The organism is Cellulosilyticum sp. WCF-2, assembly GCF_003990395.1.
In the GTDB taxonomy this organism is placed as follows: domain Bacteria; phylum Bacillota; class Clostridia; order Lachnospirales; family Cellulosilyticaceae; genus Cellulosilyticum; species Cellulosilyticum lentocellum.
In genome coordinates this window covers 2116612-2174282 of record NZ_CP034675.1, presented here as the reverse complement: position 1 = coordinate 2174282, position 57671 = coordinate 2116612, and the positions used below count along the sequence as shown (strand labels likewise).

Annotated in this window: 63 protein-coding genes, 1 tRNA gene and 1 other RNA gene (2 of these 65 only partly in view); 11 read left to right on the top strand and 54 right to left on the bottom strand. The window is 33.0% G+C overall.

Going from position 1 to position 57671, the window contains the following annotated elements:
- The 13 genes from EKH84_RS09660 to EKH84_RS09610 all read right to left on the bottom strand — a co-directional run.
- Nucleotides 1-196: the start of a phage tail tape measure protein gene (locus EKH84_RS09660; RefSeq protein WP_127066113.1), read on the bottom strand. It extends 2123 nt beyond the left edge of the window; the window shows 196 of its 2319 coding nt (coding positions 1-196); it begins with the start codon at nt 194-196; the stop codon falls past the left edge of the window.
- Nucleotides 197-559: a hypothetical protein gene (locus EKH84_RS09655; RefSeq protein ID WP_127066112.1), complete on the bottom strand. Its 363-nt coding sequence runs from the start codon at nt 557-559 to the stop codon at nt 197-199.
- Nucleotides 560-776: 217 nt separating this feature from the next.
- On the bottom strand, nt 777-1250 hold the full coding sequence (locus EKH84_RS09650; protein ID WP_127066111.1) for an HK97 family phage prohead protease: 474 nt from the start codon (nt 1248-1250) through the stop codon (nt 777-779).
- The gene (locus tag EKH84_RS09645; RefSeq protein WP_127066110.1) at nt 1243-1944 is read right to left on the bottom strand and encodes a hypothetical protein; all 702 of its coding nucleotides are present in this window, start codon (nt 1942-1944) and stop codon (nt 1243-1245) included. Before EKH84_RS09645 ends, EKH84_RS09650 begins: the two co-directional genes overlap by 8 nt.
- Nucleotides 1945-2315: 371 nt before the next feature.
- Nucleotides 2316-2630 (bottom strand): hypothetical protein, encoded by a 315-nt coding sequence (locus EKH84_RS09640; RefSeq protein WP_127066109.1) that lies wholly within the window; start codon nt 2628-2630, stop codon nt 2316-2318.
- 16 nt (nt 2631-2646) lie between these two features.
- Nucleotides 2647-3306: a sigma-70 family RNA polymerase sigma factor gene (locus EKH84_RS09635; RefSeq protein ID WP_190283557.1), complete on the bottom strand. Its 660-nt coding sequence runs from the start codon at nt 3304-3306 to the stop codon at nt 2647-2649.
- A 343-nt stretch (nt 3307-3649) separates the two neighbouring features.
- On the bottom strand, nt 3650-4444 hold the full coding sequence (locus tag EKH84_RS09630) for an ATP-binding protein (RefSeq protein WP_190283556.1): 795 nt from the start codon (nt 4442-4444) through the stop codon (nt 3650-3652).
- 13 nt (nt 4445-4457) lie between these two features.
- Nucleotides 4458-5135 (bottom strand): helix-turn-helix domain-containing protein, encoded by a 678-nt coding sequence (locus EKH84_RS09625; RefSeq protein WP_127066106.1) that lies wholly within the window; start codon nt 5133-5135, stop codon nt 4458-4460.
- A gap of 1 nt (nt 5136) precedes the next feature.
- The gene (locus EKH84_RS09620; protein WP_127066105.1) at nt 5137-5325 is read right to left on the bottom strand and encodes a helix-turn-helix domain-containing protein; all 189 of its coding nucleotides are present in this window, start codon (nt 5323-5325) and stop codon (nt 5137-5139) included.
- Between the two features lie 98 nt (nt 5326-5423).
- A complete protein-coding gene (locus EKH84_RS09615) occupies nt 5424-5633 on the bottom strand; it encodes a hypothetical protein (protein WP_127066104.1) in 210 nt (69 codons plus the stop codon).
- Nucleotides 5634-5705: 72 nt separating this feature from the next.
- Complete coding sequence (locus EKH84_RS21985; protein ID WP_190283555.1) at nt 5706-5873, bottom strand: hypothetical protein; 168 nt, start codon at nt 5871-5873, stop codon at nt 5706-5708.
- Nucleotides 5873-5998, bottom strand: a complete 126-nt coding sequence (locus EKH84_RS22635) for a hypothetical protein (RefSeq protein ID WP_256372391.1) — start codon at nt 5996-5998, stop codon at nt 5873-5875. Before EKH84_RS22635 ends, EKH84_RS21985 begins: the two co-directional genes overlap by 1 nt.
- A gap of 99 nt (nt 5999-6097) precedes the next feature.
- Complete coding sequence (locus EKH84_RS09610) at nt 6098-6289, bottom strand: helix-turn-helix transcriptional regulator (RefSeq protein WP_127066103.1); 192 nt, start codon at nt 6287-6289, stop codon at nt 6098-6100.
- 172 nt (nt 6290-6461) lie between these two features.
- On the opposite strand from EKH84_RS09610, the gene EKH84_RS09605 reads away from it, so the two are divergent.
- Nucleotides 6462-7076 (top strand): helix-turn-helix domain-containing protein, encoded by a 615-nt coding sequence (locus EKH84_RS09605; RefSeq protein WP_127066102.1) that lies wholly within the window; start codon nt 6462-6464, stop codon nt 7074-7076.
- A gap of 41 nt (nt 7077-7117) precedes the next feature.
- The gene (locus EKH84_RS09600; protein WP_127066101.1) at nt 7118-8260 is read left to right on the top strand and encodes a tyrosine-type recombinase/integrase; all 1143 of its coding nucleotides are present in this window, start codon (nt 7118-7120) and stop codon (nt 8258-8260) included.
- 164 nt (nt 8261-8424) lie between these two features.
- Here EKH84_RS09600 and EKH84_RS09595 read toward each other — a convergent pair.
- Nucleotides 8425-8497 (bottom strand) — tRNA-Thr (locus tag EKH84_RS09595).
- A 139-nt stretch (nt 8498-8636) separates the two neighbouring features.
- Here EKH84_RS09595 and EKH84_RS09590 point away from each other — a divergent pair.
- Complete coding sequence (locus EKH84_RS09590; protein WP_127066100.1) at nt 8637-9134, top strand: amidase domain-containing protein; 498 nt, start codon at nt 8637-8639, stop codon at nt 9132-9134.
- A 53-nt stretch (nt 9135-9187) separates the two neighbouring features.
- On the opposite strand, the gene gltX is transcribed toward EKH84_RS09590, so the two are convergent.
- From gltX to EKH84_RS09565, 5 genes are all read right to left on the bottom strand, one after another.
- Complete coding sequence (gene gltX / locus EKH84_RS09585) at nt 9188-10840, bottom strand: glutamate--tRNA ligase (RefSeq protein WP_127066099.1); 1653 nt, start codon at nt 10838-10840, stop codon at nt 9188-9190.
- 283 nt (nt 10841-11123) lie between these two features.
- Entirely contained in the window at nt 11124-12305 is a 1182-nt protein-coding gene (locus EKH84_RS09580) for a glycosyltransferase (protein ID WP_127066098.1), read from the bottom strand.
- 39 nt (nt 12306-12344) lie between these two features.
- A complete protein-coding gene (locus EKH84_RS09575; protein ID WP_127066097.1) occupies nt 12345-12977 on the bottom strand; it encodes an ABC transporter ATP-binding protein in 633 nt (210 codons plus the stop codon).
- Complete coding sequence (locus EKH84_RS09570) at nt 12974-13723, bottom strand: ABC transporter permease (RefSeq protein WP_127066096.1); 750 nt, start codon at nt 13721-13723, stop codon at nt 12974-12976. The genes EKH84_RS09575 and EKH84_RS09570 overlap by 4 nt, the downstream gene beginning before the upstream one ends.
- Nucleotides 13698-14651: an ABC transporter substrate-binding protein gene (locus tag EKH84_RS09565; RefSeq protein ID WP_041713522.1), complete on the bottom strand. Its 954-nt coding sequence runs from the start codon at nt 14649-14651 to the stop codon at nt 13698-13700. The genes EKH84_RS09570 and EKH84_RS09565 overlap by 26 nt, the downstream gene beginning before the upstream one ends.
- Before the next feature lie 123 nt (nt 14652-14774).
- Between EKH84_RS09565 and EKH84_RS09560 the strand changes: the two genes are divergently transcribed.
- Nucleotides 14775-15935: an amidase domain-containing protein gene (locus EKH84_RS09560; RefSeq protein ID WP_127066095.1), complete on the top strand. Its 1161-nt coding sequence runs from the start codon at nt 14775-14777 to the stop codon at nt 15933-15935.
- A 118-nt stretch (nt 15936-16053) separates the two neighbouring features.
- On the opposite strand, the gene EKH84_RS09555 is transcribed toward EKH84_RS09560, so the two are convergent.
- From EKH84_RS09555 to EKH84_RS09510, 10 genes are all read right to left on the bottom strand, one after another.
- Entirely contained in the window at nt 16054-16806 is a 753-nt protein-coding gene (locus EKH84_RS09555) for an N-acetylmuramoyl-L-alanine amidase (protein WP_127066094.1), read from the bottom strand.
- 132 nt (nt 16807-16938) lie between these two features.
- Nucleotides 16939-17628 carry a DUF554 domain-containing protein gene (locus EKH84_RS09550; RefSeq protein WP_127066093.1) on the bottom strand — a complete coding sequence of 230 codons (690 nt, stop codon included), beginning with the start codon at nt 17626-17628 and terminating at the stop codon, nt 16939-16941.
- A 74-nt stretch (nt 17629-17702) separates the two neighbouring features.
- Nucleotides 17703-18881: an acetylornithine transaminase gene (locus EKH84_RS09545; RefSeq protein WP_127066092.1), complete on the bottom strand. Its 1179-nt coding sequence runs from the start codon at nt 18879-18881 to the stop codon at nt 17703-17705.
- A gap of 2 nt (nt 18882-18883) precedes the next feature.
- On the bottom strand, nt 18884-19753 hold the full coding sequence (gene argB, locus EKH84_RS09540) for an acetylglutamate kinase (protein ID WP_013656417.1): 870 nt from the start codon (nt 19751-19753) through the stop codon (nt 18884-18886).
- Between the two features lie 39 nt (nt 19754-19792).
- Entirely contained in the window at nt 19793-21013 is a 1221-nt protein-coding gene (gene argJ / locus EKH84_RS09535; RefSeq protein ID WP_127066091.1) for a bifunctional ornithine acetyltransferase/N-acetylglutamate synthase, read from the bottom strand.
- Nucleotides 21014-21263: 250 nt separating this feature from the next.
- A complete protein-coding gene (locus EKH84_RS09530) occupies nt 21264-22103 on the bottom strand; it encodes a metallophosphoesterase (protein ID WP_013656415.1) in 840 nt (279 codons plus the stop codon).
- A 56-nt stretch (nt 22104-22159) separates the two neighbouring features.
- Nucleotides 22160-22654 (bottom strand): methylated-DNA--[protein]-cysteine S-methyltransferase, encoded by a 495-nt coding sequence (locus EKH84_RS09525; protein ID WP_243118656.1) that lies wholly within the window; start codon nt 22652-22654, stop codon nt 22160-22162.
- Between the two features lie 16 nt (nt 22655-22670).
- On the bottom strand, nt 22671-23306 hold the full coding sequence (locus EKH84_RS09520) for a regulatory protein RecX (RefSeq protein ID WP_127066088.1): 636 nt from the start codon (nt 23304-23306) through the stop codon (nt 22671-22673).
- A 110-nt stretch (nt 23307-23416) separates the two neighbouring features.
- Nucleotides 23417-25420, bottom strand: coding sequence for a YcdB/YcdC domain-containing protein (locus EKH84_RS09515; RefSeq protein WP_190283554.1), 2004 nt, complete (start codon nt 25418-25420; stop codon nt 23417-23419).
- Nucleotides 25421-25787: 367 nt separating this feature from the next.
- Entirely contained in the window at nt 25788-26741 is a 954-nt protein-coding gene (locus tag EKH84_RS09510; protein ID WP_330547599.1) for a carbohydrate kinase family protein, read from the bottom strand.
- 251 nt (nt 26742-26992) lie between these two features.
- Between EKH84_RS09510 and speD the strand changes: the two genes are divergently transcribed.
- From speD to speB, 3 genes are read left to right on the top strand one after another with little or no spacing between them, the layout of a single operon-like run.
- Entirely contained in the window at nt 26993-27826 is an 834-nt protein-coding gene (gene speD / locus EKH84_RS09505) for an adenosylmethionine decarboxylase (protein ID WP_013656410.1), read from the top strand.
- Between the two features lie 9 nt (nt 27827-27835).
- On the top strand, nt 27836-28693 hold the full coding sequence (speE, locus tag EKH84_RS09500) for a polyamine aminopropyltransferase (protein WP_127066085.1): 858 nt from the start codon (nt 27836-27838) through the stop codon (nt 28691-28693).
- Nucleotides 28686-29543: an agmatinase gene (gene speB / locus EKH84_RS09495; protein ID WP_127066084.1), complete on the top strand. Its 858-nt coding sequence runs from the start codon at nt 28686-28688 to the stop codon at nt 29541-29543. Before speE ends, speB begins: the two co-directional genes overlap by 8 nt.
- A 115-nt stretch (nt 29544-29658) precedes the next feature.
- On the opposite strand, the gene EKH84_RS09490 is transcribed toward speB, so the two are convergent.
- Together EKH84_RS09490 and EKH84_RS09485 are read right to left on the bottom strand one after the other, a co-directional pair.
- Nucleotides 29659-30549: an S-layer homology domain-containing protein gene (locus EKH84_RS09490; RefSeq protein ID WP_127066083.1), complete on the bottom strand. Its 891-nt coding sequence runs from the start codon at nt 30547-30549 to the stop codon at nt 29659-29661.
- An 87-nt stretch (nt 30550-30636) separates the two neighbouring features.
- Entirely contained in the window at nt 30637-31332 is a 696-nt protein-coding gene (locus EKH84_RS09485; protein WP_127066082.1) for an MgtC/SapB family protein, read from the bottom strand.
- 189 nt (nt 31333-31521) lie between these two features.
- Between EKH84_RS09485 and EKH84_RS09480 the strand changes: the two genes are divergently transcribed.
- The 3 genes from EKH84_RS09480 (at nt 31522) to EKH84_RS09470 (ending at nt 33626) form a co-directional block, all read left to right on the top strand.
- A complete protein-coding gene (locus EKH84_RS09480) occupies nt 31522-31860 on the top strand; it encodes a hypothetical protein (protein ID WP_013656405.1) in 339 nt (112 codons plus the stop codon).
- A gap of 63 nt (nt 31861-31923) precedes the next feature.
- Nucleotides 31924-33336 (top strand): DEAD/DEAH box helicase, encoded by a 1413-nt coding sequence (locus EKH84_RS09475; protein WP_127066081.1) that lies wholly within the window; start codon nt 31924-31926, stop codon nt 33334-33336.
- 26 nt (nt 33337-33362) lie between these two features.
- Nucleotides 33363-33626: a hypothetical protein gene (locus EKH84_RS09470; protein ID WP_127066080.1), complete on the top strand. Its 264-nt coding sequence runs from the start codon at nt 33363-33365 to the stop codon at nt 33624-33626.
- A 185-nt stretch (nt 33627-33811) separates the two neighbouring features.
- Here the strand turns inward: EKH84_RS09470 and EKH84_RS09465 are convergent, their stop codons facing one another.
- The 3 genes from EKH84_RS09465 to EKH84_RS09455 all read right to left on the bottom strand — a co-directional run bounded on the left by EKH84_RS09465 (nt 33812) and on the right by EKH84_RS09455 (nt 38162).
- Complete coding sequence (locus tag EKH84_RS09465; protein ID WP_190283553.1) at nt 33812-34234, bottom strand: DUF3783 domain-containing protein; 423 nt, start codon at nt 34232-34234, stop codon at nt 33812-33814.
- Between the two features lie 75 nt (nt 34235-34309).
- Nucleotides 34310-36412 carry a sensor domain-containing diguanylate cyclase gene (locus EKH84_RS09460; protein WP_190283552.1) on the bottom strand — a complete coding sequence of 701 codons (2103 nt, stop codon included), beginning with the start codon at nt 36410-36412 and terminating at the stop codon, nt 34310-34312.
- Between the two features lie 631 nt (nt 36413-37043).
- Nucleotides 37044-38162, bottom strand: coding sequence for a glycoside hydrolase family 88/105 protein (locus EKH84_RS09455; RefSeq protein WP_127066077.1), 1119 nt, complete (start codon nt 38160-38162; stop codon nt 37044-37046).
- 371 nt (nt 38163-38533) lie between these two features.
- On the opposite strand from EKH84_RS09455, the gene EKH84_RS09450 reads away from it, so the two are divergent.
- Nucleotides 38534-39691 carry an AI-2E family transporter gene (locus EKH84_RS09450; RefSeq protein ID WP_190283551.1) on the top strand — a complete coding sequence of 386 codons (1158 nt, stop codon included), beginning with the start codon at nt 38534-38536 and terminating at the stop codon, nt 39689-39691.
- An 87-nt stretch (nt 39692-39778) separates the two neighbouring features.
- Here EKH84_RS09450 and EKH84_RS21980 read toward each other — a convergent pair whose 3' ends face one another.
- The 20 genes from EKH84_RS21980 to thrC all read right to left on the bottom strand — a co-directional run.
- A complete protein-coding gene (locus EKH84_RS21980; RefSeq protein WP_190283550.1) occupies nt 39779-39949 on the bottom strand; it encodes a hypothetical protein in 171 nt (56 codons plus the stop codon).
- Between the two features lie 80 nt (nt 39950-40029).
- The gene (locus tag EKH84_RS09445; protein ID WP_127066075.1) at nt 40030-41361 is read right to left on the bottom strand and encodes a M48 family metallopeptidase; all 1332 of its coding nucleotides are present in this window, start codon (nt 41359-41361) and stop codon (nt 40030-40032) included.
- Nucleotides 41362-41374: 13 nt separating this feature from the next.
- Entirely contained in the window at nt 41375-41599 is a 225-nt protein-coding gene (locus EKH84_RS09440; protein WP_127066074.1) for a hypothetical protein, read from the bottom strand.
- Nucleotides 41600-41699: 100 nt separating this feature from the next.
- Nucleotides 41700-44120 (bottom strand): SpoIID/LytB domain-containing protein, encoded by a 2421-nt coding sequence (locus tag EKH84_RS09435; protein WP_127066073.1) that lies wholly within the window; start codon nt 44118-44120, stop codon nt 41700-41702.
- Nucleotides 44121-44212: 92 nt separating this feature from the next.
- A complete protein-coding gene (locus EKH84_RS09430) occupies nt 44213-44635 on the bottom strand; it encodes a Fur family transcriptional regulator (RefSeq protein ID WP_127066072.1) in 423 nt (140 codons plus the stop codon).
- A 25-nt stretch (nt 44636-44660) separates the two neighbouring features.
- Entirely contained in the window at nt 44661-45530 is an 870-nt protein-coding gene (locus tag EKH84_RS09425; protein ID WP_127066071.1) for a putative manganese transporter, read from the bottom strand.
- Between the two features lie 82 nt (nt 45531-45612).
- Nucleotides 45613-46101: an HD domain-containing protein gene (locus EKH84_RS09420; RefSeq protein WP_127066070.1), complete on the bottom strand. Its 489-nt coding sequence runs from the start codon at nt 46099-46101 to the stop codon at nt 45613-45615.
- 105 nt (nt 46102-46206) lie between these two features.
- Nucleotides 46207-46398: non-coding RNA, 6S RNA (gene ssrS / locus EKH84_RS09415), on the bottom strand.
- A 150-nt stretch (nt 46399-46548) separates the two neighbouring features.
- Nucleotides 46549-47166, bottom strand: coding sequence for a V-type ATP synthase subunit D (locus tag EKH84_RS09410; RefSeq protein WP_013656391.1), 618 nt, complete (start codon nt 47164-47166; stop codon nt 46549-46551).
- Nucleotides 47167-47169: 3 nt separating this feature from the next.
- Complete coding sequence (locus EKH84_RS09405) at nt 47170-48555, bottom strand: V-type ATP synthase subunit B (RefSeq protein WP_127066069.1); 1386 nt, start codon at nt 48553-48555, stop codon at nt 47170-47172.
- A 16-nt stretch (nt 48556-48571) separates the two neighbouring features.
- Entirely contained in the window at nt 48572-50341 is a 1770-nt protein-coding gene (locus EKH84_RS09400) for a V-type ATP synthase subunit A (RefSeq protein ID WP_013656389.1), read from the bottom strand.
- Complete coding sequence (locus tag EKH84_RS09395; protein WP_013656388.1) at nt 50334-50975, bottom strand: V-type ATP synthase subunit E; 642 nt, start codon at nt 50973-50975, stop codon at nt 50334-50336. Before EKH84_RS09395 ends, EKH84_RS09400 begins: the two co-directional genes overlap by 8 nt.
- 11 nt (nt 50976-50986) lie before the next feature.
- Complete coding sequence (locus EKH84_RS09390; protein ID WP_013656387.1) at nt 50987-51295, bottom strand: V-type ATP synthase subunit F; 309 nt, start codon at nt 51293-51295, stop codon at nt 50987-50989.
- Nucleotides 51296-51379: 84 nt separating this feature from the next.
- Complete coding sequence (locus EKH84_RS09385; protein WP_013656386.1) at nt 51380-51820, bottom strand: ATP synthase subunit C; 441 nt, start codon at nt 51818-51820, stop codon at nt 51380-51382.
- A 28-nt stretch (nt 51821-51848) separates the two neighbouring features.
- Nucleotides 51849-53822 (bottom strand): V-type ATP synthase subunit I, encoded by a 1974-nt coding sequence (locus EKH84_RS09380; protein WP_013656385.1) that lies wholly within the window; start codon nt 53820-53822, stop codon nt 51849-51851.
- Nucleotides 53823-53841: 19 nt separating this feature from the next.
- Entirely contained in the window at nt 53842-54879 is a 1038-nt protein-coding gene (locus EKH84_RS09375) for a V-type ATPase subunit (protein WP_127066068.1), read from the bottom strand.
- A gap of 2 nt (nt 54880-54881) precedes the next feature.
- Nucleotides 54882-55199, bottom strand: a complete 318-nt coding sequence (locus EKH84_RS09370; protein ID WP_013656383.1) for a hypothetical protein — start codon at nt 55197-55199, stop codon at nt 54882-54884.
- A gap of 423 nt (nt 55200-55622) precedes the next feature.
- Nucleotides 55623-56141 carry a hypothetical protein gene (locus EKH84_RS09365; RefSeq protein ID WP_013656382.1) on the bottom strand — a complete coding sequence of 173 codons (519 nt, stop codon included), beginning with the start codon at nt 56139-56141 and terminating at the stop codon, nt 55623-55625.
- A 71-nt stretch (nt 56142-56212) separates the two neighbouring features.
- Entirely contained in the window at nt 56213-56719 is a 507-nt protein-coding gene (locus tag EKH84_RS09360; RefSeq protein ID WP_013656381.1) for an SEC-C metal-binding domain-containing protein, read from the bottom strand.
- A gap of 286 nt (nt 56720-57005) precedes the next feature.
- A protein-coding gene (gene thrC / locus EKH84_RS09355; protein ID WP_127066067.1) for a threonine synthase crosses the window boundary here: on the bottom strand, nt 57006-57671 show its end. The gene runs 813 nt beyond the window's last position; only the last 666 of its 1479 coding nucleotides appear in the window; the start codon falls outside the window, past its right edge — the gene reads right to left on this strand; it ends in the stop codon at nt 57006-57008.

Sequence of the window (57671 nt, the reverse complement as noted above, 5' to 3'; positions counted from 1 at the left end):
GCACCTGATTAGCTAGTTTTTGATTATTAAGAGCTAATTTATCAAATGCACTTCCTGTTGCCTTTACACTGGCACTTGTCTTGTTAAATTCAGCATTAAGTAATGCAATTTGCTGATTAACCTTCGGAACACCTTGTTTTACTTTCTCATAATCAAAATCAATTTGTATCGTTCTTTTATATCCTACATATGCCATCTATTTCACCCCCTCTTTATTCTTTAAATACTTATATAAGAGATTTGTTTTTAAGCCACCTGTAGCTATTACTGCATTCTTAGTTGCTTCAAAGATACTATCAAGCAACTTTCCTTCGCTTAATACAATGATACTTCTTGATTCATCTAGTGTGATACTCTCATTGTTTACTTTAATTCCTGCATACAATAAAATTGCTGCTATTTCGAATATGTTAATTGGATTACTATACTTGTCCATAACTTTTTCAAGGCCTTTAAATTCACTATCTATAATATTTAGTGCCTTTTTGTTCATAGTGCAGTTTAAATTTCTATCTTCTAATTTAATCTTAAACGCCTTTAACTTTCTAATAATACTCACCTCCAATAGAAATATAAAATTTTTTAAATACCTATTTACAACCTTTAATATTAGTAGTATCGTGTAACCAACAATATAAAAGACAAATTCTAGAGGTGAAAAACAAATTCACCTCTATTTTTTTGCGTTTTGGGATGTTTTTACACAGATGATACGGCACTCGGTCTAGAGCAACAATATCTGTAGAGATTTTATCCCCCCCTCCCCCTACCTTATACTACTTTCTTATGTACACATCTGTATAACGATAGGCCGACTCATGTCCATATGTAAGAATAGATACTTCTTTCAACTTCAATTTATCTACTATGACAACATTATAGTTATCATGTGCCTTATATACTCTCTTAGATATATAATCAAATCCAAAGCTACATGAAACATAACCTTTCTGAATCATATATCTAAGTTCATTTATGTTGAATTCTTTATAATCATCATTTAATAGTATGGCTTCAAAATACAATCCGTCATATCTTTCTTCTAAGAATAACGTACCATCTTTTGTACTTGCTATTTCGTTATCTATGTTGTGATTGAGTATTAATGGAATATTATCAACTGAACTTATTGCTTCTCGAAATGCTCCATTCTTTATAACTTCTTTTATAATATTTCTATCACTATCTAATATAACTTTGGAAAATGAAAACTTATTTATATATCCTGCAATACTTAGTGAATTATACATTTTCAGGACTAATGTAACTCCTTATCACTGGCTCATTATGTTGAGATGCATAGATTAATTCATTTAATCCTATGCCACATAATTTCTCTTTTACTTTTTCAGTCACATTGTAATGAACCTCTGTAAAGTACTGCTCTCTTAAATCCATTAAGATATTAATTTGTGTCTTTAGTAAATCTATTTTATTATCAATCTCATATGCAACTTCTACCCTTTGATTTAATAGATCTGATATTGTCTTTACTGTGTCTTGATTAATAAAAACATTTTCCTCAGCTGCTGCATACGCTTTTAAAAGCTCACTATTTGCCATCAATAATTCATTCTCTGCTTCAATTATTTCCATCTTAAGTCTAGTTGTAGATATTTGCTTGTTTGCTTCTTTCTCTATTCCATTTGCAAGATTTTGTTTTAATTCAAATAACTTTGCTGCTACTGCATTCTTCTTTTCTACTTTTTCTTTTACTTCTTTGATTAGGTTTATATTTTCTATTCCTAATTCATTTTCTAGTATTTCTGATACTAGTCCTGCTGCATGAGTAGATACAGTTTTAACTTCTTCAATTACCTTTAATCTGGTATCTTTATCTATTTCTCCGAACTTAAGTTTATGTTTTACAACATCATCCTTTATATCTAATACCCCTTCAACACCTAATGCTTTTAATTTTAAAGTACTTTTACTATTTTTCATGTTATTTCTCTCCTTTGTTTAGTTTATTCTTTTCCCTGCTGCTCCACCTGTTCCCAATTTATACCCTCAAACCTATCACTCCTCTTCCTTCTTTTCGTCTATTAGAACACCCTTTTAGGCTATAATTTTAAACACCTTAAAACTTGTCATATCTTACAGAATGTAAAGTTTTTAACATATGTCAAAACCTATGCATATCAACACTTTTTCACTTTTTAAACTTATATAACTTTACATTTTTTCATTGTGTAAACTTTATATCGTTTTTTAGATACATTTAATCTGACTTATATGTATTATTGTTTCTACTCACAACCTATTGTGTTCCTATGTTTCTTCACTTATTTACATTCTCTCAATATGTAAAGTATTTAGTAATACTTACTATGCTTATTAAATAGTTTCTTAACTATTTCTTTTAACCTTTCCTCAACATCAACTGTTTTATCTTTTATTGACTTGCTTACATCACCTGGATTGTATTTAACTACCTTAGTATTATCTTCATTCATTTTGGTGTATCCGTTCTCATTTAACCACTTTGATACGTTAGATACATTCTCATACTCTAGATACTTTTTGTAGATGATAGTATCTATGCTATCATCCTCTTTTATAGGTTCTTCTAGAAAAGATCTAATTAACTCTAATTGTTTTATTTTTTTATTTACTTCTTCTATTGTCACTTTCTATTACCTTCTTTCATTTATAGTTTCTAAAATATTTTTCTTTTCCTTTAACATTTTCCATCATTCTAGCTCTGCCCCAATTACTTCTTCTCATTTTTGTTAATGATGTGCATAGTATACTATCTGCTCCTGATGTGCTTATATTTAGTATGTCTGCTATCTCTTTTAATGTAGCTGGTTCCATCTTACTAAACCCATACCTAAGTTCTATTACTTCTTTTTGCCTTGCTGTTAGCTCCTCTTTCATTACTCTGTTAATCTCTTCTCTTAAGTCTTGATACCATATACATTCTTCTACTTTTAATATATAGTCCTCTTTTTCCTGTAGCTGCTCTTCTAGAGTTATTCCCTCACCTGTATCAGTACTTAAACTTACCTCTATACTCTTCTTACCCTTGTACTTTAAGTACTTATATATTCTTTGCTTTATCCAGTAGTATGCATATACTGAAAACTTTGCCTGATGATCTATATCAAACTTGTACTTATCTACTGCTAAAAGTAATCCTATATTCCCTTCTTGTACTAAATCATCTAAGTCTATAGGGCCTGTACAGTACCACCTAAATCTATTGGCAATCATATAAACTAAACCTTTATTTTGTTCTAGTATCTGTTCTAATTTGCCACTGTCCCCTTCTTTATACTTGAGTATTAACTCCTCATTTGACATATCTTCACCCATTCCTAATACATGGTTACTTATGCACTACTTTAATACAAATAGGTCAGCCCAATTTTGGGCCACCCACTAATACGCAACTACTTTGACATATATGAGGTCTCCGAAAAATTTCCGGCACCTATACAATCAACTTTTTATGTACTACTTTGACCCGAAGGGAATTTTCCCCTCGGCTACATTAGTAAACTATTCGCCAATCCAAAATTGGCTTGGGCTATTCATATAAAATATTATGACTGTACAACTTTGGATTGACCTATTTTAAATCTAACGTCGTGAATTGCAACTATAGGTTCACTAAATCTCGTTATCCTAACCTGTACATATTTGCTTATGCCTTTAACATATCTTCATACTTTCGGTTATTGTCTTTGATTAATACTTTAGCTATGTTTTCATTAGGTAATGTTATACTTAAACATTTTTGCTGAATTAACATTAGCGTTGAATTATCGTATTGCAAGTCACTAAATGCCCTTTTAGAAGTAAATAATGTTACTTTGTTGCTTTGAGCCCTTTTTGAAATCAATTCATAAATTAAATCACTAACATATGTACTTTGCGAACCTGCTCCTAAATCATCTATGATAAGTACACTAGCTTGAATTGTTGACTCAAACAAATTACTTCTAACATATGGATCACTCTTATCTGAACCGATATTGCGTTTCATCTCTGAAAAGAAATTAACTGCTCTTACAAACTTTACGCTTACATTATGTCTTGCCATTAACTCATTAGCTATTGCACTTATTAAATGAGTTTTACCGCTACCCTCGCTTTTTGAATATATGTATAGCCCCATGCCCTCTGCTGCAAATTCTTGAAATTTTTTAACATACCCTTTAGCTCTACTTATTGCTTCTTTAGATAATATTTGTTCTTGATATAAAGTAGGATTAAAAGTAGCTATTGCCTTATCTCTAAATACTCCTGGTATTCCTGAAGAAGTAAACTTAGTGTCATACATTTGCTTTTTATCTTCATTTCCTATAAATGTATACACTTTTCCATGTTCATTCTTCAATTCGTACTGGATAGACCCTTCTAATAGTTTTCTAATATTAAACCGTATTCCTACGGGTACTTCGTTATATTCATCATAGGAGTACCACCTATTCCCCATATCATCCTCTTTTTTAGATGTCAAAAGGGTCGTATTTATCGCTTGTACATTTAACACGTTCATTCACCTCTTCTTTCAGCGGAAATATCCCTTGCCATGAATTCATAATGGATTGCTCTAATACTTTAATCTTTCTACCTTCTGTGCTCTCTAGCTTGTCCAATTTATCAAGTAATATTTTAAGTGCCCTATCTGTAAGAGGTTTCCTAATTGCTGCTCTCATCTTGATGAAGTCTTTAATGCATTCTTTTAAGTCAGCATTATCTGAATAACTTTCAATTAAAGCATTCATGCCTTTTTCTTTTTTATTAATTGTATTATTAATAACTGTATTATTATCTTTAAACTTTTCTTTAATAGGGGTATTAAAAGTTTCTTTATTAGGTATTAAAGATTTCTTTAATAGGTCATTAACTATACTTAAATACCTATTTAAAATTTCTTTACTACCTTCTTTATAGACAATTTCTCTTGTTATGTATCCATTCTTTTCAAGTAAAGAAATCCAATTTGAAATACTAACCTTGCTAACCCCATATAACTCTGCAAAATAATCGTTTGTTGCCCAACAATATCCTTTTTCATTACATAATGCCGTTATTTCCCCATAGAGTAACTTAGCATTAGCATTTAATTCTTTATCATACCTTACATTAGCGGGTATTATTGCATAATAACTTTTGTTCTCCATTCTACTTTCTTCCTTTCTGCTGATCTACCCATTTCCAAAAATCATCTTTTTTTATCCTCAAGGCCGAACCCACTTTTATTGACGGAAATCCCTTGGAATTAAAAATGTTATATACTTGTGCCTGGCTTGCAAATCCCATAGCCACTATATCTTTCACACAATAAAATTCCTTTTCAATTACATTATTCATAAAATTGCCCCCTTATATTGACTTGGTAGGCTTCATATGTTATTCTCAATTTGCGAAGATTAAGAATTTATATGAAGCCTTTAATTGATACCTTGGTATTATTTAAAGGCCTTATTTTTTGCCCTTTTAGATCTTTCTTCTTGTTTACCTTTCATTACTCCATAGTGATAACAATCGATCATAAGAGCAATTAATCCACCTCTTCTTAATTCAGTCTGTATATGTTCATTATTTTTAATTTGTTTCAAATCATCCAACACGTCATCATTTGGAGTAATTTGCATATCTAATATCTTATAATTAATCATTAAACACCTCTCCTTTCTATAAATCCCATTCTTTTTTTAACTTACTTTATTTATTTGATAACTACATGAAAGCTATTCTATTATTTGACCTTCAACAATAACATAATCATCTAAAACCTTTTCTATAATGTCATGTACATCCTTGCATTGCTCTATGTTATTTAAGTAATTATTTACATCTAATGAACCATTGTCATTTAATAACTGGATTATCTTATAAATAAGCGTATCTCTCTTCACTACTTATTCCCCCTAACTACTCTTACTGACCTTTCAATATCTGCTATCTTAGCATTAGATCCATAAATACTGAGTAAAGTATCAAACCATGTTTTAAGCTGCTTATTACTACCTTTAAATCTCATTTTCTCACCCCTTATATAAGTTTTAAGTTTAGTATATTTTTTATTCACATCTATATGTCTTTATATACATATATGTCTAAAAAAATAACTTTCCCTATTTTAAGAGAAAAACAAATACTGAACACTATATCCTAACCTGTTTGATATGTCTCTCATCAATTTAAGACTAGGATTTTTGGCCTTATTATTTTCTAGCTGTCCTAAGTAATTTTGGGATATTCCTAAATCTTTTGCCAAGTCTTTTTGTTTTAATCCTATTTCTATTCTTGCTATCTTAATTTTAGTTCCCATTCCATCACACTCCTTTTAATATTTTGTTGATTTAATTATATATATTAAATATTTTGTTGATTTAATTATATCAACATTTTTGCAAATTGCAATATTAAAATCATCATTTTGTTGTTTTTTTAAAAAAATAGTTTATACTATACTTAATTACATTTAATAAGGAGTGAAAATAATGAATAAGTTTTATTCTGTTTTAAAAGAGCTTAGAGAAGAACATTCGTATACACAATCTGCACTCGCCGACTTACTTACAAAAAAAGGAATTAAAACATCAACGCAAAATATTTCATATTGGGAAAATGGGAGAGAACCAAATTTTGATACTTTGATTGCATTAGGAGAAATATTTGATGTTTCATTAGATTACTTATTAGGAGTATCTAAATTCAAAAATTATAAAACTAAAAGCAAATTGGAAGAAGCATGTAAAAATGATAGCTATTTATTAGATTGTGCAATGGTATTATATAAATTTGAAAATTTGTTTTCAAACGATGAGATTGGTAAACATATGCTTGATAAAGTAAACTGTAATGTAATGTATATTTACTTGTATTACAATGATCTATATCAAGATTTAATTAATATGGTTGATAGGCTGAAATCCTGTACTGATGATGAAGAAATTAATATTGTTACAGATACAACTGCATTTAATAAATCAAAAGAAAGTCTATCAAATTTAGTTTATAATTTGCATAATGCACATATCTTTACAAGTTCTATATTTAGTGATCTTATGTTAAATTCAGACCTTGTATCTTCAAATAACACTATAATAAAATAAAAAATATATAAGCATCCACCTTGAAAGGATAGTGATGATTAATGCCAAACATTCATAAAAGGAAAGACGGCTACTATTATGTTCGTATACCTATTGGAAAAGATGAGGATGGGAAACATCAATATGACATTATCTTTGACAAGAAGAAAACTGTATTAGAAGAAAAATTAAAGGACTACGAAAAGAATAAGGGAATAAACGGTGAAAGGTTAGACAAAACCCCTTTTACACTTTCAGAATGGACTTATAGGCATTTATTTAATTCAGTTCATGCCAATGTGTCAGCTAGTACCTTCAACGGATATATGAGCCTGTATGAAACGCATATAAAGGACTCTGATATTGGCAATATGAAAATAAAAGATATTAAGCCTATGGATCTACAAAACTTCTTAAATAATCTAAAATCAAAAGGTAAACATACAGAAGGTGAACAACTTGCTGCTTCAAGTGTACGAAAACTAAAGTTTGTTTTAAGCAATACGTTTAAATCAGCCATGATAAATAATTTAGTTGCTCATAACCCTATGGATTATATAAAACTTCCTAAGAATACAAAAAAAGAAAAAACTCGAACTGCTCTTACTGTAAAGGAACAATCTGCATATATTAAGGCTTGTAGTAGTGAACTATATGAATTTCTATATATTCTTGCTCTATTTACTGGGATGAGGATGGGTGAATTAATAGGACTAAAATGGGAATATGTTGATCTTAAGAGAAAAGTAATTACAATATCTGAAACCATTAAATATACTACTGTCTATGACTCTGAAGGTCATTCACATAAAGAGCATGTCAAAAAAGCTCCAAAGAGTGAAAAAGGCAAACGTGAGATTCCTATTCCTAAATCTCTACTAACTAAATTCAAAGAGTTGCAGCTTAAAACAACTGGTGACTATGTATTTAGCACCTCAAACGGTACACCTTTAAATCAAGGCAATATTAACCGTGGCCATACTGCCATATGTAAACGTGCTGGTATCTCTCACATTCCTTTTCACTCATTGAGGCATACCTATGCTACTAGGCTTCTTGAAGCTGGTGAGAACTTCAAAACACTTCAGGAATTATTGGGGCATGCTGATATTAGTACAACTATGAATATATATGCTCATGTACTAGAGAAAACAAAAAAGAATACTGCTGATAAATTAGATAAATTATTTTCTAAAATGCTATAGCCTTCAATACTTGTAGGCTATTTTTTTATGTACAATTTCTGTACAAATTTTGTACAAAAACCTATGAAAAAGCCTATTTTTTAATATAAATATTGGAAATTATAGAAACAAAAAAAGAGGACTAAATAGTCCTCTAACCCTTGTAAATCCTATATTTATAGTAAAGCTGGAAGGGGGACTCGAACCCCCGACTTACTCATTACGAATGAGTTACTCTACCAACTGAGTTATGCCAGCTTGACACTTGTTTACTTTATCATATTTCAGACAAATAATCAATATTTTATAGCTTATTTTATGTAATATAAAATCATTTGCATTATTATATTTTTTCTTCTTATCTCATATAACTAGTAATAAGAAAGGATGTGAGCAAATGGATAAAGTCCTACCCTATAATGCTACTGCTGCTATTGCTTATGCTAAAAGATGGAGCTTACTTCGTAATCCTATGTATTTAGACTTTACCCAGCTAGGAGGAGATTGCACTAATTTTATTTCTCAATGTCTATACGCAGGAAGTCATATTATGAACTATACCCCTATTACAGGATGGTATTACAGAAACGCTAATGATCGTTCAGCTTCTTGGACTGGCGTAAATTTCCTACATAAATTCTTAACCACTAATAAAGGATCTGGCCCTTTTGGTAGAGATGTTACGCTAAATGAAATTGTTCCTGGTGATGTCATTCAATTTGGTAATGATATCAATGGCTATCACCATTCCTTATTAGTATTAGAAACACCCCCTGATCCTACCTATGATCAAATTTTAATCTCTACTCATAGTTATGATGCTATTAATAGACCTCTTTCTTCTTATGAGTTCACTAAGATACGCTTCATCCATATTGAAGGCGTTAGAGCCTAATAAAATGCCTACCCATACTTTATAATATGAGTAGGCATTTTATTATTGTTTTATTAGTTGTTTAAAAAAGCCTCAAATCTCGCTCTTACAGCTTCTTCTCCAATGATTTGCATAATAGTATATAAATCTGGTGTATTTGTTCTATGGCTAATAGCACTTCTTACAGCACCTGCTACATCTGATACCATTCCTTTGAAGGCTGTTGGATCTTTTTTGAAAGCTTTACGATCTGCTGTATAACCAAGACTAATAGCGTGTTCTTTTAATTCATTGAACCAAGTCTCTTGGTCTGTATTAAAGTTATAAACTTCTTTATAAGAAGATATGATTTCTTTAGCTGTTTCTAAAGTCATATTTTTTGGTAATTCTACTTCAGTTTCAGCATTAAATAGCTCATCGTAGAAGTAACAAATCTTTTCTTTAACTTCTGACCATTTACCAAAGTCTTTACGTGGTTTTGGTCCTTCTTTATCGATGTTAAAGATTTCTTTTGACATGGCTTCATGTTTTGTCACTAAGTCGTACATTGCCTTGTCATATTCTTTTGCCCACTCTGTATAGAGGTTGTATACTTCTTCAGCTGGCATCTTAGAAATCACATCTTTGCTCACATCATTTAATTTAACAAGGTCGAAAAGTGCTCCACTTTTACTCATTTTATCAAGAGCTACTGGATAGTCATGATAATCAGCCGTTGGATTTTCCATTCTCCATTCTTCAAAGGCAGAGTTAATAATATTTAATAAATATTCTACTACTGAGGCTTTTGGATAACCTTCTTCTTTATAATAGCTTACAGCACTTTCTGGATCTTTACGTTTTGAAAGTTTACGTTTAGAATCACCATCTAATTTCATAACATTTGGAATATGTGCATACTCTGGTCTTTCAAATCCAAGTACGTCAAATAATTGAACGTGAATTGGAAGTGATGATAACCATTCTTCTCCACGAATAACGCTTGTTGTTCCCATTAAATGATCATCGATTGCATGAGCAAAATGATAGGTTGGAAGACCATCTGCTTTAATAATAACGATATCTTGTATATTTTCTGGGAAAGAGGTTTCCCCTTTAATAAGGTCTACAAAGTTCACACGGTTTTCTGCATTACCAGGTGATTTAAGACGAATAATATACTGCTCACCAGCTTTGATTTTTTCCATAGCTACTTCTGGTGATAAGTCTCTATAGATTGCATATTCACCATAGCAACCTGGGGTTAATTTAGCAGCCACTTGTTTGTCACGCATAGCTTCTAACTCTTCTGAAGTCATAAAACATGGATAAGCTAAGCCTTTTATGATTAAGTCTTTTGCAAAAGTTTTATAAATCTCTGCTCTTTCACTTTGGCGATAAGGACCATAGTTACCTTTTGAAGTTGTTTCACCAGTCATTCCTTCATCAAAATCCATACCGAAGTTATGCATGGTTGCAATAGTATCTTCTATAGCCCCTTGTACTTCCCTTTTTTGATCTGTATCTTCTACTCTTAAATAGAAAACCCCGCCACTTTGCACTGCAATTCTTTCACTAACAAGGGCAGCAAATACACCACCAATGTGCTGAAACCCTGTTGGACTCGGTGCATAACGTGTTACCTTTGCACCTTCTTTAAGTATTCTTTTTGGATAAGCTTTTAAATAATCTTCTGGTGTTTTAGTTACATCAGGGAAAATTAATTCAGCTAATTGTTGTAAACTCATGATTTCACCTTACCTTTTTGTCATTTTTATATTGCAAGGAGTCTTTTCATTGGATGAAGCTCATTGGATTATAAGTGTTCATCACCTATTTTAACATGACAAGAAAGTGGACTTATACCCACTTTCCCTTGCTTTCGTTATTTATTCTTTCTTCAATTATACCTATCTCTAGGAACCTTGTAAAGCATTCCTAGTATTCTGTCCTAGCACTAGAATAACGCATTTTTCTTTTTAAAATAATAAACTCTTATTTTAGAATAAGAGTTTTTAGCTTTTCTCTTCATTATTCAACTTCATAATGCTTTGCTTTACTAAGTGACTTTTTGGCTCTAGGTTTTCTTTTTGCTTCTGATAGCTTAGCTCGCTTTTCAAGCTTTTTTGCCTGAGACGTCTTTTTAGTGATATAAGTTCCTTTTTTCTTTTCTTTTGGCTTCTTAGGCATAACGACTCTATCACTATAAATAGCTCTTAATCGTTTACCACCTTCTTTAGCTGCTGGTTTCTTCTCTGATACTTGAATAGGCTTTACACGTTCTAATACAAATTTAAGCTTCTCATCTTGGCAGATTTGCCTAATATGAGCTACCGTATCTTTTAAATCACTATCTTTATCTTTTTTCATATAGGTTTCGTTTTTAATAGCAGATAATACCATACCAATGTATCTAAAATCTAGACGATTACGCATTTCTTCTTCAATATGTGATTCGATAAAGCTTTTTTCTAGTAGCTCATAAACCTTTATCTGGTCTTCCCACAACTTTTTATTATAGGTATGAAGTGTAGAACTTGGGTTTTGTACATAGTGATAGTAAACACCTTGTTCAATAGCTACACTCTGACATTTTAAAAGTGTTTGTACCATAAATACTAAGTCTTCCATAATACTAACACCTGGTGCAAACCTTAATTGGTTGGTATCTAAAAATTCCTTTTTAAATAAACCACGCCATACACACCCCATCACACAAACATAAGTAGGCATTAAATCTGGCATACCCACCATATTATTTACCAATTTTTCAATAATGACTTTATCTTCTAATACTTCATCTTTAAAAGAAAATACTTTAGGTGAACTTTTCTTTTTAGTATCTTTGAAATAATTACATAGGCATACAGGACTATCCCACTTTTTTATCTGCTTGTATAGCTTTTCATACATTGTAGGTTCTACCCAATCATCTGGGTCAATAAAACCAACATAAGTACCTGTAGCTGCTTCTAATCCTGTATTTCTAGCAATAGATACACCTTCATTAACTTTATCAATCACAACAATACGCCTATCTTTTTTAGCATATGCCTCACAAATGGCTAAACTATTGTCTTTTGACCCATCATTAACTAATATAATCTCTAGATGGGGATAGGTTTGATTAATTAGGCTTTCTATACTTCTAGATAAATACTTCTCTATATTATATATAGGTACGATAATACTAATGACTTCCACTACTGTCATACCTCACTTTTTATTCTTTTTTTATTTTTAGTATATCCATTATTTCATTGAATTTTTCAAGCTTATTTCATTTATTACTTTCGAGGAAGATAGATGAATACTATCACCTAGGCTTCTAGCTTCGTTAACATCATGTGTTACACAAATAACTGTACGCCTATCTATTTCTACTTCTTTTAAAATAGCTTCATATAATTTTTCCTTTAATGCCTCATCTAAACCTTTAAAAGGTTCATCTAGTAAAAGGATTTCACTTTCATAAACTAAGGCTCTTCCTAAAGCAATTCGCCTTCTCATTCCCCCGCTAAGCTTGTCAATAGGATAATCTCTATAGGGTTCTAATTGTAAAATCTTTAATAAACATTCTATCTTTTCTTCAATCTTTTGCTTATTATACTTTGTTTTTAGAACATATGCAATGTTCTGCCATACATTTAACCAAGGCATCAGCCGGTCTTCTTGAAACATATAAGCTATTCGCTTGTTTTCTAATCCTATTATCTCACCACTATCATATGGTTCAAGCCCTGCTAATATTCTTAATAGTGTTGTCTTGCCACATCCAGATGGCCCTAGTATGCTGGTAACTTGAGCTTCTTTAATGGAAAGATTAAGATGATTGTACACACTTTGTTCCTTATAACTTTTACAAAGTCCAATAATTTCAATCATACTTGTCTCCTTTCTTTAAATAGAAGGTCAACTATGTATTCACAAAACTGACTAAGTAAAATAATAACAATAATCCATGCAAATACTTCTGTAGTCTCTAAGTAAATTTTGGCATCTAAAAGCTCGTATCCCATTGCATATTTAGGAATTGCTAAAACTTCTGCTGCAATCACTACCTTAAAAGCCATACCTACTACCAGTTGCATGGCCGTCCTTAAATAGGGTCTTAGCTGAGGTAAAACACATTCTTTTATATAATAAAAAGCTTTTACTTCATAAACCTTACTAAGCTCCTTAAGCTCCTGACTTAATTCTAAAAGCCCATTTAAAATATTGGTATAAATCAAAGGATAACACATTAAAAAGCATACAAAAATAGGTACTTCTTCTGACTTAAACCAAAGCAATGCTAAGATAATAATAGCCATTACAGGTGTAGACTTCATAAAGTTTACCATGGGGTTAATAAAAGTTCTAAAAAACAAACTTTTATAAGCCAGATAGGCACTTACTATTCCTAAAATAAGTGAACTACCAATCCCCATAAATACTCTATAAAAAGTACCCGCTATTTGTAAATAAAACACGGTTGTAGTTAACATTTCTAATAGCTTGGTAAAAGTATGCATTGGTGAAGGAATCAATACCTCTTTATCAATACATAAATAAGCTATTTGCCAAAGCACTAACCAAATGCTATAAATCAATGTTTTTTTTAGCTTATTTATTATAATAGAAGGCTTCATCTGGTAAAGTTCCTCCTATAGCCTTTGGATTAAGCGCTTCTAACACTTTATAAAATGTCTCTAGATGTATCTTTGCGGTTTCTCCTTGCTCTAAAACAATATGGCAATTGGGAATAGCTTTAATTGCTATTTCTTTCTTAGCAATAATACCGTACTTTTCCATAAGCGCAGCTGCTTCTTCACTTTTTTCGTTAACGAAGTTAACAGAAGCCTCATAGTCCTTTAAAAAGCTTGATAATGCTTCTTCATCTTCTTTCACCAACGTATTTTGTGCTAAGATAACACCCATTGGTAAAGTGCTTCCTTCTTTCTCTTGCCATGCTTCATTCAAATCTACTGCTACCTGCAACGAAGCTTGTTTAGTTGTAGCAATCGTTACATGAGGCTCTGGTAAAATTGCAATTGTTCCTTCTTCCGCTACTAGCTTTGTAACAACATCTGTATGATTCGTTAAATAGTCAATAGTCACATCCTGGTCTGGATCTAAACCCGCTGACTTAAGTAGCTGTGTAAGGACATATTCAGGTGTGCCACCTTTTCCACTAGCTATGATCGTTTTTCCTTTTAAATCTTCTAAATTATTAATACTATTGCCGTTCTCTACTATGTAAAGTACACCTTGTGTATTAATGCCTACTAAACTCACTGTTTTTTGCGTTTTATTATAAAGTACTGCTCCCATATTAGAAGGGACACAAGCTAAATCTACTTCTCCACTTACAACTTTTCCTACAATTTCATCTGGACTTTGATAAAGTGTTACTTCATATTGTTCCTTATCCTCTAAAAGTTGTACCATCCCCATACCTGTTGGTCCATTTAAGGCTGCTACCTTAAGTACTTTTGTTTGCTCTGCAGACTGATTACAGCCAACGCCTAAGGCCAAAGTCATAACACCTACGATTAAACTGCTGATTATCTTTTTCATTTTCAATCTGAATCCTCCTTTGGAAGCTTTATACATCAAACAAATAAATTTTCCATTTATATTTTTTTATAATTAGTACAAACTATATTATAGCGAAAATTTCATTTAAAAGGGGAGAAAAAATTGAAAAAGTTAAATTTTTTCCTAATAATAGGTCTATGCGTGATTCAACTTTTTTCGGTACCTACCATGGCTTCACATTCCATTTCTCAATATGTAATTGACCATGAAGTTACTAAGTCTACTGGAGAAGAATCACAAAGCAAAATCGAACTTTCCGAAGAAGAACTCAAAGCTACTTTTCAGGCCATTGTCAGTGATATTGTAAAAAACCGTAATCAATGCATCCAAAATCTAGATGCAGAAAGCTTAAAAGCTTCCTATAACCTGAAAATCAAGGTAAGCCTTTGGGCTTACGAAAGTGAAGCACAAAAAATTAAATATTTTAAAAACTGGTGTGATAAACAAGCTGTTAAATTTGATCATATTGAATCTGTAGTAAAAGTACGTAAGGTTAAAGAAAAGGAAAAAGACCTTTATGGTATTCTTTGCTTTAATTCTACAGCTTTTACCTATAGCTATTTAGATACGCCTGATGTCCCTAATACCTTTTATCTAGGAACATCCCACTATATTAATTTAAAAAAGGATGGTGATCATTATATCATTACCAAGGAATGGTACACTGATCCATTTGCCGATTCCTTAAATCTTAACACCCTTAAAACAGATGAGATAAGAAATTATATTTTAAATCATACAGCTCCTGATTACTTACCTGATGAACGTACGCAAAAAGCTATTGATTATGCTCATAAATATTGTGGTGTAGGACCTCATCCAGAGTATTTATTTAAATACAATAAAGCTTATAAGAACTTCAATCCTGATGGTGGTGATTGTGCTAACTTTGCTTCTCAAATCTTATATGAAGGTGGAGGCTTTAGAAAAAATGGCACCTGGAATTATGATAACCGCGATGGTACAAAGGCTTGGGTGAATGCACAAGGCTTTAAAAATTATATTATATGCAGTGGGCGTGGCGGCTATTTAGCTAGAGGCACTTATCAAGAGATTTATAAAGAAGCCTATAAGCTTCGACCTGGTGATTTTGTCGCTTACGAAAAGAAGGGGAAAATCACCCATATTTCTACTATTACTGGGCTTGACTCTAAGGGTTATCCACTTGTAACCTGCCATAATACAGATAGACTATTGGTGCCTTATGACTTAGGTTGGAGTAACAAGGGCATTCGCTTTCATTTAATTAATGTTTATTATTAACTTACTTTAATTATTTCCTTTCCTTTTTCACTCAATATTTTAGGGAGGAGCAACCACTTAGATTGCTTCTCCCTATTTTATAAATACCTTTCTCCATATGTTATCTAACATACTGAACTTACTGCGTGGTTACTCCTGTATCAGCAGAAGTTGTTTTCTCATAAGCTTCAATAGCAGTAACAACGGCCTTCATAAGCTTCGTCTGATAAGCTTTATCTGCTAACATACGATCTTCATTCCAGTTACTCATAAAACCCATTTCAAATATCACAACAGGTACTCTAGACCAGTTGAAACCTGTCATATCACTTCTTTCAAAAATACCATTCACTTTGACACCAGCATTTTGTAAGGCTGTTTTTAAATGCTCCGCATATGCCTTACTAGCCGGATGAATACCTACTGTATACTTACCTGTTTTAGAAGGTACTAACAAAACAGCACCTGACTTACCACTGTTTCCAATACTATCACAGTGAAGCCGAATTGTCATGTTAGCCTTAGCATTATTAGCAACTTGAGCTCTTTCAGCGTTACTAATATTGACTTCATTGGTTTCTCTTGTCATCACTACGGCATAACCCTTTTCCTCTAGTAAACTCTTTAAAATAAGTCCTGCTTCTAAATTAACAGCATACTCTGATTTCTTAGTGGCAACACCACTTGTTCCAGAGGAAACCCTTGCTTTTCTACTACCTGAACCTGGAGCAATAGGTTCACTTTTAGAATCACCCTTTGCTTGATGTCCTGGGTCAATGCACACTACAAAGGGCTCCTTTGCAAATACTACCCTTACTTGTGCTAAAAGCATGATAACTGCTAGTACTAAGCATATGCCTTGAGTAAAACGCTTTGAAACTGATTTTCTCATGCTATAATAAACCTCCTAGATGTCTTTTTTCATCTTAGTTATATGTTTATTTTTGGATTTTTACTCTTATAACGTAAAAAAGGTCACTTATTAAGTAACCTTTTATCTTCTATAATCTAGATTTTATCCTTTTTAAAATAAGCTTTGCACTATGTAATAAATCATAGGAATAAATAATGCTGGCAAGAAGTTAGCTACTTTAATCTTTGTAATTTGCAAAAGATTTAATCCTAATGCCACAATAACTACACTTCCTATAGCCCCAATATTGGTAATTTGTACTTCTGTTAAAACATTACCTAAAAAACTTGCTGCAATAGTAATTGCCCCTTGATAAAGTAGAACTGCTATTGCTGAAAAAGTTACACCTATTCCCATGGAAGAAGCATAAATAATAGAAGTAATACCATCTAGCATGGACTTTACAAAAAGCATCTCGTGGTTGCCCTCTAACCCACTTTGAATGGCACCTACAATTGCCATGGAACCAATGCAAAATAGTAAACTAGCTGAAACAAAGCCTTCTGCTATACTACCGCCCTTATTGAGCTTTTTAAAACGTGCCTCTATTTTTTCTCCTAGTCTATTAAGAGCTTTTTCTAAATTAATAGCCTCACCTATAATGACACCAATAATTAAAGATATAATCAGTAGCAATGTATCTGTACTTTTTAAGCTTCCTGATATGCCTATGTATAAAACACTTAAACCTAAAGCTTTCATAATGGCATCATCAAAACGTTTCGAAATGCCACCTTTCAAAAATAAGCCGACTATACTTCCTGCTAAAATAGCAACTGTATTAACAATAGTCCCTAACATGATAACTCCCTTTCTTCAATAAAAATAATAGATGTATTGTACCACTTATGAGAGGCAAATACATCTATTGTTTCTTACATTTCAGACAAAACACTTTTTAAAATAGCTATAGCTTCATCTACATGTGCTTTTTCTATAATAAGTGGTGGTACAAAACGAACAACCTTTTCCCCAGCACCAACTACTAACATGCCTTTATCCATACATTTCTTCTCTACCTCTAAAGCTGGCAGAGTCAATTCCATACCTAACATCATACCGAATCCTCTTACTTCTTTTATACAGTCAAACTCTTTTTGGAGTTTAAGAAGTTCTCCTTTAAGGTATGCCCCCACTTCTTTCACATGGTCCAGTAAATGATTAACTGTAAGTTCTTTTAAAACCACCTTAGCAGCTGCTGTCACCAGTGGGTTCCCTCCAAAGGTAGAAGCATGATCTCCTGGAACCAGTACATCTGCTTTACTGGTACATGCCATAGCACCAATAGGAACACCAGCGCCAAGTCCTTTTGCCATGGTTACTATATCTGGATGAATGCCAAATTGTTCAAAAGCAAATAAGGTGCCTGTTCGTCCGATGCCTGTTTGTACTTCATCTACAATTAGAAGTGCGTCATGAGCTTTACAAAGCGCTTCTACTGCTTGTAAGTAAGCAGGATCTCCGGGAATAATACCGCCTTCTCCTTGAATGACCTCTAAAATTACTGCACAAGTTTTATCACTCATAATGGCTTTTAAGCTATCAATATCATTATAATCTGCGTAGCTTACATTAGGTATAAGTGGCATAAAACTCTTTTGATACTTTTCTTGGCCTGTCACTGCTAAAGCACCATGGGTTCTACCATGAAAAGATTTCTTCATAGCAATAATCTGTACTTTATCTTCACTTTTTAATTTACCATATTTTTTCGCTAGTTTTAAAGCTCCTTCATTGGCCTCAGCACCACTATTACAGAAGAAAACCTTATCAAAAGGTGAATTTTCTACTAAAAGCTTAGAAGCTTCTATTAAATTCTTTGTATAGTAATAATTAGAGACATGCATCATTTTTTCTACTTGCTCCTGTAATGCTGCAGTAAGCGTAGGATGTGCATATCCTAATGCATTAACAGCTATTCCTGCGTACATATCCAAATACTTTTTACCCTTTTCATCATATAAATAAACGCCTTCTCCATGTTCAAGTACTAATGGAAAACGTCCATAAGTATGCATGATATATTTTTCCCCTTCATTAACCAGTTGTTCCATTCCTATGCCTCCTTTTTATACATCATAGTACCAATACCGTTAGGGGTATAAATTTCTAGAATGAGTGCATGTTTTTTTCGACCATCTAGAATATGCACCATAGAAACACCTTCTTCTATGGCTTCCATACAACATTCAACTTTTGGAATCATACCACCTGCAATAATACCTGATTCAATATACTTTTTAGCTTCACTATCACTTAAGAAAGAGATCAGTGACTTTGGATCATCTTTATCCTTTAATACGCCCTCGACGTCTGTAAGAAATACTAATTTTTGTGCATTAAGTGCGCCTGCAATAGCAACTGCAGCATAATCTGCATTAATGTTATACGTATTCCCTTCTTCATCTGATCCAATAGGTGCAATAATAGGAATAAAATCATTATCAATTAAAGATTTTATGAGCCTTGTATTCACTTTTTCAATTTCCCCTACAAAACCTAAATCTACACCATCTTTATTGAGCTTTTTAGCTCTTAAAATCTTACCATCTTTACCTGTTAACCCAACAGGGCAGCCCCCTTGCCCTGAAATCATTTCTACGATTTGTTTATTCACCTTACCTGCTAATACCATTTCCACAACTTCCATGGTTTCTTTGGTTGTCACACGAAGTCCATTAATAAACTCAGACTGGATATCTAAACGTTTAAGCATATTATTAATTTCAGGTCCCCCACCATGAACAATGACTGGTTTTAAACCTACTAATTTGAGAAGTACGATATCCTGTACAATCGTCTTATTAATTTCTGGATCTAACATGGCACTGCCACCATATTTAATGACAACTGTATTGCCATTAAACTCTCTAATATAAGGTAATGCATCTATTAAAACTTTTGCTTTTTCTAAACCATCATTCATTATTAAATCCCCCTAAAGTCAATTCTATTTTCCCAATATTTAGCTTCTATAATCCCCATTAATTTTTACGTAATCATAGCTTAAATCACAGCCCCAAGCTGTTACACTTTCTTTTCCTTCATCCATGGTCACGAGAATTTTTATTTCATTTTCTTCTAGTACTTCTTTAGCTTTTTCTTCACTAAATTTAACAGGTAAGCCTTGTTTGAGCATTGCTACATTGCCAGCAATACTTTCAATGCTAATATCTACTTTTGCAGGGTCAAAGCTAATACCTGAGTACCCCATAGCACAAAAGATTCTTCCCCAGTTAGCATCTTCTCCAAAGAATGCTGTTTTAACTAAATTAGAAGTTAAAATACTTTTAGCAATGCATTTACCATCTTCAAAGTTCTTAACACCTTCTAAATTAACTTCTAATAACTTAGTAGCACCTTCGCCATCTTTAACGATTGAAATAGCAATATATTTACATACTTCATATAACGCTGCATAAAACTTATCAAAAGCTTCTCCTTCTTGATCAATAACTGGGTTGCCCGCCATCCCATTAGCTAAAACAAGCACAGAGTCATTAGTACTTGTATCCCCATCAACTGTAATCATGTTAAAAGAGGTATCGATTGCTTTCTTGAGTGCTTTTTGAAGCATCTCTTTAGTGATATTAACATCAGTTGTAATAAACCCTAGCATAGTTGCCATATTAGGATGAATCATACCTGAACCTTTACCCATACCACCTACAGTAATCGTCGTACCATTAATGTTTTCTTCTAAAGCAATAGTTTTCTTAACTAAGTCCGTTGTTAAGATGGCATCTGAAGCAGCTTCTCCTCCTTCATGAGTTGCACTTACTTTAACTGCTACTGGGCCAATACCTTTTCTTAAAACCTCCATTGGTAAATCCACACCAATAACACCCGTAGAACATACTAAGACTTGCTTTTTATCAATATTAAAGGCCTCTGCAACTAGGCTTGCCATCTCCTCTGTATCTTTTTCCCCTTGTACTCCTGTTGCAGCATTAGCATTACCACTATTAACCACAATGGCATGCACCTTTTCTCCTTCATTTAAAACCATTTGATCCCAAAGTACTGGTGCTGCTTTTACTACATTTTGTGTAAATGCACCTGCATACGTACAAGGTGTTTCACTATAAATAATCGCTAAATCTTTCTTTTTGTTCTTAATACCAATATGCTCTCCATTTGCTTTAAACCCTTTTGGTGCTGTAATGCTTCCTTGTATTAATCTCATCCGAATCCCTCCATATCTATTTATACACTCAACGAATAAACTTTTATTATGTTTATAATTATAAATATTTTTTATTTTATTTCAATACCTTTTTTTATTTTTATGAATAAAATTGTATTTTTATTCATAATCAACGTTTATTTTAATCATTTTTTCACATAAAAAAAGAGCTGTTGTATCAATTCAACAACTCTTTTAAGCGCTTACAAGCTATTTTACTATTAGTTATTTATTTGTATCTCATTCTTGTTTAAGAGTTACTTATTAAAAAACAGGTAATTTCAGGAATATTGCCAAGACGATATCGTACTTGACTGGTTCCTATTCCAGAATTTACGTATAACACCATACGTTCATTCTCTTCAAATGTATATTTACCTTTAATATATTTATTGGCATAAGGTGGTGTAAAAGGCGCTCCTACAAAAGGAATTCGCACTTGCCCACCATGACTATGTCCTGAAAGCTGCAAGTCAATAGGATAACCTGTCACTTCATCTGCCACGTCAGGTGCATGTGAAATAAATAAATTATAGTTAGACTTTTGGATTCCTTCCATAGCTTTTTCGATATTTACCGTTCCTAAAAGTTTATCATCAATACCTATTAAATGAATACGTTCCCCATTTTCTAAAGTAACATATTGATTGTCATTGACCAAAAGCTTAAACTCAGCTGCGGCTAATATTTTAGCATATCTTTTAGTGCCATTTCCTCCATGGTCATGATTACCATAAACTGCAAACTTCCCATAAGTTGCTTGAAGCTGCCCTAAAAGTACACTGGCTTCTTCTACTTCTGTAAACCCCTTATTATCGTCTATTAAATCACCCGTAAAAATAATCAAATCTGGCTTAAGTCCATTGATTCGTTCTACTACACGTTTCAAATCGGTAATGGTAAAGTCTTCCCCTAAGTGAACATCGCTAAATTGTACAATTTTCAAAGTGTCCTTTGGTATGCTTATACTTTGTGTAACTAGCTTTTCTTCTTTTATAATAAGAAGTTCCGGCTCTATGTATCTTGCATAAATATAGATACCTGCCGCAATGAGTACTAAGGTAACACTAATACTAATTACCCACCGCACAAATCTAATGACCGCCTTTATTAGCTTTAACAACATCTTTTTCCTCACACTCTCATTTATGACTTATACTTCAGTTCATGAGCCAAAAGCTTCTCTTTAATATCTATTTGATTCCCCATAAAACCTACCATTTTGCCATTCTTACCAATAACACGGTGGCAGGGCACAATAAGTGGTATAGGATTAGCACCATTAGCTCCTCCCACTGCTCTTTGCGCTTTAGGATTCCCAATTCTTTCAGCTAATTCCTTATAACTAATAGTCTCTCCATAAGGAATTTGTTTTAAGCCTTCCCATACTTTTTTTTGAAAAGTCGTTCCTTCTACTACCAAATCTAACTGAAATACTTGACGTTCTCCCTTAAAATATTCCTCTATTTGCTTTTTTGCTTCACCACACAACATTTCATCTCTTTCTAAATCAGGATTTATTTTTTGATAGGCTTTAAAGCCATCTTCCTTTAAGAAAATAGCTTCTACACCTTTCTCGCAAACCACTATGCCAATAGGTCCTAATAAAGAAGATTCATAAATTGTATAACCTCTTCTCACCTTATCCACCTCTACTTTATTCATCTTTTGTTAACTTTTCTATGGTACGCTTAATCACCTCAGAAGAAAAACCTCTTTGTGCTAAAAAAGCATACAGCTTGCTCTTTAGCTGATACAAGTCGTCTGTTTTCTTTTTATAATATTCAAATTTTTTCTCCGCTATGCCAATACAATTCTCATAAGCTTCTTCAGTGCTATAATTTTCTTCTAAAGCTTTTGTAATTTGTTCCTGGGAAACACCCTTATTTCTTAAGGCCTCTGCAATATATCTGGGGCCCTTTTTAGAAAATCTTTTTTTATCCCTTACAAAGGCTTCTGTTAATCTACTATCATCTAAATAATTATAGTATCTTAGTTTTTCTAATGTATACTGAATATCTTCTTCACTATACTCTTTCCTTTTGAGTTTCTCTACTAAAACCTTTTCAAAATAGTTCTGTCTACCCAAAAGATAAATAGCGTAGGAAAAACACCTGTTTTTACTTTCTTCTTCCTCTAAAGCTTTTAAAGCTTCTTCATCTATTTTTGCACCTTTTTTCAAATTCATACGAATCAGCGTGTCTTCTGTAACGCCGCAAAAAAATACTTCATCTAAAAAGATATTGTAACGTTCTCCATTTTGTTGTCTGCTAATTTTTGTAATTGTTTTCATTTTTCTACTCTCCTTGACTCCATTATAGCATATTATTAGTCGGGAGATAAATTTCAGAAATATAAAAGGAACTAGAAGTCTTCTACTCTTCTAATTCCTTTTTCATGCTATTATTCAGTTTCTGTACTCAATAGCAAATAATACATCATTTCTAAAGCTTCGGCTCTAGTAAGCTTATCTTTTGGCCTAAATAAACCTGTTTTATCTTTTTGAATCAACTTCAGACCATAAGCTACACTGATATGGCCTTTTAAAGCTTCATCATATTGCTTATCTTCAAAAGGATAGACATATAACTCGGAAATACTTGCTATCTTTTTATATGGGGTTGCACTAATCATATCATAAACAGACTTTTCTCTTGTTAAAGTCTGTTGCTTGTCAAGCGTTGCTTTACCCGTCACTTCTTTATACCATCCACTCACATTTTCATTTTCATCGGGCTTATACCCTTGCGTTACTTGGCATAAAAGATTTAAAAAGTCTTCTTCAGAAATAGGCAAATCTGGTTTTAACTTTTCTCCTTTTAAATAAATACCGCTATCAAATAGCTTCTTAATGAGTGCTTCTTTTGGATGTCCCTTTAAGTCAGTATAAAACTTTTGTGCTTCTTCCTCCATTACTTTTCCTGAATAATCTACTTCCTTACCATTAAAAGCATCTAAAAGCATATAGGTCTCCCTGGTGGTATATGCTAAACGATAAACGTCCTCACTTGTTTCCATATAAACTAACTCTAAGCCTATATTTTTAACTGCGTTTTCCTTACTCATCATCCCTTCTGGTGATTTAAAACTCATTTGACTCCAGTTCTTAGAATAAGATGTGACCTCCCCTAAACGTTGGTCATAGGTAATACTTAATCCCTCTCCGTCTACCAATAAATGATTTACTAAGCGTCCATAATAATAGTTTGTTGTAGTCATGTCTTCATTTGTATACTCATCTTCTATTAACTTCGTTTCTTTAAATTGCTGTGGTGCCACTTGACTTAAAAATGAGGCTGCTTCTTTTTCACTCCAGTGATACTCGGCTGTTTCTGGTGACGTACTACTCCAAAAGTAATAATTTTCTATCTCTGCTGTTTTAGCATCCACCGTTAAACTAACATTTGTCTTATTAACCTCATCCTTTAAAACGATTTGCCTTATATAAATTTCCTTCTGCTTATAAAGATTATTTCTGCTGACTGTAGCTGATTTCACACGTGGAAAATGCTTAGCTACCTTGTCAAGGATCACTTCTACGCTCAATAATCCTTTTGTTTCCTCTACTGCTTTTCTCTCAGAAGGTGTTAAACCTGAAGCACCACTATCATTTTTAGCTGTAACGGACTGACTTTCCTCGGTAGTTGCTTCTTTATATAACTCATTGTCTTCATTTTTATAATGAACTACTAATGCACCTGTAGCTGCATCTATTCCCTTCCTCTCTCCATTTTGGAGTTTGTAAACTAAAAAGCTACTTTTCTCTTCAGTTTTCCAATCATAATAGGTTTTATAAAGTGCTGGTAAGCCCACTTGTTTTAAATAACCTACTTCTGCTTGTTCTAGAGTAATCTTTGGCTGATTGGCATTATACGTACGCTCAGAGAAATCTATTCCTGAAAAACTTTTTATTTCACCTGTCTGTTTGTTAACGTTAACGTAAATGACTTGGTTAAATACTTTAACGCCTTCATGATATAAATCATATACATAAGTATAGTCATAATCACTACTTGGTGCCGTTCTTTCTCTTAGCACTAAAGCTTTAGCATATTCAGGTACTACTTGATTTAAAAAAGATTCTGCTTTAGCTTTTCCTGTTTCCCAATCAATCTTTGCTAAAGTGCTATCACTTGTATGATACAGATTTAAGCGATAACTCAGAATGTCCCCATCACTCTCACACTCTACGTATAAGCTTCCTTGCTTACCTTCTTGATCTTGCCATATGAAACGATAATCTTCACCTGATTGATTATAATTAAACTCTGTAAAAGCTTTTGGCACTTCTATTTTAGCTTTAACTTTGCCTAGTAATCCTTCTAACCCTTGAGTCTTCTCATTAGCAAAACTGACTTGTGGCACTAACATAGCTATCACCGTTAACAATAAAAATTTTTTTCTCATTTTATAACCCCCTTTCATCTTATTTCATTAGACGTAGTAAAGATAAATAAGTTCCCTATTATTTAAATTTTTATAAAATTTTATTATTATACAATCTACTTTGTTTATCAGTTATTATATTCTTTTTTATTAGGCAAACACTTTAACTTTTACAAGTAACTAAAAGGTTGTTAGGTTGTTAGCAAGAAAGTGGACTAGCGTCCACATTTCTTCCGCTAGGGAACCCTAGATTTCCTTCGCGCTGACAAAAAAAACATGTCAGCTGAGTACCCTCCTGAATACGGCAGGGAATACTTCCCTAGACTACAAAAAAAGCAGCTATAAGGCCTATCACCTTATACCTGCTTTTTCTTTTTCATCATTGTGCTTATTCAAATGTCGTAGATTGCCATTGTGCTTCTCTAACATAGGCTTCCACTAAATCAGCTGCCATATTAGGATTAATAGTTTCTTCGTGAGCAATAGTAATGTTAGACATAGCAATAGCATATTTAACAATCTCTACTGTACTTTTATTTGCCATATACCCTGCTCCAATGCCTGCTACAAAAGCATCACCAGCCCCTGTAACATTAATCACTTCTAAAGCATTTGCTTTAATAATACCTTCTTCCTTACCATCATTATAATAAACACCATCTACATCAAGACTAATAAATACATTTTGTACACCTAAACCTCTTAGGTAAGCACCTGCTTTTCTAGCATCTTCATATGTTTTCACCTCAAAGCCACATAACACTTCTGCTTCATGTCTATTAGGTTTTACTGTATGAAAATAGTGAAGTAAATGTTTAATCCTAGCTGCTTTAGCAGCTGATACTGGATCTAAAACAAATTTTGTTTTACCTTGATAAGTCGTTACAATATGCTCAATAAAAGGGGGGTTATCTGCACCTAAAAACATATATTCTGCATTTTCAATAATAGAAGCACGCTCACTTAAAGCTTCCTTTGAAAACTCATTGGCTAATTTTGTATCAACCACGGCTGATACCATTTCTCCATTTTCATCTAATATGGCCATATAAGTAGGTGTGGAGCCACCGTGTACGATTAAAGTGTTACTCATATCTAAACCTACTTTTTCAGCTTGTCTTAAAATATCCTTGCCTTTTTCATCATCACCTAAAATAGAAATAAACTGTGTATTTGTTCCTACTAAAGACATATTTTCTGCAATGTTTCTACAAACACCACCGCAAGACACTTTTACTTTTCCTGGATTAGAATCATAGGGTCTATAGGTTGCATAAGAAAAACCAAAAATATCGTATATGGCAATACCAAATACAAGTGCATAAGGTTTATTATTTTCCATGGTCATTATATTCCTTTACTTGATTTTATAGATAACTATTATATTAACATAAGTTTTGTAGAAAACCTATTAAAAAATACCCACAGCTATATTTTTCCAAGATTATAGATAATTATATCTTTTTCATACCAAAAAGCACACTATTACTAAACTTTAAATTTTGTATTACACTATTTTTTGTTGAATTTATTAATTTTTTATCTTATAATTACCTTACTATTTACTATGTAAAGGAGCCGATTTGGAATAAGATGAATAATACAGACTCTAACGCATTAAAGCTACATGGCTTTAATAATTTAACCAAAACTCTTAGCTTTAATATGTATGATATTTGTTACACTAAAACTGCTGAAGATCGTAAGGCCTATATTGAGTATATTGATGAGCAATATAATGCAGAGCGATTAACTCAAATTCTAACTACAGTTACAGAAATGATTGGTGCTAATATACTAAACATTGCCAAACAAGATTATGATCCTCAAGGAGCTAGTGTGACTATTCTTATTTCTGAAGGTGCCGTTCCTGAAATTCGCCATGATGAAGCTAAGTCAGCTTCTCCAGGACCAATTCCTGAAATCATATTAGGCCACTTAGATAAAAGTCACATTACGGTACATACTTATCCTGAATATCATCCTTATGAAGGTATTAGTACCTTTAGAGCAGATATAGATGTAGCTACTTGTGGAGAAATTTCTCCTCTTAAAGCGCTTAATTATCTTATTCACTGCTTTGATGCTGATGTGATGACGTTAGATTATAAAGTACGTGGCTTTGCTAGAGATATTGCCGGTAATAAACTTTTTATAGATCATCCTATTGATTCTATTCAAAACTTTATCCCTGAACATATTCGCATGATGTATAACATGATTGATGTTAATGTTTATCAAGAAAATATTTTCCATACTAAATGCCGCTTAAAACAGTTCGACCTAGACAACTATTTATTTGGGTATACTCAAGAAGAACTACATAAAGGTGAAGCAAAAATAATTGCTAAAAAAGTAAAAAAAGAAATGGATGAAATTTTCTATGGTACTGTTGTACGTGAAGCTATGTTTAATTTAGAGGATTAGGAGGCTCTTATGCAGGATTTATGGTATAGCGAAAAATATGAGGAAGATGTGAAATTCTCAGTGAAGGTCACCCAGCACCTCTATTCTGAAAAAACCCCTTTTCAACAAATTGACTTCTTTGATAGTAAAACCTTTGGACGCTTTTTCACCTTAGATGGCTTTATGATGGTTACAGAAAAAGATGAGTTTATTTATCACGAAATGATTACTCATGTAGCTATGGCTGTTAATCCAGAAGTAAAGCGTGTACTTATTATTGGTGGAGGCGATGGTGGTACAGCTAGGGAAATTTTACGATATAAAACAATTAAAAAAGTGGATTTGGTTGAAATTGATGAACGCGTGGTAAGGCTTTGTCAACAATACTTACCTCTAACAGCTGCGCCTTTTGATCATGATAATAGACTTATTCTTCACTTTCAAGATGGATTAGATTTTGTTCAAACTGCTAAAAATAATAGCTATGACTTAATCTTAGTAGATTCTACAGATCCTATTGGTCCTGGTGAAGGACTATTTACTTATGATTTTTATCATCATTGTGAACGTCTATTAAGTAATGTAGGTATTTTAATTAATCAACATGAAAGCCCTTATTATGAAAGTGATGCCTACGAAATGAAGCGTTCTCACGCTAAGATCAAAGCTAGCTTTCCTATCGCAAAAGTCTATCAATTTCATATGCCTACCTATCCTTCAGGTCATTGGCTCTTTGGCTTTGCTTCTAAGAAATATGATCCTATAAAAGATTTAAAAAGTGATAAATGGGAATCTCTTGGGCTTTATACCAAATACTATAATACAAAATTGCACCAAGGAGCTTTTATGCTCCCTACCTATGTAAAGGAAGGACTTGAAAATGTTTAATACTTATACAAATCAACAATTTATTGGCTGTGATAAGCCTTTTGAAGAAGGAAAGGTGGTTTTATTTGGTGCACCTTTTGATGGTACTACTAGCTATAGACCTGGTACACGCTTTGCACCTACCGCTATTAGACCGGATTCTTACGGCCTTGAAACCTATTCTCCCTATTTAGATTTAGATTTAGAAGACTTCTTAATTAGTGATATAGGAGATGTGGATGTACCTTTTGGTAATCCCCCTAAAGCTCTAGCAGCTATCAAAGCTGTGGCAGCAGAAATCGTTTCACATGGTAAAAAACCCCTTATGATTGGTGGCGAACATTTAGTCAGCTTACCTGTTATTGAAACTCTTGCACATCATTATCCTGATTTACATATTATTCATTTAGATGCACATACAGATTTAAGAGATGATTATTTAGGAGAAAAACTTTCCCATGCTACTGTTTTAAGACGTGCGTGGGATATTTTAGGGGATCATCGTATTTTTCAGTTCGGTATTCGTTCTGGTATGAAACAAGAATTCGAATGGGCTAAAACACATACTTATTTGCATCCTTTTGATACTGTCACTTTAAAAGAAACGATGCAAAGCTTAAAAGGAAAGCCTATCTACTTTACCCTAGACTTAGATGTATTAGACCCTTCTATTTTTTCTGGAACAGGTACACCAGAACCAGGTGGAATCACTATGAAAGAACTTTTAGAAGTCTTTATTATCCTTAAAGAAGCATACCTTATTGGTGCCGATGTAGTAGAACTAGCACCTCATTATGATGCAAGTGGTGTTTCTACTGCTGTAGCTTGCAAAGTAATTAGAGAAATTGCTTTACTTTTAGCTAACTGTTAATCAATTTGAATATAAAAATAATAAACAGGATGTCAACACATCCTGTTTATTATTTTTATATTTATAGAGATATCCCTATAGTACTCATTATAAGCCTATTAAATATGACTAACTATTAATGACTTCTAGGTGTTGCTCTCTGTTGTGTAGCACAGAGAATATCTTTATAGTACGGTGTTGATGGTGTTACGTCTGAAAAGCCACTCGTTTTATTTTTAGTATCACACTCAATATCAAATAGTTTATTAAGAAGTACAACTGCTTGTGTCCGTGTTAAATCTCCTGTTCCTGCTGGTACATCTACATTGGTTGTTTTCAAATACGCAGCTAAACGTGGCATAATCTCCCTTGCTTCTGTTAAGGTTACAGGTTCTGTTGGTCTAAAGGTTCCATCTGCATATGGCTTCATCAAGCCTAGTTTAGTTACATAATTAATCCCATCTGTACTAAATTTAAGTTCAGGCACATCTTTAAACTGATTTTGCTGAGCTGGAATATCATTTTTAGTTAATAGTCTAGCAATCATTGTGGCAAGCTCTGCTCTTGTCACGGCTTGATCTGGCCTAAACGTCTCATCTGGATAACCACTGATATAAGGAAAATTAATGGCAGTTTGCGTACTTTCATCTATTGGCGGCTTACAGAAGGTCACACAGATTTTAGTACTTTTGGTACATCCATTTTCAGTATACTTGATAACTACGGTTTTACTTCCCTTTTGCGGCTTAATAGTAGCAAAGTTAGTCATAAAATCTTTAATCAATTTAGGCTCAGCTATATCCTTATAGTACGCCTTAACTTCAAGCATATCTTTAAAGTCCTTCTCGCTAGTGCCTACAGGCACTTGAATTGCTTTTGGTGAAACTACTATACGCTTAAGTATTGGTGCATTCACTGTAGCTACCTGCCCCTTACTTACCTTTGTCGTTCCACCATAAATTAAAGTTGGAATCAAAATCAAGCATATAACGAATAATGCAATGAGATTCTTAGGTTTTTGTTCCATAGTAAGGCTCCTTTTGTTGCATTAAAATAATGTTTCTTTTAGAGCCTAGTATGGCAAATTCTTTAGTAAATTATTCATCTTTTTCTACTAACTAATTTCTTGAATCGCACGAATGCCATCTAAATGATGAAGTTCAAAAATATATTGAGTATGATCACAATTATCACATAATACTAAAGTCATCATAGCACCTACAATCTGATCTCCATCTTGCTTAATGCGCTGTATTTCCAAATCAGAAACCTTAGTTCCTTGAGCTTTTACATATTCTATAAAATGACTTAATGCACTCATATTATCTAACTCTAAATAGATCTCCATCACTTTTGAATGCATTTGAACATATTCATCTAAACGATGAAGTCCAATCATAACACCATATAAAAAAATACAACTAATAATTGCACCTTCATAAAAACCTACGCCAATAGCAAGCCCCATACATGCGCAGGCCCACAGACCTGCTGCAGTTGTAAGTCCCTTTACTTGATTACGCCCTATTACAATAATAGTCCCTGCTCCCAAGAAACCAATCCCACTAATAACCTGAGCACCTAATCTTGTAGCATCTGTTTGTATTTTTAACACATCTACCATGTATTGACTAGTAAGCATCACTAATGTGGCGCCTATACACACTAATATATGTGTTCTAAAACCCGCTGGCCTTTTCTTTGTACCTCTTTCGATTCCAATGATTCCAGAAAATAAAGTAGCTAGTAGTAATCTAAAAATAATCGATACTGTATTTACTTCTCTTAAATATTCCATTACTTGATGCATGTCTCTTCTCCCCCTCAACAAGGCTGCTTTATGTTTTTAATACTATTTTAGCATAATGCAATGAATTTGTTCGAAAAATATCATCAGTCATAGCATCCTTAACACTTAAGTGCTATTCCATACTGATTCTAAAAGGTCTATAATTAATCTTATAGAATAAATTGATGTCCATTGATAGGAGGTAAAACCATGTATACTTATTTAAAAAAACATGAGGCTTTTATGATTGAAGCTTTAAAAGACCCTTCTGCAAACTTAAACTGGCTCTCTACTTATCATCAAACTCAAATCTTATTTATACAACATGAACGTCTTATTCACCTGCTTATTACCTTATTTTTTGCTTTCTTATTTTTATGTAGTTGTATTGCCACTTTTTGCGCACCTATGCCGCTGTTGTTTTTACTTGACCTCATTTTACTTATTACTCTCCTATTTTACATTCGTCATTACTATCGCCTTGAAAACGGCCTTGAACGTTGGTATAAAATTTATACTGAACTTGAAAATCTCAAATCACCTCACTAGCCTAGTATTTACATATGGTGTATACTATTATAGACCTAAATACCGTATGCAAAGGAGATTACTATGACACATACTTTTAGTGCATTGAAAATAAATCATTCTCTCATTGAAGGGCTAAAACACCAAGGTATTACTTCACCTATGCCTATTCAAGAGCTTACTTTACCAACTTTTCTAGAAGGCCACGATGTCATCATCGAGTCACATACCGGAAGCGGTAAAACTTTAGCATTTGTCCTCCCTCTTTTTGAAAAAATTGATTTGACAAAACGCGAAATGCAAGCCATTATTTTAGCTCCTACCCATGAGCTTGTTATGCAGATTCATGAACAAATCACTGTACTTGCCAAAAATAGTAGCTTAAATATTCAATCTTGTCCAATCATAGGGGAGGTCAATATAGACCACCAAATCAAAAAACTTCGTGATAAGCCTCAAATTATTGTCGGAACTGCTGGTCGTATTCTAGATTTAATGACTAAGAAAAAAATCACTGCCTCTACTATCCAAACCGTGATTTTAGATGAAGCAGACCATTTACTTGATCAAAACCAAGCTAATACTATTAAAAAAATGCTTTATCTTTTGCCTAAAGACCGTCAAATCTGTTTATGTTCAGCTAGTATGAGCCCTACTGCTATAGAGGCTGTTAAAACTTTTATGACTCATCCTGTTACAGTACGTACTGCAGAGCAAACTGTTCTTAACCCACGCATTAAGCATTTTTGTTTAGTAAGTGAACAACGAGAGAAATTCGATATGCTTCGTAAGCTTTTAGTCGCTACTCATACGCAGCGTGCTCTTATTTTTGTTAGTCAAAATACAGATACAACCACCTTAGTAGAAAAGCTAAAACATCATGGACATTCCGTAGCCACTATTTCTGGTAAGCTTACTAAAGAAGCTCGTAAAGCTGCTTTAACAGCCTTCAGGTCGGGTAAAGTAAAACTTCTTATTTCCTCTGATTTATCTGCCAGAGGCTTAGATGTACCAGATATTACTCATGTCATTCATTTTGATTTTCCACTAACCGCTCATGAGTATTTACATCGTGCAGGTCGTAGTGCAAGAGGCTTTAAAGAAGGTCATTCTATTTGCTTAGCTACGTCTAAAGACTTAGGTGCCATACGTATTTTTGAACGTGACTTCAATATTACAATTGTACCTATTAAACTGATTAAAGGACAAGTTAGAGATTTAAAAACAGGTGAGATTGTTGCTTCTTCTGACCCTAGCGATCAAAAACCATTTTTAGAAAAATCCGAATCAAAAAAACGTAATAAATATCCTAAAGGCTTTAATAGCGAAAAAAAGAAAAACTCTACTGCTTCTACACCAGTACCTGAAGCTAAATTTAAATCGCACAAAAAGAATACCTCTTTTAAGGAGGATGCATCACATGCTTCTCATGCAAGTACGCTAGCTGATGCACTATCTCTTATTGCACAAGATAAATTTGGTAAAAACTACGAATAATCATATCATTGACAAGGGAACTCAACATGGCTAAAAAACAACTGGATTTATCTCACATCCTAGCACCTCTAGAAAATGAATTTAAGGAAACCTTACAAGAAATTTGTGAGCCGCATTCCCAAGAAAACGCTGTATTCGATGCAGCCATAGAGGATTTTATTGCAAAATATGGTGGAAGTGGTTACCGAAACTTAGATGACCTACTTGCTACCTCTGCTTTAGAAGCTGCTAATAGCTTACAAAATGAACCAATTCCCCTAGATATCCTCTTAAAAGATTTATTGGAATAGGAAATGAAAAATAGCTGTAATAAAATAAACAGCTAATAACTTTTATAAATAAAAACCATGTATAACTAAAAACATCCTAGCTATACATGGTTTTTATGCCTATAAAGCTCTTACCGTTCAGCTACTTTACTAAGTAGTACACGCCTATGCACAATGTAGCAAAATAAACGGAGAAGTCTCTTCTTTTAATGCTCATTAAATTGATTATTCTTTACTGCATGATGCTCTTCATTTAAATGTAGCAAAAGCTCCTTTAAAGTCCATTTAATAGAAGTTTCAGTTACAACTGCTATCAATGGCCTATTCATGCGAAACTTCTTTAATCCTTCTATAAAAGCACTTATTCTTGTACTAGAGATATTATTAAAAATAATGGCTTTTTGTTTTAAACATGCGTCTGTACTAGAAGTTAACTGATTATCTAAAATAGCTTGTAAAGTGCATTCACCATGCTCCATTCCAAGTATAATTTGATCTCCTACGCCTGCCATTCTAGCCACCATTTGAATCTGTTTAAGCTCTGCTGGGGTAAAATAATACAGCATCATACAGCTTCTTTCATGAATCACTTCTTGATCACTAACTGTTTTCATTTTTTCAAAAGACATACGCATACCTTCCTTTCTTTATAAAAATACACTTACAGTTAGTATAACATTTTATTTTAATTTAGCAACTTTCTTCTAAGATTCATTCTCTCCTAAACAATAACTAATCATACGATTTCTACCTAATAATTTAGCACGATATAAAGCATGATCTGCAAATTGAATAGCATCACTAAAGTTTAAGGTATACTCATTACAGATATAAAACCCTCCACTTATAGTTACTTTAATCTTGGTATCCTTTTTAGTTTCAAAACAACTTTCACTTAAGGCTTTTTTAATTCTTTGACATACCTTAACGACTTCTTTTTCCGATAAATCATCTAATATCACTAAAAATTCTTCTCCGCCATATCGTCCTACATAATCTTGCTTTCTAACCACTTTTTTTAGGATTTCTCCTATTTTCTTTAGTACTTCATCGCCTAATTGATGACCATAGCGGTCATTTACTTGCTTAAAATAGTCTGTATCTAACATCATCACAACTGTGCTTTTATGTTGTTTATGATTTTTCTTAAATAGTATTTCTCCTTGCTTTAATAAAGCACCTCTATTTAAAAGACCGGTAAGCGAGTCATGCATTCCTAAATACTCTGCTTGATGATATAAAGTAGTATTTTGTATTGTGATAGCCAAATAAGACGCAATTACACGTAATGAATTAAGGTCATTACTATTAAATATATTGACCTTGTAGCTTCCTATTCCAACAGCCCCTATCGCCTTATCATTTATGATAAGTGGCGTAAAAAGAACTGATTGTAGTTGTAACTCCTCTGCTTCACCTATCTCTTTTATATGATATGCTTCAAAATCTCCATTACTTACTGAAATATCTATTCTTTCCTTGGTACAGTATTCTGCTAAATACTCTGTATTTCTAATAAGTTCTTTACGTTCTTTCACAATATCACCTTTATAATCAAACAAAGTATATCGAGGTACTTCTTGATCTAATATAAGAATACTGAATAAATCCATCTTAAATAATTTACTCAGCTGCTTATATATTTTATTATTGAGTACTGTTGGTTTTAAATGTTCTGTCAAAGCAACGCCTATCTGTGCAAGAACTTGCATATCTTGATAAAGTAATTTGTATTTTTCAATTTCTTTAGTCATATTAATTTGATTCAGTTTATCAAAGTATTTATGTACATTTTCATCTAATATATTCTCTTTACTTTTTTCATATTTTTTCAGATAACTGTATGCATCTTGCCACTCGTTAGTTTCTTCATAAATTTCACTTAATAGTTTATAACTTTCTTTAACATAAATCAGTGATTCATCTTGTTCTTCAATAATTTTTTTTAATTTTTGAATAGCCTCATTCATTCTTCCTTGTTTTTTATCATATTTCGCCCATTCAAATAAACTTTGTTCTTCTATTTCTTTAAATCTAATTTTCTTAATTCTTTCTTTTATATCCTTAAAGTCCTTTTCTGCTTGTGCATATAATTCACGACTTACATTAAGTTTTGCTCTTAAACTTAAAATCTGGATCAACTCAAGTGCATACTGTTCTTCATTCTTCTTGGCTAAATCATAAGCTCTCTTACTATATTCAGCTGCTAGTTCAAATTGTTTTTGGCACAAAAAAAGTTTAAGCCAAGCAATCTCAATATAAAGCTTAGTTGTATCCATTAAAATATAGTCTATGGCAACGATATTCTGTAAAATAAATTCTGCTTTTTTGTAAGCTTTAATAGCAATATATAAATCTAAAATACTTAGTAATAATTTTACTTTAATTTCAGGCCTTGCTAAGGCTTCAGCTTTCTCAAGGCCTTGTAAACCATATTCAATAGCTAGTGCAAACTCTTCTTTTTTTGTAAAGCCTACTAACAACATATTTTGAAGTTGAATAAGTTGATGTTCCTCTACCTCATTTTTAGGCTCTTGTAGGATTTGAACGCCATCTAATAAACCCTCTATCCCCTGGCTATACTTTCCCAAAACAAAATAATATTTTGCTTGTAGCATTAATAGCTCAATATAAGCTTTTTTACTTTCTTCTTTATGAATAAGGGATATAGCGCCTTTAATAGCCTCAATATTATCCTCTATATCCCCCCCCCAACTTCTTGTCATTAATGCAATAAAACCATCTATATAAGTAGGATCCTTTTTTATATTATCAAGCTGCTCTTCTAGCTTCTTCTTGTTTATCATAACTACCTCTTCATTAGACATTATTTACTATTAGTACTATAAATATTATACTATTTTCCTATAAAAAGAAAGTTGTATTAGTAATAATTCTTTATAATTCTACAAAAACTTCAGATTAAATCAAAACAAAACGAGAGCCTTTTACAGCTCTCGTTGATTGCCTTCATTAAAATAAAGTTCACAGCTAATTATTCGCTTAAATCTTTCACCTTTATTCTCATTCCTTGTAACTTTGTAAGTTTGCTTACTTTGGGTAGCCCCCAGACTAAGTTATGGTGATGATCAATAAGTAGTTACTCAAACGATCACGGCCTAAGATATTTCTTAGTATGGCTAGACTCTACTAGCTTAAGCTTCCTGAATTAGCATTAATAAACTATGTTTTAGCTAGGCAATATTAGGTTGTGATAACTCTCTTTAACTAGTTTGCTACTGCATTCCACTCTCCAAGGGTACCATCTCCTAACTTATATACAGTAAGATTACCTTTGAGATATCTTCTGTACAAGCTTATTATGCGCCAGTTTACTTATTTTATACCCTTAATCATTCACTTTTTTCTTAATCTCAAATCTTGTTGTCTCCTTGTTAAAAAGCTGACTTCTAGATACTAGAAATCAGCTTTTTATCATTATAATCTTAAAATTTCAGTATAAGCTAATAAAAGTGGTGCAACACCTTTAGCTTCATTTTCAACAACTGGTTCTGAAATATAGTATTCAAAAGTACCATCTCTACTGTCTGGACGACCTAATCCTGCCACAAGACAAATGCCTCCTAAGCAAAGCTCTCCATCTTTCTCATATAAATATTTATCACAAATACCTTTAAATGCCTTTTCACCATATGCTCTATAGCTCTCTGGTAAGAAGCCCATTCTTACTCCTTTAAGAATACCATATGCCATGATAGCACTACCACTCGTTTCAAGATAGTTTCCTTCTCTATTACCTTGGTCTACTACTTGATACCACATACCACTCTCATCTTGGAATTTAATTATAGCTTCCATAATATCTTTAAAGTTATTGCTTAATTGTGTATAACCTTCTGTATAGGTTGAATCCATCTTTTCTAAAGTATCTAAGAGTGCCATAACATACCAACCTAATGCACGCAACCAAAAATTTTTAGAAAGACCGGTTACTTTATCACACCATGAAGCTTCTCTTGAAGAATCATAACCATGATAATATAAGCCTGTTTTAGAATCTTTCATTATTTTTTCAACATTAGCAAACTGATTGAAAATATCTTTATAGTTTTTCTTATTATTAAACTTTGTTTCATATTCCATATAAAAAGGTTGCCCCATATAAAGTCCATCTAACCAAACTTGATTTGGATAGATTTTCTTGTGCCAAAAGTTACCTTCCTTTGTACGAGGCTGTATTTTAACTTGCTCATAAACTGTATCTATAGCTTTTCTGTACTTTTCTTTACCTGTTAACTCATAAAGTTCGAAAAGCACCTTTCCTGCATTAACATTATCGATGTTTAACTCATGAATATCATAGTGATTAATCTGACCGTCTTCTCTTACATGATAACTAATAAAATCATCTGCAAAAGCTAAATATTTTTCCCCTTTAGTAATGGCATACATTTCTAAAAGTGCTTTAATCATGCATCCATCTATGTAATTCCATGTTGGCTCTTTACCTTGTAATATTTTTTCAATATTCCATATAGGTCTAGCTGGTGTACTCTTATCAATGAGCTCTTCGATGTACTTTCTAAGCATATCCATAGTCGTTTCCTCGTTTCTATTTCAATTCAAAATTTTATTCATATTTATTAATTTATATTAGTATAAACATCTATTATCACTTTATTTTGTTTACACTATTATCTTTATTTTACATGAAATAAATGTATTTGTCATGGAAATAAAAATTTTTATTACTAACCAACAAAAATCAGTATTTTTTTTATAAATAGTGCTAAATTGATTATTCTTTGGAAAACCCAAAACAAAGTAAAAGTTTGGTACTCCAAGGTAATTTATCTAACCTATCTGAGAACAAGGCAAAAAATGAGGTGCTTAAACAATAATAAATACTTGTTTGCACCTCAAAAATACCTTAGAATAAGATAGATTACAAAATGGAGGAGGTATTTATGAATCGTTTTAAAAAACCTGTTTTTTTAGTAACTTATGGTTTAATCTTATATTTTTTCTTATTACGATTTGAAGTTTTTTCAGGAGTCATGCTCAAACTCTTAAATCTTACAAAACCTTTTATTTGGGGCTTTGCTTTAGCTTATATCCTTAATATTCCTTATACTTATTTCTTAACTAAACTGTTTAAAAGCAATAAGAGAGATCCTCGTTATAAACTAAAGAAGTCTTTGTCACTCATTGCTTCCTACTTAATTTTCTTTTTCATCATTGGCTTTATTTTCTCTATGCTTATTCCTCAATTAGGTGAAAGTATTAATATATTCATGGCTAACTCTACTGAATACTATCAGACTTTACAGAACTACTTAACTGATATTGTTACTAAACTTAAATTAGAGCCTTCTATATGGAATGAAATTCAAAAAGCAATTATGTCTCTCGTAGAAGTCCTTAAAGGTTTATTACCTTCTTTAATTGGTGTTGTTACTAGTACTGCTTCTGGTTTAGTTAACCTGCTGGGTACTTTATTTATCTCTGTTTACTTCTTGGCAAGTAAAGAAACTTTGATGTCTCTTGTCACACGCACCTTAGATGCTTTTGCTACCACTAAGACAAAGACTAAGTTAAAACATGTCTTAGAAGTAACTGATCAAACTTTTAGAGGCTTTATTATTGGTCAACTAACAGATGCACTTATTATTGGTATTATTACCTTTGTTTGCTCTAGCTTGTTTGGTTTTCCTTATCCTATCCTTCTTGGCTTCCTAGCTGGAGTAACTAATGTTATTCCTGTTATCGGGCCATTTATTGGAGCTGTGCCTTGTGTACTTATTATTTTAATGGTAGAACCTACTAAAGCTATTTGGTATGTCATCTTTATTACGATTCTTCAACAAATTGATGGTAATTTTATCTGTCCAAAAATAGTAGGAGACTCTACTGGCTTGGATGGTTTATGGATTTTGTTAGCTGTTATTGTTGGCGGCGGTTTCTTTGGTGTTGTAGGCTGCTTATTAGCTGTTCCACTTTGTGCCGTGGCCTTTAAACTTTATGAAGAATTTTTAAGTCATCGTCTAACAACTAAAAATGCTTCCTCTAGTGATTCTGCACCTAACCCACAATCCACTTCTCCACATTCAAGAAGATCACATTAAAACGCTCATCTTTTTTATACAACTAAAAAGGTAGGTTCCCTATTGGGCAACCTACCTTTTAGCTTTATGTATTATTCTATTTTTTACTTATGAATCTATTTCCCTACCACATTCTTCACAGGTATTTGCTGCTTCATTACATTTTTGACACTTATCATTGTTATAAAGTGGTACATATGTCTCTTCCCCACACTGCTTACAACGAATAAGGACTTGCTTTCTTACTTTCCCTTTTTCTTTACAACGCTTACAAAACATATTCTCACTCGCCTTCTGTCTTTACAAGATTAGTCTTTTTACTTTATTTTATAAATAAATCGTTCTGATTTCAACTATTCCTATCTTACTTTTGTTAAACAGATCTTTCTACTTATAATCTGGTCATATTCACCTTGCTTATACCATTCATGTAGTTCTTTAGCTCTTAGTACTGTCCAAGGATGTGTCTGATACAAAGAGCTTAATACCTTAACCACTTTATTATAAGCCTCTGAATCTAAGTTCTCAAATTGCTCCATTTGCTTTAAGAAATCCATTTCATTCATATGCCCATAAAATTGTGGTGGGTAACCTGCACATTTCATTAACGCCTTAATAGCTGCTTTGTGGCTTTGACAAACCAGTAGGCCTGCTCTATCTGCCGTAAGTTCTGACTTTCTATACCAATTATATAAAGAAATTTGAATTCCTGCTCCAATGATACTGCCAAACCCTAATGTCATTTGAGCTGCTATTTCAGCTAAATATGGCAATGCTTGTCCCATCATATGATACATTAAATGCTGACTCTTAATATGCCCTATCTCATGCCCTATGATAAACAGTAATTCATCATAATCTAGTAGACTTAAACATCCAGCATTTAATATAATGATAGGATTTTCAATACCAGTTGTACAACCATTGATTTGAAACCCTTGTTGCACATAAACATCTGGCATCTTATTAAGATTTAATATGCGACAAGCTGTTTTAACAGCTTCATAAATATAAGGCATATTAGTTGGTGTTACTTTAATATTACTGCCTGTATACTGAACCTTAATAAATCGTTCTATATCATACTCTACAAACAATTTAAGGGGTGCCTCTAGCATCTTATTACCACGTAATACTTCTAATAAACGATGATCTTCTGGATGTTCATATTCCATAGCGTCAAGATTTGTCAAAATGATTCTTTGTGTAATTCTCCCTGCCTCCCTTTCATCTATATCCGTACTATAAACTTCAACTAATAGCTGCTCTATAAGCTTAGTAATAAACTCTTCTATGTATTCTTCTGGCTCCACAATACATTGCACAGACGTATATTGCTTTTCTTTACATCTATTTTTAATGTAATTTACCCTTTCTTCGCTCCATTCTTTTTCTATGGTTTTCATATCAGCTTTTTCAAGTTGTAACAGCCTCCCCCATTTTTCAGCGAACTTCACTATACCCATACTGCCCTTTAAGCACTGATATAAATATCCATAATTATATATCATCAATTTTTGAGCCTTTGAAAGTTGATGACAGAGCAATTCTAACTGGTATTTTCCCTCTGTGACTGTTCCAAAAGATAAATTTTTAAAAGACTCCTGTTTACTTACAAGTTCTAAAACTTGTTTTCTATCTTCCTCATTTACTATTTGATAAATAATACATAATAAGCTATACTGATTCATCTTTTCTCCCCTTCTACCATACCCATGGTCCAAATCCGGAAATAAGAGGAGTAACTTTTTCTTTTTTTGGTATAGGTGCTTCTATTAATGAGCTCACTCGAAAACTTTCTTCATTATTAAAAAGGTTAACATTCATTTGTTCTGTGATACCTACTTGAAAAAGCTGTTGTTGCTTTTTCTTTTCCTTGGCTAAGGCTATCTTATTATCAATTTCTATTAGCTGTGTAAAAATGTTCATTTATATCCCAACCTTTTTGATAAAATATATTTTATATTAAGACTATTATACCATCTTATTAAACTACATATATACTTATTTTATCAAGATAGCCTTCCACCTATTGATAAGTTACTATTTCTACATTCTTATAAAAATGTTTTAATATCACATCATAAGTATACCCCATTTCAGCCATTCCTCTTACACCATCTTGGCTCATACCTACGCCATGACCAAAACCACCACCATACAAAACAATCTGTTTTAATTGCTCTTGATTATTATAGGTAATATCAGGTACAAAAAAAGCACTTGGTAAAAGTGACATAGGATTCGTGATACTACCATCACTTCTCGTTACTACAACTCCTGGATTACCTGCACCACCAAGTAATCGCCTAATCACATACTCTGTTGATACTTTAATAGTTGCTTTAGACCCTTTTAAAATAAGAGTCATTACATTACCACCTTCTCCTCTTTCTGCGACTTGCAGATTTTGGATTTTCCCAATACCTTCTACCCCTTGACTCTTCCACTCATTACCTACTTTCACTTTGATTAATGCTGGATAATCATTAGCAAGCTTACTTATGGCATTATTAACTAAAGTACTCACTTCCTCCTGTGATAACTGTACCTGCCATCTAAACCAAGGTGAATTTTCATCAAAAGCATCTATATCCGCTGCTGTTAGCTTAAAAAACTGATCAGCCATCTTCTCCTCTTTCATATTCTCTACCATCTTGTCACCTGTATACTGCTTTTCAGCCATCATATAGGGTGGTGTATCACTAGGAAAGGTTTCTCCTGTTGCCCATACCTCTCCATAATTAGCCGTGTAACCACAAGAAGTAGCAAAGAACTTACTACTTAATAGTTTTCCCTTGTAAGTTAATACTTTTCCTTCAGTAGCGGCTGTTGCTTCATAAGCTAATGGATTAGGTGCTAAGTTGTTATAAACTTGAGAAGCTGTTGTATCATCGATCTGTGCACCGTACTGAACAAACTTACTGCTTTCCTTACTAGCTACCCCATAGGTTCTAGCTGCAATGGCTTGCACTTTTAATGCTTCAATCCCATAACTTGTTGGCATTTCACTAGGAATAACACCCGCCACATAGTTTTCCATATCCACTTCATTTACAATATGATAGCCATCTTGTACTTTTGTTATTTCCATACATCCTTTATATTTAGGAAAACCTTGACTTTTATTTACAGTCAAAAGCTTCATAGCAGTGTCTCCTTTTGGCACCAAACGTACCACTGCAGCCTCCTTATTCCAATTAAATGTCTGGCTATCCCATACTTCTTCTGGTGCTAGTTTAGATGTTTCCCCATTATATATAAGATCATATTCTGCTGTACTTACTAATTTTACTTGTTTATGAACATAGCTTCCTTCTTTATTAGCAAGTACCACTCTCAAGCCTTCTCTATTACTTCTACCTATTACCTGAAGTGCAACAAGCTCATCACCTTCTTTTTGATAAGCAATTTGTACGCCATAGGGTAACTGGTTAATAGACGTATAATTTCCTAAATCCGTTTTGTCAGAAATTGTTACGTCTTTATAATTTAATACGCCTGCTTTTTCTAAAGTTATAGTATTGCTAGTTACTTTTGTTACGATATCTTTTTCTCCATATATTTCTGGTTCATATGCAATTGCTCCTTCGCTACTTATAGTGAGCTTGCCAATACTCCCCTCTTGCTGGAGATCTACTCCTTTATTTTGAAAGCTTATACTCTTCCCTTTGACTACTGCTGTAACTATCTGGTCAGTTACTAATTTAATTTCGCAATTCTCTATAGTACTTTCTTTGCTTATCACTTTCATGACGCCTAATATTTCTTGACCCTTTACTGCTACCTGTATCGTCTGATTTTTAAGTGGCTCTAAAATCAATCCTTTAAATCCGAAGGTACCTTGGTCAGTAACGACTTGCCATGCTCCCAGCTGTTCATCTGAAGGCGTTGCTAAGATGACTAAGGTTATGTACTTCATATGAGAATCCTTCTTTACTTGATTCATTGCTGAATAATAGGTATTAATGACCTCATGGATACTTAAATGTTTATCTTTATTAGCTTCACTCTTAGTTGCCGTAACCTCATAGCCTTCTCCAACTACTTCTGATAAAACTTTACTTAGAGTTTGTTCATCCATTAATTGGAGAGCCTCCTTCTCATTTAACGCCTTAAAACCTTGTTGCTGCAAACTTGCATAATATGAACTATACCAAGTCGTCTCAGATTTGTCTTCCTGCTTACCTGTTGTTTCTTTCTCATCTAATGTACATGCCAAAAGTTTTGCCATATTAGCTTGTGTACAAGGTACTTCATACAAACTGCTTTCTTCACTTACAGCTACTACTTCCCTCCCTAAAAAAAATCCTGGTAAAAGCTCTCGTCCTATCAAACAGTACCATAGCGCTACTATAAAGAGAACCGCCCATAAGGTTGCATCATTTCTTTTCCCTCTTCGTTTTACTCGCCTCTTATAGCGCTTAACCCGATGCATATTTCTGCTCATTTATTTGCCTCCTTAGTAACTCCTTATACTACAGTCTATGCTAGCTTGTCTTATGTAAGAACAAAATAATAAAAGTGCCTAAGCTTATAAGCTTAGACACTTTTATCGGAATGGCTTGCACACTCAGCACACAAACCTTTTAATTGTAAATGATGTTCTGTTACGACAAAACCCGTTTCCTTATTTAAAGTCCGGCTGAAACTTTCCACTGGACACTCATCTATCATGATATGCTTATGACAAGCTAAACATTCTAACTCATGTGCATGATGATGCTCTTTGAGCTGAAAATAAATTTTTCCTCCTGGTTCACCTGTCTTAGTAACCGCACCTTTTTCAGCCAAGGTATTGAGGGTCCTATATACAGTCGAAAAATTAATGCCTTCTTGTACATCAATACAGCTATAAATTTCCTCTGCTGTAATAGGCTCTTTACTTTTTTCAAGAATAGCTACTATCACTTTTCTTTGCTTAGTTACTTTTATCCCTAAACTTGCTAATAGCTCTTGCTCCATATTTATCCCTCACTTGCAAAGTACTTTATGAAATCATTTGTAGTAACATACCAAATATAACACCCGTCACATATAGTATTCCTAAAATTTTTATATTCTCTATAAAAGACTTATTAGCTTTAAAAAGAATAACGAGTCCCATACCTGCACCTGGTATTAATCCTGCAATAAGCGAGCCTAAACTTAATGTACCTGCAATATACATCTCTGTTAAAACGATAGAAGCTGCACAATTAGGAATAAGCCCTACTAATGCTGCAAGCACTGGTTGCCACATACTATTGGATAGTAAGATTTGACTTAATGAATCTTCACCAATCCCTACAATTATAGCATTAAGTATAAGATTTATCACTAAAATATACATAAATACTTTTACAGTATGTAAAAGTGCACTTCTCCAAATCCCACCATTATGACTATGACATCCATCTTGACATTTACATCCACCTTGTACTTCCACATTTTCAGATACCATTTGTTTGGGTGTTAAAGTAGGCCTTCCTAGCATTCTCATTATGGCTTCAATCACTAACCCCATAAAGATTGCAATAATAAATTTTAAACCAAGTACAATTCCCACGCTTTTAAGCATGCCAGGATGAGCAAATAAAATGGGAATGGCTTCATCTGAAGTAGAAATAAAAATAGCTAATAGGGTACCTATACTAATCATACCTCTACTATATAAATTAGCTCCTACCACAGAAAATCCACATTGTGGTAAGCATCCTAACGTACTTCCGATAATAGGGCCTAACCATTTAGCTCTTACTAACCGCCTATATAAACGATTATCTGTACTGCTATCTAAATAACCTATAAGTAAATAAACTAAAAATAAAAACGGTAATAGCTTTATACTATCTAATAAAGCATCTATTATTAATTCCATAAGTCCTCCTATATGCAAATAACTTGCATTTACATTTTCATTATAGCTTTGTTGCGAATCATTTGCAATAGTTTTACAAGAATTAACTTAAATCATCACATTCTTTTAAAGCCTTTAGTAATGAATTAGATGTCTCTTTAGCGCTATGATGATCTTTAATTGCTTCTAAGAACAAAAGATTATAGTCACCTGCTTCACTTAAAAGATTATAACTTATATTCCCATGATAATAATAACATTTCACCATTTTCAAATGGCTCATTTTTTGTATTTTTCCCTTTGTTAAGTGATCTAATACGACTATGATACTTTTTTCTATGGGATTGAGTGGATATTCACTTTTTCCAATATCATGTAGTAGCCCTAAACGTATATATTCTACTTCTTGGTCTTTTCCTGCTCTTTTTTTTAACGCATTAGCCACACGTAAGCTATGTTTTTGTTCATAAACCCTAAGCTTGTAAAAGAGTTCTTTTTCTTTCTCAGATAAGTAATGATTTACAAATTCTTTTTCCTCTATACTCATCTTAGCCACCATAGCCCAAACAAACTGCTTAATCCGATAAACCATATCTTGCTCCTTTCTTTCAGTGTATTATGTTTTTCTTATTTTTATGTACTCAGTCATTATTTTTATTAGCAAAAAAGCATCAACCTCTTATAGGTTGATGCTCATACAATGCCCAAAATGCCGGTCCTGCGATTTTGACGCCCTAGACTACTCTAGGTGGGTACCTTTCTTACTTATTCTGCCTTCCACTGCCCAAAGGGAATTATCTTGTGGCCTGACATAGCTAGTAAGTAAATCAAGTTCCCGTGCATAATTTGTAGGTTCAAAATAACAGGTTGTCGTACACCCCAGGTAATTTGTCTTTTGTTACCTTCATTATATCATTTTCTACCTTTTTTGCAAGTTTATTTTTCTCCTAATAGATTCCAATAACTTCCTTACCTTATTCAATTAAAATGGCAATCAAAAAAGACATAAAAACCAAATTAGATTTTTATGTCTTCTTATTTATTGTGCTGAACGTTTCTTTACGCGTTTAAGTCTAAAGAAATCTTCTCTTTCTTTTTCTTCTAGTGCTTCTTGTATATATTTTACTTGTTCTTTATAACGTGGAATTTGAATATGCTGCAGTGCATTGGTTCTTTTTTGAGTCTTTTGAATCTCTTTAGCTAACTTAAAAACTGAGTTATCAATTTCTGCTAATTCATACATCATATAACGTACAGTTCTAAAACGTTCTGCTGCTGCATCTAGTGCTGGATTCGTGTTATGAAAACCATAACTAGGTTTTACAGGCATCTTTGAATACTTAATAGTAGGAATATCGACACCCATAACACTCTTTAAAAGAATATCAAATTCTTCATCCTTAGGAATACTACGCGTAATATTTTCTACATTCTTAATACCTGTTGTAATATTGACATTCTGAAGTTGATCATAGGCCTCTTGCAAGGTAACATAAATATTTCCTTGAATAGCTTTTGCCCGATCTACTAGGCTCATCATTTCTTTGATTAAGACATTTCTCTTTTTATCTAATAACTCAAAGCCTTTATTAGATAAATCAAGTGCTGCTTTAGCTTTAATAAGGTTGGATTTAGTAGGTGCAACGAGAACAGCCATAGCTTACCTCTCCTTTTCACCTTTATAGTACTTCTCTAAAAGTTCTGGTTCAATACGGTCAAGCTCGGATTTTGGTAATATAGATAGAATCTCCCAACCTAAATCTAAAGTTTCCATAATCGTACGATTTTCATGAGCACCTTGGGCAACAAATTTTTCTTCAAAAACTCTACCAAATGTAAGATAAAGCTTATCTATATCACCTAGATCATCTTCTCCTATAATTTGTGCTAAAGAACGTACATCTTGCACTTTGGAATAAGATGAGAAAATTTGGTTAGATAAAGCAGCATGATCTTCTCTTGTATAATCTTCTCCGATACCATCCTTCATTAAACGAGAAAGTGATGGTAAAATATCAATCGGTGGATAAATCCCTTTTTGATTAAGTACACGGTTTAATACAATTTGACCTTCAGTAATGAAGCCTGTTAAGTCCGGAATAGGATGAGTAATATCATCATTTGGCATGGTTAAAATAGGAATCAGTGTAATAGACCCTTGTTTTCCTTCTAGCATTCCTGCTCTTTCATAGATCGTAGATAAGTCACTATAAAGATAACCTGGATAACCTTTACGAGATGGTACCTCACCACGAGTTGAAGACATTTCACGAAGTGCTTCACTATAGCTAGTCATATCTGTTAATACGACTAATACATGCATGTCTTGTTCAAATGCAAGGTATTCTGCTGCAGTTAATGCGCAACGTGGTGTAGAAATTCTTTCTGTAATAGGATCATCTGCAAGATTAAGATACATAACAACGTGATCCAGTACACCTGCAGCTTCAAAACTACGTGTAAAATAAGATGCATCATCATGACGTACACCCATTGCACCAAAGACAACAGCAAAGTTATCTGCATTAGCTCCTTCAATCTTAGCTTGCTGAACAATTTGAACAGCTAATTCATTATGAGCAATACCATTACCAGAGAAAATAGGTAGTTTTTGACCACGAATAAGTGTCATTAATGCATCAATAGCAGAAACACCTGTTTGAATAAAGTTTCTTGGATAGCGACGTGCTACTGGATTAATAGGACGTCCGTTAACATTATATTTGTCCTTAGAGATAATTTGATAAGCACCATCTATAGGCTCACCTATCCCATTAAAAGAACGTCCCAATATTTCTTTTGATAAAGGAAGTTTTAAAGGCTCTCCTGTAAACTTAACAGAAGCATTACCTGTAGAAATACCGGCTGTACCTTCAAAAACTTGAACCACAACGGTTTTACCTTCTACTTTAATAACTTTACCTTTTCTCATTTCCCCATTGTCTAATTTAATATGAACCATTTCATCATAAGCAACATCGTCTATATTGGAAAGGACAATGAGGGGCCCTTCTACTTTGTTTAATTTTAAGTATTCTTTTCTCATATTTTTCCCCTTTCCTTTATTGGTACTTCTTCATTAATGCATCATAGTCACTAACAATACGGCCTCGAAGTTCATCTAATAACTCAATATGATCATTTGGAATATCATATTTCATCTTAACAACATCTTCAAAAACTTGTTCCTTACGTATAGTAGATAAAGGAATACCCATTTTAACGCATTTAAGTGCATTCTCATATAAGTCATCGATAACATGTAGCATCTTATATTGTTTTTCTAAACTTACGTAAGTATCATCCTTATGTAGGGCATTTTGCTGTAAGAAGCCTTTCTTAATCGTTCTTGCAATTTCAAGTACAAGACATTGATCATTAGGAAGTACGTCTTCACCCACTAATTGTACAATTTCATTCAATTTTTCTTCTTCTTGTAATAAACGTACCATTTTAGCACGCAAGCTCAGCATATCTGGTGCTACATTTTCACTATACCAATTCTCTAATATAGAAACATAACTACTATAACTTGTTAAATAGTTAATAGAAGGATAGTGTCTTGCATAAGCTAATTTTTTATCTAGTGCAAGAAAGGCACTTACGAAACGTTTTGTATTTTCTGTTACCGGTTCTGAGAAATCTCCACCCGCTGGTGAAACAGCACCGATAATAGTAACTGAAGCTTCATCTCCACCTAAAGTCTCTACACAACCTGCTCTTTCATAGAACTGGGCAAGTCTTGAAGGAAGATAAGCAGGATAACCTTCTTCTGCTGGCATTTCTTCCAAACGCCCTGATATTTCACGAAGCGCTTCTGCCCATCTAGAAGTAGAGTCGGCCATAATCGCTACATCATATCCCATATCTCTAAAATATTCTGCCATGGTAATTCCTGTATAAATACTTGCTTCACGTGCAGCAACTGGCATGTTAGAAGTATTAGCAATTAATATGGTTCTTTCCATTAAGGGACGATTAGTACGTGGGTCAATAAGAGCTGGGAATTCTTCCAGAACGTTAGTCATCTCATTACCACGTTCCCCACAACCAATATAAACGATAATATCTGCATCGCTCCATTTTGCTAATTGATGCTGCGTTACAGTTTTTCCTGTACCAAATCCACCAGGAAGACCTACAGTTCCACCTTTAGCAATAGGAAAAAAGGTGTCAATAACACGCTGCCCTGTTACTAGTGGTTTATAAATAGGTACTCTCTTACTAATCGGCCTTGGTCTTCTTACTGGCCACTTTTGTACTAATGTTAAGTTCATTGTTTCACCATTAGCTAGTTCTAAAACGATAATAGTATCATTTAGCTTATATTCACCACTAGGATTAACGGTTACAACAGTCCCCTTTATAGAAGGTGGCACCATAATTTTGTGTAATATACTCTCAGTTTCTTGTACAGTTGCATAGACCATACCAGCACTTAAAGTCATACCTACTTCTGCTGTTACTTTAACTTCCCAAAGTTTTTCTTCATCTAAAGAAAGTAAACCAATACCTTCTGGTATAAAGTCAGCAGAAATTTCTTGTATTTTTTTTAATGGTCTTTGTATACCATCAAACATATTACTAAGCATCCCAGGTCCTAAGCTTAATGAAAGTGGTGCCCCTGTAGAGGTAATATGCTCCCCTGCACTAAGTCCTTCTGTTTCTTCATAAACTTGAACAGTTGCAATATCTTCTTGTAATGAAACAACTTCACCTATGAGTTGTCTTTCACCTACTGTTACCATTTCATTGACTTTAAAGTCAGCCATACCTGTACCTTTAACAACTGGGCCGTTAATGAGTTCTACAATACCAAAACCACTACTCATCTTTGCCACCTACCTCTCCAATTGCTAATGTAATCTTCTCTACAATGCTATCTTTATTCTCTTCAAGCATGGCAAGTATACTTTCATCGATACGCATATTAAGTGCTGGGTCTTCGATAATAAGTCCTCCTAATATTTCTTCTCCCACTTGTTTAAAAGATAGCTTGTTAGAAGAAATACCAATTTTCATTAAAGCTTCTTTAATAAATTCTTGATTTGTTTCAAGGTCATGTTCTGTTACATAAATAACCAATGGATTAGCATAACCTTTTAAAGAACCTAATCCTGAAATAACTTTGGTTAAATAAGATTTATAGTCAGGTGTTAAAATGAATGTTTTAATTCGCTCTTCTAAAGCTGCTATAAAACGTTCTACAACCTTTTCTTTCGTTAACATCGTTTCTTTTTTACTACATAATTTACCTTTACTAATCAGCTCGATTTTCTTGCTCTCAGCTTTTCTCTTAGCTTGTTCTATAAGTTCGTTAGCTTCCTTATCTGTACACAGTCTGCTTTCCGCACTAATCTTCTCATATTCTTTTTCTAATTCATAAAATTTTCTATCAGTTTCTTCTTTGATGTCTTGATGTAACAACTTTGAAAACAGTGTTAGTTTTTGTTCAATCGTAACCATTCTTCTCACCTCTATATGCGAATGCCTACAGACTCTCTTACGTAATTTGTTATAACGTCAGAGCCTCTAGTCGTTCCATGTCTATCTGGAATTTCTATAATTAATGGTTTTTTATACTTAATTTTATAAGTCATAATTTCATCATGGGCTAAATCAACTATTTTTTCTGTAAGAATAATGATACCTATGTCAGGATTACTCATTGCTGCTTTTAAGCTTTCTAGCACTTCTTCTCTTTGATGAAGCACGATGCCGTCAATACCAGCGAGTCTCATTCCAACTAAGGTATCATGATTATCACTAATTAAAAAGGATTTCATTTACTTCCGCCTCCTTATTTGATATCGCCAGTTGGCGGAGTGGCTAGCTATAAAGCTAGTCACTTACACTCAAATTGGTATCTTTTAGATAAATAAGATTAAGATAGAAATAATCATACCGTAGATAGCAATACCTTCTGCCATACCTACGAAGATTAAAGTTTTACCTAAAATAGTAGGATCTTCTGATACCGCACCAATTGCTGATGAACCAACTGAACCAACGGCAACACCTGTACCAATAGTTGCAAGACCTGTACTAAGAGCAGCTGCTAAATATTTAAAACCATCACCTAAACTAAGTCCAGTAGCTGCAGCAGTATTAGCTGTTTCTGCTGTGGCTGCTAATACAACTTGATCAGCACCTACTACTACAAAAGCTACTACCATAGCTGAAAATAAACCTATAGATGTTAGTAATTGTGTTCTTAAATTTCCTGTTTTATTACTCTTCATTGCCTTTACGCCATAAAGAATTGTTCCTACTGCTATCATTGTCCCTAAAACGATTACTAATTGCATCATTATTATTCATCCTTTCATATAAAAACATTTATTTTTCTAATTGAATTGGTTCATAGGCTATACCATCGCCACCAAAGTACTTACTAAACATTTCATAATATTGAAGTCTTAATCCTTGAATAAATACGACTAATCCCTCTAACGTTAAAATGAGTACATTACCAAGTACTAAAATAATAATCTTAAGTGGAATCCCTGGTACCATTTCTGCCATAACAGAAAAAGCCATAAATAAACCCGCATGGTTAAGTGCAAAAGCACCCACACGAATAAAGGAAATGGCATTACTTAAAGTTGAAAGTATGGTTTCTATACCTTCAAACCCACTTTCAATAAAGTAAGACCCCTTATCACCATGTATGAGAGGACGTTTGCCCTCCATTAAATGTGCAAGTGGTTCTTTGAAAACCATAACCACTAACATGAGCAGCATTACTAATACAGGTACATATACTGGGACTGGAATTACTTTTACTAAGCATAACGCCACTGAAATCAGTCCTATAAAGAATATATATCCTGCAATACCATTTTTTCCAAAAAATGCTTGTTCTAAATCTTTCCTTTTTAAAGCATTAATAATTCCCATCAAGAAAGATATAGTAAGCACTGCCACACCAAAAGCTACACCTACAATTAAAATCGGCATAATATTAGCTTTATTCAAAGGGCCTCCTTGGACAAGGGCAATATCAGAAATAACTGGCAAATGTTCTAAACCAAAAACGCTACCATAAACAAATCCAAAAATCATTGAAGTTGCACCTAAGCGCTTTAATATACCCCCTGCTGTTTCCATCTTCTTGCTAATCAAAAAGCCAGCTAGAAAGTAAATAAAACCTTGGCCAATATCACCAAACATAATACCAAACATCAGGCAAAAAGTAATAGCTAGGAATGGTGTTGGATCTATTTCATGATATGTTGGTAAACCATATAGCTGCACAATAAGTTCAAACGGCCTAAAGAACCAATTATTCTTAAGCTTAGTTGGTGGTGTTACATCTTGAGCTAACTCACTTGGTTTTTTAGCCATCATGACATATTTATCAGTGACATCACCGATGCGCTCGTCCAGTCTGCGGTAATCTTTGGATCTAATCCAAGCAGAAAGCACAAATACATTATTTCCCCTAAAGACTTGTTTCTTTAGTTCAATAATTTTAAGCTCTAGCTTTATTCTGGTATAAATTTTATTTAAAAGGAGAATAAGTTCCCCTCTATTTTCAAAGATATTTTTTTCTAGTCTTTCAATTTGCTTTTTCAGAATTTCTATCTTACTTTCATTTTCTTTTCTACAAGCAACTACTTCTCCCTCTGCACCAGGGCGAAGTTCTAACTTATTCCAGTTTAAAGATTTTAGTAGTTTTTCTGTTTCCTCTTCCAATTCCCTTAAATAAAAAATAATATAAATGTCTTCTCTAGATGCCTCAATTTCTCCAATTTCAAAAATAAGTGCACTAATGTTCTCTTGATTTTTCTTAATATGTAATCTGTTATCTCTAGAAAGCATCCCCACTTGATATTTAAAGTAATTCAAATGATTGAGCTCTGCAAAATCAATGTCTCTGTTAATACAACTTAAATTCTGATTAAGTGTTTCCAGTGTTTTCATTTGTTCTCTTTTTTCACTAATTGCCTCGATATTGGGTCCAATACTTTGTTGTACTTTTTCATAATCCTCAAGTGCTTGTTGCCTAGTATATGCCTTTATATCTTCTTTAATAAAATGCATTGGTAATTCTAAATCTATAGCCATAGTTTCTAAATTAGATAAAATGTTATAATAACTACTCTCAAGTTCTGCATAATTTTCTTCTTTTACGCTACTGCTAGCTGGTATCATAGCCTCATATTCATGCATTAAATAATTATTATCGTAAGCTTCGCTATGACTTAAATTCAAATGTACCTTTTCACAAAGTACTAACTCCTGAAGTATTGCATATTCTTCATCTAGGGCGCCTACTAGACTTAAGAGTTTCATTTTCTCAATAGCCATGTGCAACTTCCTCCACTCATTATATTGTATGAACTAAATACTTCCTTAGCTCATTTTCTAACAAAGCATATCTCACACCTTCTGTTAGTGCAACTAAATCATTTACTTCTATTTGTAAAGTATAAATATGGGCTATAGGTGCTTGAATACTCTCGCCTTCTCTTCCTATTTGGTTTACATATTTCAATAGATAACGATCAGCCATACAATGAAGAAAGGCATCCTCATTTTTTTCAAATAGAGGATAGTCTAGGTATTCTTGTATCATTTTCTTTAACTCATCTACACTTTTTGCATAACTTAATTGTTTAAGCTTTTTATAAGTCAACTTGTTTCCACAAGGTAAGCTGTAAATAAGAATTTCTTCTGATGAAATATCGTAATATTTAACTGCTCGATAAATCCATTGGGCATTAATAAAATCAGCTTTTGTACCTATTATTTTTTTCGCTATTGCTTCATCAGCTTTACTTAGTTTGCTAGCTCTTTCCATTAACATTTTATAAAATAGAATATACAGCTGCATTTCCATATGAAATTCTCTTTTATCCATGTCGTCTTGAGTAATATTTTTAACAGCTTGATAATAGATTGTTCCTTTTAGAGCCTCAACAAATTGAGATACTGTTTTACAAGCTAGTAATTTATTATACTGAGATATTCCCCATCTTTCAGAGTGAACAAATAAATGGCGAACTTCTTCTAAATCTTCATTTCTTGAAATAATTCTAAGAAGTAACTGTAGGTCACTAATTTCATATTCCATTAGAAAAGTTTTAAAAAATTCCTTATAGCTACCTGAAAAATAGTGAAGCATCTCTTCTATTTGGCTTACAACATAACCGTCTAATAACATCTCTAAATCAGCACGATGGAGTTCTTCACCCTTATGGGCTTCTATTAACTCTTTATAACCATCTCTTTTCTTTAGGAAGTCAATCATTTGAGTTATACTCTTGTACTCAACAGCCTTTGACCATTCACTTTGGTTAAGAAGTACTCTTCTTTTCCCGTGAATCTTAGTATTAATTGCTCTATATGCTGCAAAAGGATTCATTATTATCCCTCCACTCCGAGAAGTTCTTCAAAGACTTCTTGTAATAATTGTTCCTCTATTTGTAAATAACGATTTTCTACAGCAAGAGCAGTTTTCTTACACTTTTCTTCTTCGAGATTGTGCCTACTTACGCCAGTTGCTACAATTTGCTCATAGATTTCATTTGCTCTTTCTTGAGCTCTCTGTAACGTATCTTGTCTATAACTTGCGATTTCTTTTTCATATTGTTCTTTTTTTAACCTTAAGGCTTCTTCATTTCCTTTTTTGGTATTCAGAGCTACAGAGTCAATTTGAACAATTTGTTTAATGATATCTTCCATAACAATCCCTCACTTAAAATAGCATTATATTCTGTTCTTACTAGTGTTGTTTGTTTTATTAATTTTATTACTTTTATTATTCTATCACTTTATTTTAAAAAAGGAAGATTATTTTTCAATTATATACATTTCATTAACATGCTCATAATTTTATATTCATCTTGTTATGTTTAATTCGACTAATTTTAGCACTTTTATTTATGCATTTTTATTTTTTTTGTTGTATTTTGCCTAATTTCTACTTTTACATCTGTATATTTTTCCTAATACCATTTGAGTTTTAGTTCGTTTTTCATTAATCTTGTAATACCTTTTTAGAAATCATTATTTACCTATTTAATAGCCATTATCATTTTCTTTATTCTTTCTTAACATCAAAAAAAGCCCTTATTCCACAATACTATTTGTAGAATAAGCGCTTTCTTACTCAGTTACTTTTTTTACTTTTAAATCCTCTAAAACTGTTTCTAATGCCTTTTTATTTTTTCCAAACACAACTAGCTTAGCATAATTATAACTATCTATTTCTCTGGTTAATGTCATATTAACTGTTGTTTTTAAATGTCCTTCTTTGATTTTTACGTCTTCAAGATCTCCTTGTTTTAGCTCATACCCTAACCAGCACACACTTGTTGTTGCTTCTGTGAAAATAATAGTATAACAACTATTAATAATAGTAAAGCCTATTACAAGTAATGTAATGATAATGCTATCCTTATTGATGGGTCTTCCTCCTATGAGCGCCGCTACATTAATAGCTATTGTTGTCACTATACATGCGGTACTTACAGTTGTAAAGAAATCCTTTTTTATAGAAAATACTGTTTTATATTCTTTATATTGATTCTTAAATCTTCTTGTACTCATCATATTAGTCAGACGAAGGCCAAGTACTAATACATAAATGATAACAACTAAATAATAGGACCACTTTATATCCATTTTGAGGCTCCCTTCCACTTTAAATGCTACTTGCTTTGCAGAATTCTAAAAATAACTGCTCATATGAGCAGTTATTTTCCACAGCATTGTTTATATTTTTTACCGCTTCCACATGGACATGGTTCGTTACGTCCTACTTTTTTACCTCTAACAACTGTTTTTGTTTTATTGTATTCTCTTTTAATTTCTTCTCTTTCTTCTGCTGTTAAAAGTGTGTTCCATTGTGGTAAACCATAAAGCCATTCAGCTTTAGCGTCTAACATATTCCAGTATAATTTTTTAAGGTCAAATTCTAATCTTACTGCTGATTCTCCTGTAAAGTCTGTTAAATCATATTCACCATTTTTTAAGCTTGTATTAATACCATCAACAAAACCTAAAAATTCTACTTCGTTCATATTAAAACGTTTACCAAGTTCTGCAATAGTTCCTTCTACAACTTCTTCAACATTAGAAAGAAGATGGCTATAAACGTCTCTTTCTCTACCTAAGTAGTTTTCTACAACTTTTTTGTATTCTTCTACAGATCTTTCCTTTGCATCTTCACCGTAATTATTCCATAATTCAAATAATGTCATTAGTATTCTCCTTTTCTTACTTTAAATATGTGCCTAGGATTTCACCATTACTAAAACTACTGGCTTTACTACGTACTCTCTTTATTCCCCTAGCAATCGTCATGGTATGCTTCACCCTTGGCCGGTCACATTTAAAAAGCGCCTTTAGCTCATGCTGTTATTACTTCTTTAGCATATCTATTATACATTATTTCTCTCCTATTTACCACTCCTTATTTTTAGATGCACCCTATAAAAATATTTCCTTTTAATAGGGGTATCTATAAAATATGGCATAGGCCCTATACTATACTAAAAAATCACTAACAACTTGCTTCATACCTTGTACTTCACATACTTTTTTATGCTTAATAGGTCTTGTCGCTATTTGGTCCATAGCTTTTGGCATAGCTCCTTGAATAAGGTGATGCATTTCTTCTAATAAAGTAAAGTCATTAACCCCCTCATACTTCTCATCAATTGCACTCATTACACTTCCTGTAAATTTATAGGGGCTTGCTGTTGATATAATCACTGTTGGTGTATGATCTTTTGTATCTTTTACATAAGTGTCATATACAGCATAAGCTACAGCTGTGTGCGTGTCCATAAGGTAATTTTCTTCATTATATACTTTCTTAATATAATCTTTTGTCATTTGGTCATCTGCATAACCACCATAAAAATCTTTTAAATTAGCTTTCATTTCATCTGATATAGTATACTGCCCTTTTGTTTTTAAAGCATTCATCAAACTGCAGACTTCTTCTGTAGACTCTCCACTAATATGATAAAGGAGTCTCTCTAAATTACTAGAAATTAAAATATCCATAGAAGGTGAAGTTGTTAAATGGAATTCTCTATTTCTATCGTAAGTACCTGTTTGTAAGAAATCAAAAAGTACTTTATTCGTATTAGATGCACAGATAAGTTTTTGAATTGGAAGTCCCATTTGTTTTGCATAATAAGCTGC

Excerpts from the sequence above, each read along its gene's own strand:
- EKH84_RS09405 (WP_127066069.1), bottom strand. The coding sequence starts at position 48,555 with ATGAGAAAAGAATACTTAAAATTAAACAAAGTAGAAGGGCCCCTCATT.
- EKH84_RS09650 (WP_127066111.1), bottom strand. The coding sequence starts at position 1,250 with ATGTATAATTCACTAAGTATTGCAGGATATATAAATAAGTTTTCATTT.
- EKH84_RS09480 (WP_013656405.1), top strand. The coding sequence starts at position 31,522 with ATGTATACTTATTTAAAAAAACATGAGGCTTTTATGATTGAAGCTTTA.
- EKH84_RS09510 (WP_330547599.1), bottom strand. The coding sequence starts at position 26,741 with ATGGAAAATAATAAACCTTATGCACTTGTATTTGGTATTGCCATATAC.
- EKH84_RS09645 (WP_127066110.1), bottom strand. The coding sequence starts at position 1,944 with ATGAAAAATAGTAAAAGTACTTTAAAATTAAAAGCATTAGGTGTTGAA.
- EKH84_RS09440 (WP_127066074.1), bottom strand. The coding sequence starts at position 41,599 with ATGAACATTTTTACACAGCTAATAGAAATTGATAATAAGATAGCCTTA.
- EKH84_RS09575 (WP_127066097.1), bottom strand. The coding sequence starts at position 12,977 with ATGATTGAAATTATTGGACTTTGTAAAAGTTATAAGGAACAAAGTGTG.
- EKH84_RS09475 (WP_127066081.1), top strand. The coding sequence starts at position 31,924 with ATGACACATACTTTTAGTGCATTGAAAATAAATCATTCTCTCATTGAA.
- EKH84_RS09450 (WP_190283551.1), top strand. The coding sequence starts at position 38,534 with ATGAATCGTTTTAAAAAACCTGTTTTTTTAGTAACTTATGGTTTAATC.
- EKH84_RS09460 (WP_190283552.1), bottom strand. The coding sequence starts at position 36,412 with ATGATAAACAAGAAGAAGCTAGAAGAGCAGCTTGATAATATAAAAAAG.
- speE (WP_127066085.1), top strand. The coding sequence starts at position 27,836 with ATGCAGGATTTATGGTATAGCGAAAAATATGAGGAAGATGTGAAATTC.
- EKH84_RS09455 (WP_127066077.1), bottom strand. The coding sequence starts at position 38,162 with ATGGATATGCTTAGAAAGTACATCGAAGAGCTCATTGATAAGAGTACA.
- EKH84_RS09395 (WP_013656388.1), bottom strand. The coding sequence starts at position 50,975 with ATGGTTACGATTGAACAAAAACTAACACTGTTTTCAAAGTTGTTACAT.
- EKH84_RS09580 (WP_127066098.1), bottom strand. The coding sequence starts at position 12,305 with ATGACAGTAGTGGAAGTCATTAGTATTATCGTACCTATATATAATATA.
- EKH84_RS09550 (WP_127066093.1), bottom strand. The coding sequence starts at position 17,628 with ATGTTAGGGACTATTGTTAATACAGTTGCTATTTTAGCAGGAAGTATA.
- EKH84_RS09630 (WP_190283556.1), bottom strand. The coding sequence starts at position 4,444 with ATGGGGAATAGGTGGTACTCCTATGATGAATATAACGAAGTACCCGTA.
- EKH84_RS09600 (WP_127066101.1), top strand. The coding sequence starts at position 7,118 with ATGCCAAACATTCATAAAAGGAAAGACGGCTACTATTATGTTCGTATA.
- EKH84_RS09635 (WP_190283557.1), bottom strand. The coding sequence starts at position 3,306 with ATGTCAAATGAGGAGTTAATACTCAAGTATAAAGAAGGGGACAGTGGC.
- EKH84_RS09485 (WP_127066082.1), bottom strand. The coding sequence starts at position 31,332 with ATGCATCAAGTAATGGAATATTTAAGAGAAGTAAATACAGTATCGATT.
- argB (WP_013656417.1), bottom strand. The coding sequence starts at position 19,753 with ATGAATGATGGTTTAGAAAAAGCAAAAGTTTTAATAGATGCATTACCT.
- EKH84_RS09400 (WP_013656389.1), bottom strand. The coding sequence starts at position 50,341 with ATGAGTAGTGGTTTTGGTATTGTAGAACTCATTAACGGCCCAGTTGTT.
- EKH84_RS09375 (WP_127066068.1), bottom strand. The coding sequence starts at position 54,879 with ATGAATCCTTTTGCAGCATATAGAGCAATTAATACTAAGATTCACGGG.
- EKH84_RS09565 (WP_041713522.1), bottom strand. The coding sequence starts at position 14,651 with ATGAAAAAGATAATCAGCAGTTTAATCGTAGGTGTTATGACTTTGGCC.
- EKH84_RS09470 (WP_127066080.1), top strand. The coding sequence starts at position 33,363 with ATGGCTAAAAAACAACTGGATTTATCTCACATCCTAGCACCTCTAGAA.
- EKH84_RS09625 (WP_127066106.1), bottom strand. The coding sequence starts at position 5,135 with ATGGAGAACAAAAGTTATTATGCAATAATACCCGCTAATGTAAGGTAT.
- EKH84_RS09385 (WP_013656386.1), bottom strand. The coding sequence starts at position 51,820 with ATGATGCAATTAGTAATCGTTTTAGGGACAATGATAGCAGTAGGAACA.
- gltX (WP_127066099.1), bottom strand. The coding sequence starts at position 10,840 with ATGAGTTTACAACAATTAGCTGAATTAATTTTCCCTGATGTAACTAAA.
- EKH84_RS09555 (WP_127066094.1), bottom strand. The coding sequence starts at position 16,806 with ATGAGAAAATCAGTTTCAAAGCGTTTTACTCAAGGCATATGCTTAGTA.
- EKH84_RS09380 (WP_013656385.1), bottom strand. The coding sequence starts at position 53,822 with ATGGCTATTGAGAAAATGAAACTCTTAAGTCTAGTAGGCGCCCTAGAT.
- argJ (WP_127066091.1), bottom strand. The coding sequence starts at position 21,013 with ATGAGATTAATACAAGGAAGCATTACAGCACCAAAAGGGTTTAAAGCA.
- EKH84_RS09615 (WP_127066104.1), bottom strand. The coding sequence starts at position 5,633 with ATGATTAATTATAAGATATTAGATATGCAAATTACTCCAAATGATGAC.
- EKH84_RS09360 (WP_013656381.1), bottom strand. The coding sequence starts at position 56,719 with ATGACATTATTTGAATTATGGAATAATTACGGTGAAGATGCAAAGGAA.
- EKH84_RS09410 (WP_013656391.1), bottom strand. The coding sequence starts at position 47,166 with ATGGCTGTTCTCGTTGCACCTACTAAATCCAACCTTATTAAAGCTAAA.
- EKH84_RS09425 (WP_127066071.1), bottom strand. The coding sequence starts at position 45,530 with ATGGAATTAATAATAGATGCTTTATTAGATAGTATAAAGCTATTACCG.
- EKH84_RS09515 (WP_190283554.1), bottom strand. The coding sequence starts at position 25,420 with ATGAGAAAAAAATTTTTATTGTTAACGGTGATAGCTATGTTAGTGCCA.
- EKH84_RS09520 (WP_127066088.1), bottom strand. The coding sequence starts at position 23,306 with ATGAAAACAATTACAAAAATTAGCAGACAACAAAATGGAGAACGTTAC.
- EKH84_RS09420 (WP_127066070.1), bottom strand. The coding sequence starts at position 46,101 with ATGGTTTATCGGATTAAGCAGTTTGTTTGGGCTATGGTGGCTAAGATG.
- EKH84_RS09610 (WP_127066103.1), bottom strand. The coding sequence starts at position 6,289 with ATGGGAACTAAAATTAAGATAGCAAGAATAGAAATAGGATTAAAACAA.
- EKH84_RS09490 (WP_127066083.1), bottom strand. The coding sequence starts at position 30,549 with ATGGAACAAAAACCTAAGAATCTCATTGCATTATTCGTTATATGCTTG.
- EKH84_RS09465 (WP_190283553.1), bottom strand. The coding sequence starts at position 34,234 with ATGTCTTTTGAAAAAATGAAAACAGTTAGTGATCAAGAAGTGATTCAT.
- speD (WP_013656410.1), top strand. The coding sequence starts at position 26,993 with ATGAATAATACAGACTCTAACGCATTAAAGCTACATGGCTTTAATAAT.
- EKH84_RS09390 (WP_013656387.1), bottom strand. The coding sequence starts at position 51,295 with ATGAAATCCTTTTTAATTAGTGATAATCATGATACCTTAGTTGGAATG.
- EKH84_RS21980 (WP_190283550.1), bottom strand. The coding sequence starts at position 39,949 with ATGTTTTGTAAGCGTTGTAAAGAAAAAGGGAAAGTAAGAAAGCAAGTC.
- speB (WP_127066084.1), top strand. The coding sequence starts at position 28,686 with ATGTTTAATACTTATACAAATCAACAATTTATTGGCTGTGATAAGCCT.
- EKH84_RS09605 (WP_127066102.1), top strand. The coding sequence starts at position 6,462 with ATGAATAAGTTTTATTCTGTTTTAAAAGAGCTTAGAGAAGAACATTCG.
- EKH84_RS09370 (WP_013656383.1), bottom strand. The coding sequence starts at position 55,199 with ATGGAAGATATCATTAAACAAATTGTTCAAATTGACTCTGTAGCTCTG.
- EKH84_RS09620 (WP_127066105.1), bottom strand. The coding sequence starts at position 5,325 with ATGAATAATGTAATTGAAAAGGAATTTTATTGTGTGAAAGATATAGTG.
- EKH84_RS22635 (WP_256372391.1), bottom strand. The coding sequence starts at position 5,998 with ATGAGATTTAAAGGTAGTAATAAGCAGCTTAAAACATGGTTTGATACT.
- EKH84_RS09365 (WP_013656382.1), bottom strand. The coding sequence starts at position 56,141 with ATGGATATAAAGTGGTCCTATTATTTAGTTGTTATCATTTATGTATTA.
- EKH84_RS09435 (WP_127066073.1), bottom strand. The coding sequence starts at position 44,120 with ATGAGCAGAAATATGCATCGGGTTAAGCGCTATAAGAGGCGAGTAAAA.
- EKH84_RS09590 (WP_127066100.1), top strand. The coding sequence starts at position 8,637 with ATGGATAAAGTCCTACCCTATAATGCTACTGCTGCTATTGCTTATGCT.
- EKH84_RS09570 (WP_127066096.1), bottom strand. The coding sequence starts at position 13,723 with ATGAAGCCTTCTATTATAATAAATAAGCTAAAAAAAACATTGATTTAT.
- EKH84_RS09445 (WP_127066075.1), bottom strand. The coding sequence starts at position 41,361 with ATGAATCAGTATAGCTTATTATGTATTATTTATCAAATAGTAAATGAG.
- EKH84_RS09545 (WP_127066092.1), bottom strand. The coding sequence starts at position 18,881 with ATGGAACAACTGGTTAATGAAGGGGAAAAATATATCATGCATACTTAT.
- EKH84_RS09430 (WP_127066072.1), bottom strand. The coding sequence starts at position 44,635 with ATGGAGCAAGAGCTATTAGCAAGTTTAGGGATAAAAGTAACTAAGCAA.